53 protein-coding genes and 4 tRNA genes (2 of these 57 running past the window's edge) are annotated in these 57,671 nt (G+C 33.7%); 26 read left to right on the top strand and 31 right to left on the bottom strand.

What is annotated here, in order from left to right:
• The 5 genes from OEA66_RS10975 to OEA66_RS10955 form a co-directional block, all read right to left on the bottom strand.
• On the bottom strand, nucleotides 1–645 hold the 5' portion of the coding sequence (locus OEA66_RS10975; RefSeq protein ID WP_267281407.1) for a vWA domain-containing protein. The gene continues 363 nt to the left of window position 1, outside the view; the window shows 645 of its 1,008 coding nt (coding positions 1–645); its start codon is at nucleotides 643–645; its stop codon lies beyond the left edge, outside the window.
• Complete coding sequence (locus OEA66_RS10970) at nucleotides 645–1,637, bottom strand: vWA domain-containing protein (RefSeq protein WP_267281406.1); 993 nt, start codon at nucleotides 1,635–1,637, stop codon at nucleotides 645–647. Before OEA66_RS10970 ends, OEA66_RS10975 begins: the two co-directional genes overlap by 1 nt.
• Nucleotides 1,630–2,526 carry a BatD family protein gene (locus tag OEA66_RS10965; RefSeq protein WP_267281405.1) on the bottom strand — a complete coding sequence of 299 codons (897 nt, stop codon included), beginning with the start codon at nucleotides 2,524–2,526 and terminating at the stop codon, nucleotides 1,630–1,632. Before OEA66_RS10965 ends, OEA66_RS10970 begins: the two co-directional genes overlap by 8 nt.
• A 75-nt stretch (nucleotides 2,527–2,601) precedes the next feature.
• Nucleotides 2,602–3,465 (bottom strand): DUF58 domain-containing protein, encoded by an 864-nt coding sequence (locus OEA66_RS10960; RefSeq protein WP_267281404.1) that lies wholly within the window; start codon nucleotides 3,463–3,465, stop codon nucleotides 2,602–2,604.
• An 85-nt stretch (nucleotides 3,466–3,550) separates the two neighbouring features.
• A complete protein-coding gene (locus tag OEA66_RS10955; RefSeq protein WP_267281403.1) occupies nucleotides 3,551–4,555 on the bottom strand; it encodes an AAA family ATPase in 1,005 nt (334 codons plus the stop codon).
• Between the two features lie 251 nt (nucleotides 4,556–4,806).
• Between OEA66_RS10955 and OEA66_RS10950 the strand changes: the two genes are divergently transcribed.
• From OEA66_RS10950 to OEA66_RS10920, 8 genes are all read left to right on the top strand, one after another.
• Nucleotides 4,807–5,280 (top strand): DinB family protein, encoded by a 474-nt coding sequence (locus OEA66_RS10950; protein WP_267266731.1) that lies wholly within the window; start codon nucleotides 4,807–4,809, stop codon nucleotides 5,278–5,280.
• A gap of 120 nt (nucleotides 5,281–5,400) precedes the next feature.
• Nucleotides 5,401–6,141, top strand: coding sequence for a 23S rRNA (guanosine(2251)-2'-O)-methyltransferase RlmB (rlmB, locus tag OEA66_RS10945; RefSeq protein WP_267281402.1), 741 nt, complete (start codon nucleotides 5,401–5,403; stop codon nucleotides 6,139–6,141).
• A 64-nt stretch (nucleotides 6,142–6,205) separates the two neighbouring features.
• Nucleotides 6,206–7,252, top strand: a complete 1,047-nt coding sequence (locus OEA66_RS10940; protein WP_267281401.1) for a DUF6263 family protein — start codon at nucleotides 6,206–6,208, stop codon at nucleotides 7,250–7,252.
• A gap of 56 nt (nucleotides 7,253–7,308) precedes the next feature.
• The gene (locus OEA66_RS10935; RefSeq protein WP_267281400.1) at nucleotides 7,309–7,536 is read left to right on the top strand and encodes a hypothetical protein; all 228 of its coding nucleotides are present in this window, start codon (nucleotides 7,309–7,311) and stop codon (nucleotides 7,534–7,536) included.
• Nucleotides 7,537–7,595: 59 nt separating this feature from the next.
• Nucleotides 7,596–10,133, top strand: a complete 2,538-nt coding sequence (locus OEA66_RS10930) for a YfhO family protein (RefSeq protein WP_267281399.1) — start codon at nucleotides 7,596–7,598, stop codon at nucleotides 10,131–10,133.
• Nucleotides 10,134–10,154: 21 nt separating this feature from the next.
• Nucleotides 10,155–10,403: a GxxExxY protein gene (locus OEA66_RS10925; protein WP_267281398.1), complete on the top strand. Its 249-nt coding sequence runs from the start codon at nucleotides 10,155–10,157 to the stop codon at nucleotides 10,401–10,403.
• Nucleotides 10,399–10,563, top strand: coding sequence for a GxxExxY protein (locus tag OEA66_RS20525; RefSeq protein WP_375379298.1), 165 nt, complete (start codon nucleotides 10,399–10,401; stop codon nucleotides 10,561–10,563). The genes OEA66_RS10925 and OEA66_RS20525 overlap by 5 nt, the downstream gene beginning before the upstream one ends.
• A 175-nt stretch (nucleotides 10,564–10,738) precedes the next feature.
• Complete coding sequence (locus OEA66_RS10920; RefSeq protein ID WP_267281397.1) at nucleotides 10,739–12,034, top strand: glycosyltransferase family protein; 1,296 nt, start codon at nucleotides 10,739–10,741, stop codon at nucleotides 12,032–12,034.
• Here OEA66_RS10920 and OEA66_RS10915 read toward each other — a convergent pair whose 3' ends face one another.
• Complete coding sequence (locus OEA66_RS10915; RefSeq protein ID WP_267281396.1) at nucleotides 12,035–12,670, bottom strand: hypothetical protein; 636 nt, start codon at nucleotides 12,668–12,670, stop codon at nucleotides 12,035–12,037. It lies immediately after the preceding gene.
• 174 nt (nucleotides 12,671–12,844) lie between these two features.
• Here OEA66_RS10915 and OEA66_RS10910 point away from each other — a divergent pair, with 174 nt between their 5' ends.
• Both OEA66_RS10910 and OEA66_RS10905 read left to right on the top strand, forming a co-directional pair.
• A complete protein-coding gene (locus OEA66_RS10910) occupies nucleotides 12,845–13,828 on the top strand; it encodes a YpdA family putative bacillithiol disulfide reductase (protein ID WP_267281395.1) in 984 nt (327 codons plus the stop codon).
• 39 nt (nucleotides 13,829–13,867) lie between these two features.
• Nucleotides 13,868–14,860 (top strand): S41 family peptidase, encoded by a 993-nt coding sequence (locus OEA66_RS10905; protein WP_267281394.1) that lies wholly within the window; start codon nucleotides 13,868–13,870, stop codon nucleotides 14,858–14,860.
• A gap of 6 nt (nucleotides 14,861–14,866) precedes the next feature.
• Here the strand turns inward: OEA66_RS10905 and OEA66_RS10900 are convergent, their stop codons facing one another.
• The 5 genes from OEA66_RS10900 to fbp all read right to left on the bottom strand — a co-directional run bounded on the left by OEA66_RS10900 (nucleotide 14,867) and on the right by fbp (nucleotide 22,387).
• Entirely contained in the window at nucleotides 14,867–16,897 is a 2,031-nt protein-coding gene (locus OEA66_RS10900) for a TonB-dependent receptor (protein ID WP_267281393.1), read from the bottom strand.
• A gap of 116 nt (nucleotides 16,898–17,013) precedes the next feature.
• A complete protein-coding gene (locus OEA66_RS10895; RefSeq protein WP_375379297.1) occupies nucleotides 17,014–18,246 on the bottom strand; it encodes an MFS transporter in 1,233 nt (410 codons plus the stop codon).
• Between the two features lie 211 nt (nucleotides 18,247–18,457).
• The gene (locus OEA66_RS10890) at nucleotides 18,458–20,131 is read right to left on the bottom strand and encodes a glutamine--tRNA ligase/YqeY domain fusion protein (protein ID WP_267281391.1); all 1,674 of its coding nucleotides are present in this window, start codon (nucleotides 20,129–20,131) and stop codon (nucleotides 18,458–18,460) included.
• 234 nt (nucleotides 20,132–20,365) lie between these two features.
• Entirely contained in the window at nucleotides 20,366–21,370 is a 1,005-nt protein-coding gene (locus OEA66_RS10885) for an o-succinylbenzoate synthase (protein ID WP_267281390.1), read from the bottom strand.
• Nucleotides 21,371–22,387, bottom strand: coding sequence for a class 1 fructose-bisphosphatase (fbp, locus tag OEA66_RS10880; RefSeq protein WP_267266744.1), 1,017 nt, complete (start codon nucleotides 22,385–22,387; stop codon nucleotides 21,371–21,373).
• A 304-nt stretch (nucleotides 22,388–22,691) separates the two neighbouring features.
• On the opposite strand from fbp, the gene OEA66_RS10875 reads away from it, so the two are divergent.
• From OEA66_RS10875 to OEA66_RS10835, 9 genes are all read left to right on the top strand, one after another.
• Nucleotides 22,692–23,930: an aspartate kinase gene (locus OEA66_RS10875; protein WP_267281389.1), complete on the top strand. Its 1,239-nt coding sequence runs from the start codon at nucleotides 22,692–22,694 to the stop codon at nucleotides 23,928–23,930.
• Nucleotides 23,931–23,952: 22 nt separating this feature from the next.
• Complete coding sequence (locus tag OEA66_RS10870) at nucleotides 23,953–25,794, top strand: bifunctional lysophospholipid acyltransferase family protein/GNAT family N-acetyltransferase (protein WP_267281388.1); 1,842 nt, start codon at nucleotides 23,953–23,955, stop codon at nucleotides 25,792–25,794.
• A 97-nt stretch (nucleotides 25,795–25,891) separates the two neighbouring features.
• A tRNA-Phe gene (locus OEA66_RS10865) sits at nucleotides 25,892–25,964 on the top strand.
• Nucleotides 25,965–26,026: 62 nt separating this feature from the next.
• Nucleotides 26,027–26,099: transfer RNA gene (locus OEA66_RS10860), tRNA-Phe, on the top strand.
• Nucleotides 26,100–26,161: 62 nt separating this feature from the next.
• Nucleotides 26,162–26,234, top strand: a tRNA-Phe gene (locus OEA66_RS10855).
• A gap of 62 nt (nucleotides 26,235–26,296) precedes the next feature.
• Nucleotides 26,297–26,369, top strand: a tRNA-Phe gene (locus tag OEA66_RS10850).
• A 112-nt stretch (nucleotides 26,370–26,481) separates the two neighbouring features.
• Nucleotides 26,482–27,660, top strand: a complete 1,179-nt coding sequence (locus tag OEA66_RS10845; protein WP_267281387.1) for a thioredoxin family protein — start codon at nucleotides 26,482–26,484, stop codon at nucleotides 27,658–27,660.
• Nucleotides 27,661–27,671: 11 nt separating this feature from the next.
• A complete protein-coding gene (locus tag OEA66_RS10840; RefSeq protein WP_267281386.1) occupies nucleotides 27,672–28,322 on the top strand; it encodes a DUF3575 domain-containing protein in 651 nt (216 codons plus the stop codon).
• 1 nt (nucleotide 28,323) lies between these two features.
• The gene (locus OEA66_RS10835; protein WP_267281385.1) at nucleotides 28,324–28,530 is read left to right on the top strand and encodes a hypothetical protein; all 207 of its coding nucleotides are present in this window, start codon (nucleotides 28,324–28,326) and stop codon (nucleotides 28,528–28,530) included.
• Nucleotides 28,531–28,581: 51 nt separating this feature from the next.
• On the opposite strand, the gene OEA66_RS10830 is transcribed toward OEA66_RS10835, so the two are convergent.
• Nucleotides 28,582–29,778, bottom strand: coding sequence for an exo-beta-N-acetylmuramidase NamZ family protein (locus tag OEA66_RS10830; RefSeq protein WP_267281384.1), 1,197 nt, complete (start codon nucleotides 29,776–29,778; stop codon nucleotides 28,582–28,584).
• Nucleotides 29,779–29,782: 4 nt separating this feature from the next.
• Between OEA66_RS10830 and OEA66_RS10825 the strand changes: the two genes are divergently transcribed.
• Together OEA66_RS10825 and OEA66_RS10820 are read left to right on the top strand one after the other, a co-directional pair.
• The gene (locus OEA66_RS10825; protein WP_267281383.1) at nucleotides 29,783–31,012 is read left to right on the top strand and encodes an ABC transporter permease; all 1,230 of its coding nucleotides are present in this window, start codon (nucleotides 29,783–29,785) and stop codon (nucleotides 31,010–31,012) included.
• A 341-nt stretch (nucleotides 31,013–31,353) separates the two neighbouring features.
• Nucleotides 31,354–32,337 carry a PLP-dependent cysteine synthase family protein gene (locus OEA66_RS10820; RefSeq protein ID WP_267281382.1) on the top strand — a complete coding sequence of 328 codons (984 nt, stop codon included), beginning with the start codon at nucleotides 31,354–31,356 and terminating at the stop codon, nucleotides 32,335–32,337.
• A 51-nt stretch (nucleotides 32,338–32,388) separates the two neighbouring features.
• On the opposite strand, the gene OEA66_RS10815 is transcribed toward OEA66_RS10820, so the two are convergent.
• From OEA66_RS10815 to OEA66_RS10805, 3 genes are read right to left on the bottom strand one after another with little or no spacing between them, the layout of a single operon-like run.
• Nucleotides 32,389–32,925, bottom strand: a complete 537-nt coding sequence (locus OEA66_RS10815) for a hypothetical protein (RefSeq protein WP_267281381.1) — start codon at nucleotides 32,923–32,925, stop codon at nucleotides 32,389–32,391.
• Between the two features lie 30 nt (nucleotides 32,926–32,955).
• Entirely contained in the window at nucleotides 32,956–33,258 is a 303-nt protein-coding gene (locus OEA66_RS10810) for a chaperone modulator CbpM (RefSeq protein WP_267281380.1), read from the bottom strand.
• Nucleotides 33,259–33,260: 2 nt separating this feature from the next.
• Entirely contained in the window at nucleotides 33,261–34,178 is a 918-nt protein-coding gene (locus OEA66_RS10805) for a DnaJ C-terminal domain-containing protein (protein WP_267281379.1), read from the bottom strand.
• Nucleotides 34,179–34,362: 184 nt separating this feature from the next.
• Here OEA66_RS10805 and OEA66_RS10800 point away from each other — a divergent pair, with 184 nt between their 5' ends.
• Nucleotides 34,363–35,562 (top strand): dicarboxylate/amino acid:cation symporter, encoded by a 1,200-nt coding sequence (locus tag OEA66_RS10800; protein ID WP_267281378.1) that lies wholly within the window; start codon nucleotides 34,363–34,365, stop codon nucleotides 35,560–35,562.
• Nucleotides 35,563–35,617: 55 nt separating this feature from the next.
• Here OEA66_RS10800 and OEA66_RS10795 read toward each other — a convergent pair whose 3' ends face one another.
• The 3 genes from OEA66_RS10795 to OEA66_RS10785 all read right to left on the bottom strand — a co-directional run bounded on the left by OEA66_RS10795 (nucleotide 35,618) and on the right by OEA66_RS10785 (nucleotide 38,633).
• Complete coding sequence (locus OEA66_RS10795) at nucleotides 35,618–36,037, bottom strand: hypothetical protein (protein ID WP_267281377.1); 420 nt, start codon at nucleotides 36,035–36,037, stop codon at nucleotides 35,618–35,620.
• Between the two features lie 148 nt (nucleotides 36,038–36,185).
• A complete protein-coding gene (locus tag OEA66_RS10790; protein WP_267281376.1) occupies nucleotides 36,186–36,572 on the bottom strand; it encodes a DUF779 domain-containing protein in 387 nt (128 codons plus the stop codon).
• Between the two features lie 531 nt (nucleotides 36,573–37,103).
• On the bottom strand, nucleotides 37,104–38,633 hold the full coding sequence (locus OEA66_RS10785) for an aldehyde dehydrogenase family protein (protein WP_267281375.1): 1,530 nt from the start codon (nucleotides 38,631–38,633) through the stop codon (nucleotides 37,104–37,106).
• A gap of 181 nt (nucleotides 38,634–38,814) precedes the next feature.
• On the opposite strand from OEA66_RS10785, the gene OEA66_RS10780 reads away from it, so the two are divergent.
• Entirely contained in the window at nucleotides 38,815–39,735 is a 921-nt protein-coding gene (locus OEA66_RS10780; protein ID WP_267281374.1) for a helix-turn-helix domain-containing protein, read from the top strand.
• Between the two features lie 39 nt (nucleotides 39,736–39,774).
• Here the strand turns inward: OEA66_RS10780 and OEA66_RS10775 are convergent, their stop codons facing one another.
• The 10 genes from OEA66_RS10775 to OEA66_RS10730 all read right to left on the bottom strand — a co-directional run bounded on the left by OEA66_RS10775 (nucleotide 39,775) and on the right by OEA66_RS10730 (nucleotide 50,377).
• Entirely contained in the window at nucleotides 39,775–41,103 is a 1,329-nt protein-coding gene (locus OEA66_RS10775) for a hydroxymethylglutaryl-CoA synthase family protein (RefSeq protein WP_267281373.1), read from the bottom strand.
• 127 nt (nucleotides 41,104–41,230) lie between these two features.
• Nucleotides 41,231–43,741: a M1 family metallopeptidase gene (locus tag OEA66_RS10770; RefSeq protein ID WP_267281372.1), complete on the bottom strand. Its 2,511-nt coding sequence runs from the start codon at nucleotides 43,739–43,741 to the stop codon at nucleotides 41,231–41,233.
• Nucleotides 43,742–43,808: 67 nt separating this feature from the next.
• On the bottom strand, nucleotides 43,809–44,027 hold the full coding sequence (locus tag OEA66_RS10765) for a hypothetical protein (RefSeq protein ID WP_267281371.1): 219 nt from the start codon (nucleotides 44,025–44,027) through the stop codon (nucleotides 43,809–43,811).
• Nucleotides 44,028–44,100: 73 nt separating this feature from the next.
• Nucleotides 44,101–44,895: a thymidylate synthase gene (locus OEA66_RS10760; RefSeq protein ID WP_267281370.1), complete on the bottom strand. Its 795-nt coding sequence runs from the start codon at nucleotides 44,893–44,895 to the stop codon at nucleotides 44,101–44,103.
• A 132-nt stretch (nucleotides 44,896–45,027) separates the two neighbouring features.
• Complete coding sequence (locus OEA66_RS10755; protein WP_267281369.1) at nucleotides 45,028–45,777, bottom strand: SDR family NAD(P)-dependent oxidoreductase; 750 nt, start codon at nucleotides 45,775–45,777, stop codon at nucleotides 45,028–45,030.
• Nucleotides 45,778–45,908: 131 nt separating this feature from the next.
• Complete coding sequence (locus OEA66_RS10750) at nucleotides 45,909–46,349, bottom strand: hypothetical protein (protein WP_267281368.1); 441 nt, start codon at nucleotides 46,347–46,349, stop codon at nucleotides 45,909–45,911.
• A 129-nt stretch (nucleotides 46,350–46,478) separates the two neighbouring features.
• Nucleotides 46,479–47,747: an alpha-amylase family glycosyl hydrolase gene (locus OEA66_RS10745; protein WP_267281367.1), complete on the bottom strand. Its 1,269-nt coding sequence runs from the start codon at nucleotides 47,745–47,747 to the stop codon at nucleotides 46,479–46,481.
• A gap of 146 nt (nucleotides 47,748–47,893) precedes the next feature.
• Complete coding sequence (locus OEA66_RS10740; protein ID WP_267281366.1) at nucleotides 47,894–48,490, bottom strand: IS1096 element passenger TnpR family protein; 597 nt, start codon at nucleotides 48,488–48,490, stop codon at nucleotides 47,894–47,896.
• 132 nt (nucleotides 48,491–48,622) lie between these two features.
• Nucleotides 48,623–49,654, bottom strand: a complete 1,032-nt coding sequence (locus OEA66_RS10735) for a sensor histidine kinase (RefSeq protein ID WP_267281365.1) — start codon at nucleotides 49,652–49,654, stop codon at nucleotides 48,623–48,625.
• A 45-nt stretch (nucleotides 49,655–49,699) separates the two neighbouring features.
• Nucleotides 49,700–50,377: a response regulator gene (locus tag OEA66_RS10730; RefSeq protein ID WP_267266776.1), complete on the bottom strand. Its 678-nt coding sequence runs from the start codon at nucleotides 50,375–50,377 to the stop codon at nucleotides 49,700–49,702.
• Nucleotides 50,378–50,564: 187 nt separating this feature from the next.
• On the opposite strand from OEA66_RS10730, the gene OEA66_RS10725 reads away from it, so the two are divergent.
• The 3 genes from OEA66_RS10725 to OEA66_RS10715 all read left to right on the top strand — a co-directional run bounded on the left by OEA66_RS10725 (nucleotide 50,565) and on the right by OEA66_RS10715 (nucleotide 55,705).
• Nucleotides 50,565–53,138: a TonB-dependent receptor domain-containing protein gene (locus OEA66_RS10725; protein ID WP_267281364.1), complete on the top strand. Its 2,574-nt coding sequence runs from the start codon at nucleotides 50,565–50,567 to the stop codon at nucleotides 53,136–53,138.
• A 30-nt stretch (nucleotides 53,139–53,168) separates the two neighbouring features.
• The gene (locus OEA66_RS10720; RefSeq protein WP_267281363.1) at nucleotides 53,169–54,329 is read left to right on the top strand and encodes a beta-helix domain-containing protein; all 1,161 of its coding nucleotides are present in this window, start codon (nucleotides 53,169–53,171) and stop codon (nucleotides 54,327–54,329) included.
• A 206-nt stretch (nucleotides 54,330–54,535) separates the two neighbouring features.
• Complete coding sequence (locus OEA66_RS10715) at nucleotides 54,536–55,705, top strand: beta-helix domain-containing protein (RefSeq protein WP_267281362.1); 1,170 nt, start codon at nucleotides 54,536–54,538, stop codon at nucleotides 55,703–55,705.
• Nucleotides 55,706–55,773: 68 nt separating this feature from the next.
• On the opposite strand, the gene OEA66_RS10710 is transcribed toward OEA66_RS10715, so the two are convergent.
• The 3 genes from OEA66_RS10710 to OEA66_RS10700 all read right to left on the bottom strand — a co-directional run.
• Nucleotides 55,774–56,619, bottom strand: a complete 846-nt coding sequence (locus OEA66_RS10710; RefSeq protein ID WP_267281361.1) for a helix-turn-helix domain-containing protein — start codon at nucleotides 56,617–56,619, stop codon at nucleotides 55,774–55,776.
• Between the two features lie 72 nt (nucleotides 56,620–56,691).
• Nucleotides 56,692–57,354 (bottom strand): ankyrin repeat domain-containing protein, encoded by a 663-nt coding sequence (locus tag OEA66_RS10705; RefSeq protein WP_267281360.1) that lies wholly within the window; start codon nucleotides 57,352–57,354, stop codon nucleotides 56,692–56,694.
• A 15-nt stretch (nucleotides 57,355–57,369) separates the two neighbouring features.
• Nucleotides 57,370–57,671, bottom strand: partial view of an amidohydrolase gene (locus OEA66_RS10700; protein ID WP_267281359.1) — the final stretch only. The gene runs 1,030 nt beyond the window's last position; only the last 302 of its 1,332 coding nucleotides appear in the window; its start codon lies off the right edge, out of view; its stop codon occupies nucleotides 57,370–57,372.

Genomic DNA, 57,671 nt, shown 5'->3' with positions numbered 1-57,671 from the left:
GCTATTCGCTAATCTGATAGCAGGATTATCATTCCCTTCATTATCTTCACCATCGCTTATCAAAACTACTTTACGCGATCCTTTATTTACATTTTTAAATTTTGTGACCGCCACTTCCATCGCATGAAGAAAATCTGTCCCTTGGATTGTAATATCATCCGTCTGCAAATCTGAAATATAAGTTTCTACTGAACCGTAATCTGTTGTTAAAGGCATGATTGAAACCGCTTCACCTGCAAAAATTACAATTCCTATTTTATCATTTTTAAGTTCGTGAATGGTATTAATAATCAAATTTTTCGCCTGAGTCAATCGATCTGGGTTAATATCTTCAGCATTCATAGAATTAGAAACGTCCATCACAAATATTACGTTATTCATTTTCTGGTCAGTTTCTATTTTTTCAGAGCCATTCAAAAGATCAATGATAGCAAATATCAGGAAAAGAGTTGCTATAAAGTAAAGTGCAGGAAATATTTTCAAAAATCCCGAATTCTTTTCAAATAAATTTTCATGGAATTTTGAGTCTGCAAAAAGTTCTCTTTTCTTCTTTCTCCAACGCAAAAAACGAATGAGAAAAAAAGATAAGAGCGGCAAAAGCAGCAATAACAATAAATACCAGTTATTTCCTAAATACCAATCCATCAGCTTAAAAATTTATAAAGTACCCAACGCAAAATGGCATCAAAAACCAACATTCCTAAAGCAATCCAAAGAAAAATTTTAAAATACTCCTCGTAATTATATAGCTTTGAAACATTAAGATCTGTTTTTTCTAATTTATTAATTTCAGAATAAATTTCTTCTAATTTATCTTCAGAATCTGCTCTGTAATACTTTCCGTCTGTTGTTGCAGCGATTTCCTGGAGCATATTGGTATCTATTGAAACTGGTTGCTCAGCATAAATCAATCCAAATCTATCGGCACGTACCGGCATCAAAGCATATCCGTTTGTTCCAATACCAATACAATATACCTTTATATTATTATCTTTTGCCAAAACTGCAGCCAATTGTGGTGGAAATAAACCATTTTCAAGACTATTCATTCCGTCTGTCATCAAAATCACGATTTTACTCTTTGCTTTGCTTTTCATTAAATGATTCACAGCAACCGCCAAACCGTCACCAACAGAAGTCCCGTCAATCATTTCACTTTGATTCAGATTTTCAATCTCATATTTTACAGCGTCATGGTCAAACGTTAAGGGAACTTTAAGAAAAGCTTCGATTTTATAATTTACCAATCCAAATCTGTCATTTGGGCGTTTATTAATAAAATCTAAGGCGATTTTTTGAAGAACAGAATATCGATCCGGTGTAAAATCTTTCGCAAACATACTGAGAGAAACATCTACAGCGAGCATAATATCAATACCTTTAGTTTCGTCTCTATCCTGAGAAACCGAAAAAGCTCTCGGTCTTGCCATTGCAATGATCAATGCGGAAAGAATAATATATTTTGAGATTTTCAATAAAAAAAGTACAGGCAAAATACCATTATTGCCATTCATATTATTCGTCGTCGGAACTTTGATACCTTTTCTTTTATTTCTGCTAAAATCTCTAATCAAAAGCGGAATAAAAACCAAGAACAAGAGAAAAAACCACGGACTGAAAAATTCAAAATCAAACATCTTTTCTCAGGTTTTCAAATTCTATATCCTTGGAAGAACGCTTCACGAAATCTCTTATTTCAGCAAAATCTTTTTCCATTAAATCTTTATCTGGGAAAGTTTTGGCAAATTTCACCAAATCTCCTCTTAAAAATACATCTTCCACAATTTTTTCGTTATCCTGAGAAATCGTGTTATTTTCTTTCATTAAAACAATTAAATCATCCGTCAGCAATACGTCCGCAGGAATTCTATATTGCTTAGTGATAAACTTTCTTGAAATATCAATTAATTCGACATAAAATAAACGGTAATTTCCGTCTTCAATATATTTTTTCTTCTTTAATGAGTCTAATTCCTTCAATGTCTGATTGGTTGCAACAACAGGTGAATCTTTGCTTTTGCGTCCGTATTTCACAATCATTATAACAGTAATAACTAAACATACAAAAGCAATTACCGCCAAAAGATACCATTTGTAAAGCTGCCAATAATCAGTCACCTCCAAATCAACTTCTTTATTCTTCATAATATCATTGATCTGATCTTCCTTCGTAGCGGTGTTGATTACTTCAATCTCGTAAGGAATTGTTTTTAAAAGTTTTTGACCTACTTTAAATTCAAGTTCCGGAATTTTAAAAGTTCCTTCTTCGTAAACAGAAAATTCTATTTTTCTTTCATAAGTATTTGCATTGATACTTACACTGTCTTTAATTTCTTCAAAATGAAAAGGCAGCAATTCATTTTTCGGAGCTGTAACTACTGCGTTACTTTTTAGATTATCAATTTTAATAACCAAATGATTGACTTCTCCCAAAGCAAGAGTTTTTTTCTCAAGATTTGAAGAAAGCAGCTGTGAAAAAGCATTTACACAGATAAAAAAAGAAAGTAAAAATAATATTTTTTTCAATTTAAATAATAAGTTTTGGCTAAAGCCTTTTATATTTTATAATGTAAAGCGGACTAATGCCCCCCAATTGATTATTTATTTTTTCTGAAAATAATTGTACAATAATCTTGAGTAATCTTCACCTGTATTAATGTTCATAAACTCTGCAGAAGAATTGGCAAAATCTTCTTCCAGGTTTCTCTGTTTTTGTTTTTGGGCTTCCGCAAAAGTGTATCTCCATCTTGCACTAGACGTATTTACCCAAATTTGTTTTCCCGTTTCAGCATCATTTAAAAATGCGTAACCAACATTAGGAATTTCGTTATCTTTTTCATCATAAATTCGCATTCCGAGCAGCTGATGTTTTTTTGAAGCCACTTTCAGAATTTTAGAATCATAATTATCTTCAAAATCTGAAAGCAAAAACACAAGAGATTTTCTTTTGAAAATTCCCATCATGTATTCTAAAGCTTTATCAATTTTTGAAATTGCAGGAACATAATCGGCTGTTAAAATCTGGCTTACCATCGATAAAATATGTTTTCTTCCTTTTTGTGGCGGAATCACTTTATACACTTTATCTGCAAATAAAATCAATCCTACTTTATCATTATTTCCTGCTGCTGAAAACCCTAAACTGGCTGCAATTTCTGCAACATATTCTCTTTTGAGCTGTGTTTTTGTGCCGTAATCCATGGATGCGGAAATGTCCACTAAAATCATCATCGTTAATTCACGTTCCTCTTCCATCACCTTTACAAAAGGTTCGCGAAAACGTGCGGTTTTATTCCAATCAATCCTACGAATTTCATCACCGAACTGATAAGGACGAACTTCAGAAAAAGTCATTCCCTGCCCTTTAAAAGCACTGTGATATTGTCCCATCAAAGTAGCCTCCGTTTTCCTTCTGGTACGGATTTCTATTTGCTTGACTTTTTTTACAATATCTTTTATTTGCATGGTTTCAAATGTAACAATGTATCAGTTTATCAATGTAATAATCTCTAAATTGGTAAACTCTTGCATTGTTAAATTGCTACATTAATTAAGGTGCTTGAATTTTCGCTAAAATCCTGTTCACGATTTCCTCAGAAGTAATTTCTTCAGCTTCCGCCTCAAACGTCAGTCCGATTCTGTGTCTTAAAACATCTTGTGCCAAAGCTTTTACATCTTCAGGAATTACAAAAGCTCTGCCTTTCAAAAATGCATAAGCTCTTGAGGCAATCGCTAAGTTGATTGATGCTCTAGGTGAAGCTCCGAAACTGATATAATTTTTCAGTTCAGCAAGACCGTATTTTTCAGGATAACGGGTTGCAAAAACCATATCCAGAATATATTTTTCAATTTTTTCATCAAGATAAATCTGATTAACAATTGCTTTAGCTTCAACAATATTTTGCAGAGAAATCACCTGTTTAATTTCTGGCTGATGTGAAGTAGAAACCATTCTCATCACTTTTCTTTCATCTTCAAATTCAGGATAATCGATTTTACATTTCAACATAAAACGATCGCTTTGCGCTTCTGGTAAAAGGTAAGTTCCTTCCTGATCGATTGGATTTTGAGTTGCTAAAACTAAAAACGGTTTTGGTAACGGCATCGTTTCATCACCAATTGTCACCTGTTTTTCCTGCATTACCTCCAAAAGAGCAGACTGCACTTTTGCCGGAGCTCGGTTGATCTCATCTGCCAAAACAAAATTTGCAAAAACAGGCCCTTTTTTTATAGAAAAATCGTTTTCTTTAATATTATAAATCATCGTTCCCACCACATCTGCAGGAAGCAAATCGGGGGTAAACTGAATTCTTGAAAAATCACCATGAACAGCTTCTGCCAAAGTCTTTATCGCTAAAGTTTTTGCCAAACCAGGAACACCCTCCAAAAGAACGTGACCATTCCCTAAAAGACCTATCAAAAGGCGGTCAATCATGTAATGCTGACCAATAATCGCTTTATTGATTTCCTGCCTCAGAAGATTAAAAAAATAATTCTGTTCTTTGACCTTTTCGGTAAGTTGACGGATGTCTTCTGCTTGATATGAATCTGACATTAGTTTGTATTAAAATAATGGGTAAATTTCTGATAAATACTTGCACTAATCAACACAATTAATGCCATATTTGAGTTAAAGTTTGTTAAATATTATCTCTTAAATATAAGTTTATTAATCGGTCTTTTAACAAATCTCGTTCAATGAAACCATTAATTTCATAAAAATCTATAAATTTTCGTTCATTGATTGAATCAATAATTGTCATTTTCAGTTTATTAAACTATTTTTGAAGATTAAAATATTGCAAAATGAATTATCATTTTCAAGCACACAGACAGGTTAGAAAAAATCTTTTAGATATTCTGCAAAATACTTCACATGAAGACCTTTTGTTGATTCCGGATGGTTTTAATAACAATATCTATTGGAATATTGCACATACCGTTGCTACACAGCAATTATTGCATTATTATCTAAGTGGAAATACGTTCAGAATTGATAAATACTGGATTGAAACCTACAAAAAAGGGACACTTCCAAATCTGAATGTTCAAAAATCTGAAGTGGAAGATCTGGAGTTTTTATTGACTGAAACATCGAAAACTTTGATGAAAGATTTTGACAGTGATTTCTTTTCAGATTATACACCTTACACTACGAGTTTCGGGATGGATTTGAAAAGCATTCAGGATGCAATTATTTTTAACAATATGCACGAAAGTCTGCACTACGGCTATGCGATGGCGCAGAAAAGAGCAATTTTAGGAGAAAAAGGAAGATAGTTAGTTGGAAAATTTTGCTTCGCAAGTAACGATCAATTATGAATTTTTAAAATAATTTAAAATTGATTTCGAAGAAAAATTAACGATTGACCATTCACCATATAATTTTATGACAAATCAATGAAAGACGATTTTATTTTTGGGCTTCGTCCCGTATTAGAAGCTATTGAAGCTGGAAAGACTATTGACAAAATTTTTGTACAAAATGCATTGCAGGGAGAAATCTATGCTGAACTGAAAGCTATTTTAGCAAAAAATAAAATACGTCCCAACTACGTTCCTGTAGAAAAACTTAACCGTTTCACCAGAAAAAACCACCAAGGCGTAGTTGCTTTTATTTCTGATGTTCCGTTTCACAGAATTGAAAATATTGTTCCCGAATTATTTGAAGAAGGAAAAACGCCGTTCATTTTAATTTTGGATAGATTAACAGATGTAAGAAATTTCGGAGCAATCTGTAGAACTGCAGAATGTGTGGGAATTCACGCTGTTGTAATTCCTGAAAAAGGGGGTGCACCTGTAAATTCAGATGCCATCAAAACTTCAGCTGGAGCAATGTACAATATCAAAATCTGTAAAGAACCCAATTTGGCTCACGTTGTAGATTTCTTACAACAAAGCGGAGTTTCTGTTTTCTCAGCAACTGAAAAGGCGCAGAAATTGATATATGACGTAAATTTCACAGAACCTTGCGCCATTGTAATGGGTAATGAAGAAACCGGAATTTCTAAAGAAGTTCTGCATCATTCAGACGAGAAAATAAAACTTCCAATAGAAGGAAAAACACAGTCTCTGAATGTTTCTGTAGCTTGTGGAGCGATTTTGTATGAAGCAATGAGACAGAAAATTACAAAAATTTAATTATTTACATTTAAAATTAATGGTTTCAGCTTAGTGCTATTCCAAAAAATCAGAAAATTTATTTATGAAAAACATAGCAGCTTTAGCGCTTATCTCAATAGCACTTGTTTCATGCAAAAAAGAAACAGCAACCGTAACAAAAATAGATCCTAAAACAGGAAAAACAATCACTGTAGAAGTTCCCGCAGATTCTGTAAAAGAAGTAAAAGCAGACGCGGCAATCAAAGATTCTTTGGGGGTTTTCAAACAAACTTTTAAACTTGAAAAAGGAAAAACTTATCCTTTGACAACGTATCAAAGAGATACAAAAACAATGACCGATCCGCAAGGTAAAACGATGAACGGAACCAGCGAATCGACGGATGAAATGAGTTTCACGGTCAATGATATTAAGGGGAATATTTACGATATGACCATTAATTTGATCGGAAAAAGAAATTCTCAGTCATCACAAGGAAAAACAGTAATTGTAGATACAAAACTCCCAATTCCTAAAGAAGATGATCTGAAAATGATCTGGAATGTTAATAAAGCTCTTACCGGAAATAAGCTGAACATGAAGATGGATATGAAAGGAAATGTAGTTTCTATCACCGGATTTGATGCTATTTACACGAAAATATCAAATGCTTTGAAAGACATTGTAAAAGATGCAAACCAAAGAGCAAGTGTTGTAGCAAGTCTTAAGCAAACTTTCAACGAAAAAGTTTTGAAAGATCAGTTTGAAAAAAATCTTTCTGTACTTCCTAAAAAAGGTGCAAAAATTGGTGAAAAATGGAGCACTTCTGAAAATGCTGACGAAGCCGGAAAAATTAAAGTAACTTCAAACTATACTTTGAAAAGTGCAGAAAACGGAATTGTAGAAATTTCAATTGCCGGAGGAATTCCTAAAAAAGAAGAGAAAAAATCTCAAGGCGAAATGACTCACAGCATGAGCAGCGAATTGGCTCAAAACGGAACCATCAAGTTTGACCAAAACACTGGTTGGATTAACAATCAGAATATCAGCGTGAAAACAACACAAGTAGAAACTATTTCAGATGGAAAACAGTCGCAGTCTATGAAGAGCGTTTCTAATTCTTCAGTAATGGTAAACCCATCTGCTAAATAAGTTTTAGATTTAGAATTCTTAAACTCAGAACTTTGAATTAATAAATTAAAAGGAATATGTCTTTTATCAAAGGAATTTTTGAGATTGTTCTCGCCACTATTGTTATATTTTTTGTATGGAATATTTTGAAAAGAATCTTTTTCAAAAAGTTTTATAATTTCATGGGATTCAAACCCAATAGCAATCAACAGCAGGAAACAAAAAGTTCAAAAACGAATATTGAGAAAAAAGTGAAGTGGGATGCAGAAACTGTGGACTATGAAGAGGTAAAAGAAAAAAGGTAATCTTATGCATTATCCTAAATCTTAAATACTCAAATTAAAAAATATACTTAATAACCGAGATGGCAAAAAACAAAAACTTAATATACATTGCAGTTTCCTTAATTGCATTTTTAGTTTTAGCATTTTTATATTCTACTCCTGTTTTTACGGGAAAGCAGCTTTTTCAGCACGATATCGTTCAATATAGAGGCGGTGCAAAAGAGCTTATTGATTACAGAGAAAATTTTGATAAAGAAACATATTGGAGCGACTCTATGTTTGGCGGAATGCCGACTTATCAAATGGGAAGTCGTTTTGAAGGCGATATCATTAAAAAAGTCGACAGCTATTTGAACATTTTGCCAAGACCGGTTAATTATTTGTTTTTACTATTTTCAGGATTTTTTCTTTTGGGAATGGTTGCCGTCCGAAACTGGAAATACGCGCTTTTAGGAGCCACATTTTTCGGACTTTCCACTTATTTTTACATCATTATTGCAGCCGGACACAACGGAAAAGTAAACACCATAGAATATTTCGCCCCACTTTTAGCCGGAATTTTATTGGTTTACATTCGAAAAAAATATGTCATTGGTTTTATTGTAACTACTCTATTCTTCGGATTACAGGTTGCTGCAAACCACCCACAAATGACGTATTATCTGTTTTTAGGACTCGGATTTTTATTTATATCTGAATTAATAAGAGCGATCAAAAAGATGATTCCTATGAAACATTTTTTGATTTCATCAGGAATTATTGCAAGTGCTTTAATCATCGGTGTTGGGATGAATTCGCAGCGAATCATGGCAAATTCTGAGTACATCAAAGAAACGGTAAGAGGAAAACAAATCTTAACAAACGACAGTCACAAAGCCGGAAATTCCGGTATGGATAAAGAAAGTATCCTGATGTGGAGCTATGGAAAACTTGAAACTTTAAACCTTTTCATTCCAAGATTAATGGGAGGCGGAAGTCAGGAACCAGAAGGTGCTGCAATGATGGAAAAAATGCAACAGCTCGTTCAGGACAATGTAACTTCTCAAGCTGAATATGACAGGATTTCAAAAGGATTCGGAAGCTTAACGTATTGGGGAGACCAGCCTGGAACTTCAGGACCTGCTTATCAAGGAGCAATCGTGTGTTTCTTAGCTCTTTTAGGATTCTTTTTTGCTCCAAAGAAATACCGTTACTGGATTTTAGGAGCGACAATTCTGACTATTTTATTGGCATGGGGAAGCAACTTTATGTTCTTATCAGATTTGTTTATCGATTTTGTTCCTTTCTACAGTAAATTCAGAGCGCCGTCTTCAATTTTGGTTGTGGTAGAATTATTATTCCCATTAATTGCAATTATCGGATTATACAGATTCTTTAAAAGTGAAAATCTTGATGAAGAATACAAAAAGAAAATACTTACTTATGTTGGTGGCGGAACTTTAGGATTAACTTTAATTCTAATTCTTTTCGGAAAATCAATTTTAGGCTTTGCTACAGAAAACGAAGAATTATATCTCCCCCCTTTCCTGCTGGATTATTTAGTAGATGAACGTTTCAGTATGTTCAGAACAGACGCCATCAAAGCATTACTATATGTTGGAATCACTGTAGCTGTTTTATTCTTTGCTTTAAAACAAAAATTAAATCAGAATATAGCTTTAATTGTTATCGGATTGGTAAGTTTATTTGATCTTTGGACGGTAAATAAACGTTATTTAAACGATGATAATTACGTTGATAAAATCTTTGCTGAAAATCCTTTTCAAACTGAAGGTTCAGATTATTTAGCTGAGAAAGTAGGTGATAATGCTAATTTGCAGTCCATTTTAGCAAGTATACCGGTAAACAAAACATTGGAAACTATTGCTGAAAGAGATAAAAAACATTACAGAGTTTACAATCAGGTTTTAGGTACAACCAGCGAAACCAATACTTCTTATTTCAAATCATCAATCGGAGGTTATCACGCTGTGAAACTTAGAAGATATGACGATTTACTGAACGAATATATCGTTCAACCTGACAGTGTAAAGACACCAAAAATTTTAAATTTGTTGAATACAAAATACATGATTTTTGGAAATCCACAAGAACCACAAGTTGTTCCGAATCCAAAAGCTAACGGAAATGCTTGGTTTGTAAGTGATTTAAAATTTGTCAATACCCCGAATGAAGAAATCAAATCGATCGGAGAAATCGACAGCAAAAAAACTGCGGTCATTAATGATTCTGACAAATCTTATTTCAACAATAAACCTGTTCAGGCAGATTCAACAGCGACAATCAACCTTGCCAAATATGAGGCAAATGAATTAGAATTCAAATCTCAGTCGAAAACACCGCAATTAGCAGTTTTCTCTGAAATTTATTATCCTCATGGCTGGAAAGTTTTTGTTGACGAAAAAGAAGTTCCTTATATCAAAGCAGATTATTTGCTTCGAGCAGTTCACGTTCCTGCGGGAAATCACAGCATTAAAATGATTTTTGAGCCACAAGTTATAGAAACCGGGAAATGGATTTCTCTTCTTTGCTTCGGATTATTCGTTGTATTAAGCGCTTTTGGAATTTTCTTTATTTACCGCAAAAAAGATACTATTAAAACCGAAATCATCAAGTAATTCCAAAGTTTAAAAAAGCTTATGATTACTCAAAAATACATAACAGATCTTACCTATAGAATTAATGGAGCTTGTATTGAAGTTCATAAAATTTTAGGTGCGGGTTTAGCTGAAGTAGTTTATCATAAAGCATTAGAAAAGGAATTCAAATTAAGAGGTATCAATTTTAAATCTGAATTCCAAATTTCTGTTATTTATAAAGATGAGTATTTAGATTGTGATTTTAAATGTGATTTTTTTATTGAAAATTTAATTATTTTTAGAAATTAAATCTGTTGCTTCAATTTTAGATATTCATAAATCACAAGTTATAAATTATATGAACTTACTAAAAGCTCCTAAAGGAATTTTGGTCAATTTTAATGTAAAAAATCTATATCATTTTGGTCAGGAAACATTTATTAATAAATATTTTGACCAATATGATTAAAATAATAATCTTCTAATTTTTAAACCGCAAAAGAAACAAAAGACAAGAATCGTCTTAAGATACCCAAAAGCCTACAAAATGTAATTTCTAATAATTTAAACTTTCATTTTGCTTTCTTTTGAAAAACTAAAAAATACAATTAATCTTTTGCTTCTTTTGCGGCTAAAATAAAATAATGTCTACAGATAAAAGAATCCTTATCATTACTTATTATTGGCCACCTGCGGGAGGACCGGGAGTTCAACGATGGCTTAAATTTGCAAAATACCTTCCAGAATTTGGCTGGAAACCTGTCATCTATACTCCGGAAAACCCAAGTTATCCTTTGTTGGACGAAAGTTTAATGAAAGACGTTCCGCAAGATTTAGAAATTATAAGAACAAAAATATGGGAACCTTATCAACTTGCTGAAAAACTGAATAAAAGTAATAAAAAATTCAAAGCAGGGCAGTTTGATGTTGGAAAAAACCAAAATTGGAAATCCAAGCTTTCGATTTGGGTAAGAGGAAATTTTTTCATTCCTGATGCTCGAGTTTTTTGGGTAAAACCTTCCACAGAATTTCTCGAAAAGTATTTGAAAGAAAACAAAATTGAAACGATTGTTACTTCGGGACCACCGCATTCAATGCATTTGATTGGTTTAAATTTAAAAAAGATCATGCCCAATTTGAAGTGGATTGCAGATTTCCGTGATCCATGGACTGAAATTTCATATTATAAACATTTAAAACTCACCAACAGATCGGATAAAAAACACCGTTTTTTGGAAAGTGAAGTTTTTAAAAATGCGGATATTACTTTGGCAACAAGCTACACCGATGCAGAAAATTTCCGTAAAAACGGAGCGAATGCGTTCTGTATTACCAATGGTTTTGATGAGGCAGATTCAAATTCTAAAATCCTCACACCCTCAAATTCTCAAATCCATTTCATTTTAAGCTACATCGGAGTTTTAGAACAATTAAGAAATCCTGAAAACCTTTGGAAAGCGCTAAATAATTTAGTTAAAACGAACTCAGATTTTGCTGAAAACTTCAGTTTAAAATTTGTTGGAAGAATCGATGACAAAATTTTAGAAACGCTTGAAAATTCAAATTTAAAAAATCACATTTTAAATCTTGGTTACGTTTCTCACGACAAAGCTGTTGACGAGATGGCAAATTCTTCTGTATTATTAATTACAAATTTCCCAAATGATTCTTCAAAAGGAATTATTCCCGGAAAAATATTTGAATATTTGGCAACTGGGAAACAAATTATTTCTTTTGGGCCTAATCAAGCCGATGTTTTAAAAATTTTAGACGAGACAAAAGCCGGGAAGCATTTTGGGTATAATGATTCCAAAGAAATTGAAGATTTTCTTTTAGAGAAATTTGACCTTTGGAAAAATGGAAATCTTTCAGAAAACACAGAAAATATTGAACAATTTTCAAGAAAAAATTTAACGAAACAGCTTTCTGAAATATTGTAATTAAATCGTCCACTCATCATTGATAACGGCAACTATATAATATTTACCTTCAAATTCTTCAAAAACAAAGCGAAGTGCATTCCAATCCATTCCGCTATTTTTTTCTGAACCGGCAATATAGTTTTCTGTAAAATTGGTATTGGGATACGTTTCTTTTAGATTATTAAGAGAATTTCCGCCACCTAAGAATTTATTGAATGAATATTCTGATTTGGTAAAATCTTTTTTAAATACCCATTTTTTCATATATTGATCAACTGTTGCTTTATAAATTTCACCAGACCCATCACGAGATCCCCAAGTAAAAATAGTTTTTGTAAGAAAATATTTCTCAAAATCGGCTTTAGAAAAATACTTATCTTCACTTTTGTTCACAAACGCATACATTGAAAATCTGACGCCTTTTTGAGGATGAATGTAATTGGCAAAAACATCGTAATAACCTACTTTCAAGGCTTGCAACAACTCATCATTCGTCTTTTTTAGCGCAACTTCTGTTGAAAATGAATCCTGTTCGGTTTCATTTCTCTCATTGGTTCTTTTAAGATTATCTGTGGAGACGGTTGGGCTTTTATCTTGTTTCTTGTCACAAGACAAAACTGCTAAAATTAAAACCATTGCAAAAGCCTTTTTCATAGTAAAATTTTATAGAAAAGTTCAAAAGGAATGCCAGTTTTGAGGTTTTTGATTTGAAAGTCTGAGAGTTTGGTTGATTAAGTGGTTTATATAGAAAGATTAAATATGATGACATTTGTTTTTTCGATAGCTATTTTGCTATTTATCATAAAGGCTTTTTAGTATTTTTGATATATGGAAATTTTAGACATTCTCATTATCGGAGCGGGACCAATTGGTCTGAACTGTGCTCTCGAAGCTAAAAAAAATAATCTCAATTATTTGATTACAGAAAAAGGAACAATTGTCAATTCTTTGTACAATTATCCTTTATACATGAAGTTTTTTTCTACGGCTGACAAACTGGAAATTGACGAGATTCCGTTTATTACAACTGCTCCAAAACCCGGAAGACAGGATGCTTTAGAATATTATCAGGGAATTGCAAGACAGAAAAACGTCAATATTAATCTTTATGAAAAAGTTTTAAAGGTTTCCAAAAACGGAGAAACTTTCGAAGTTGAAACTTCAAAATCAAAATATTTAGCAAAAAACGTCATTATCTCAACAGGATTTTATGATATTCCGAATCTGATGAATATTCCAGGTGAAAATCTTGAGAAAGTTAAACACTATTATACCGAGCCTTATCCTTTCGCTAAACAAAAAATTATCGTAGTGGGTTCAAGTAATTCATCAGTTGATGCAGCTTTGGAAACCTATCGAAAAGGTGCAGAAGTCACGATGATTATCCGTAATTCTGAGATTGCTCCTAATGTAAAATACTGGGTGAAACCTGATATTGAAAACAGAATTGCAGAAGGAAATATTATTGCACATTTTAATTCTGAACTGATTGAAATTAAAGCAAATTCTGTGATTTTTAAAGATGAAAACGGGAAAATTAATGAGATTGAAAATGATTTTGTTTTGGCAATGACGGGTTATCTTCCCGATTTTGATTTTCTTAAAAACTCAGGAATTAACTTACAAGGAGATTGCCTAAAACCATTTTATAATGAAGAAACAATGGAAACCAATGTTCCGAATTTATATTTAGCGGGCGTAGTTTGTGGCGGGAAAGACACGCACCTTTGGTTTATAGAGAATTCCAGAATTCATGCGGAAATTATTATCAAAAATATTATTTCCAAAAATCATCATTCAAGAAAAATTTAATAATAAAATAGTTTTATTTTTAGATACTTAAATTCTACTATGAAAAAGCTGATTATTTTTACTTTCATTACGACTTTTTTTTCAATTCAAACTTTTGCGCAATCAGATAGCATTAAAGTTTATGTTACTCAGGCATTAAAGATCATGAAAAATAAATCTGTCAATAAAGGTAAACTGAATTGGGAAGATATATTTGCTAAAACTTTAACCGAGTCATCAAAGGCAAAAACGATTAAAGAAACTTATCCCGCTATAAAAAATGCATTAAGTTCTTTAAATGATTCACATTCTAATTTTTATCCCGAAAATGTGGTAAAAGCTTATACTTTAGGCTATAAAGCTACCGGACAGGAATTCCCCGTAATTAAAAGTGAACTTCTTGAAAACCAATATGCATACATCAGTTTACCCGATATTGGATCTTTTAACAAAGGTGATTGGAATTTATACATCAATACTTTTTATGCGAAAGTTAATGACCTCCAAAAGCATAATCCAAAAGGTTGGATTATTGACTTGAGAGGAAACTTCGGAGGAATGCTTTATCCGATGTATGCTGCGATTGCGCCATTTCTAGATAACAAAAATGTAGTGGGTACAAAAGATGCTGAAGGCAAAATCGAATATTACAATTATAAAAAAGGTAGATTTTATGAAGGTTCTACAGCAACACAATTATTCCAGTTGACACAAAAAGAACCCAAACCTATAAAAAAACCAGTCGCAATATTGGTAAATAAAGTAACAGGAAGTTCAGCCGAATTTATTACCGCTGCATTCGTAGGGCAAAAAAATACTAAAATAATCGGGACAAATACCCAAGGTTTAACATCCGGAAATCAGGAATATAAATTATCCGACGGATCTTTTCTTGTACTTACTATCGGAAATATTGTTGACAGAACAGGTAAAGAATACACGAAAATCGGGGAAGGAATTTCTCCGGATATCTCCATCGAAAAATCAACAGATGAGGTAAAAACTAATGAAACTTACCTGAAAAAAACATTTGAGTTTATCGATAATAAATAGTAGCAATTAAAAATCAACCTTCATTCCCAAAACGAAAATTCTTTTTGCAGCTGGATTGTAATATCGGTTTCCAAAAGCGTTAACATCAAAACCTAAAACATAATCTTCATTATACAAATTCTGAATTTGAAGATATAGATTAACCTTCGTTTTTTCAAAGTCTAACGGAAATCTGAACTGAATATTTCCAATTAAATTTGATTCTGACCAAACAGAATTGGCGTCATTCAAAGGCATTTTTGAAGTGTAAAAATGAGAATAATCAACATTTAACTTTTTGAAAAAAGTAAAATTTAGTAAACTATTTATTGTTGTTTTTGGAACTCCCGTTAAATCATTTCCGGAAAAATCGTTTTGGTTTTGCTGATAATTTTTAAATTTAAAATCATAAAAGCTTCCTGAAAATCTGAATTTAAAATGACTAAAAAAATCATTTTTGAGATTAAAATTTTTCGATTCTAAAAGAAACTCTACCCCTTTTTGAACTGTCTCTCCTGAATTGACGAAAAATTCTTGTCCGGCTTCATTTTGCCTTCTTACAATTGCATCTTTCATGCGAAAATCAAAATAACTACCTTCTATAAAAATAAAATTTCCAAACTGTTTTCGGATTCCGACTTCTTTATTCAAGCCATATTCCGGACTTAAATTTTGATTAAATTGCTGCGTTGAAGAACGGATTTCTTCACTCGTAGGTGCCGAATTTCCTTTTCCAATTTTGCCTCTCGCCGAAAAACCTTTTCCTAATAAATAATTTACTCCAAAATTGGGAAGCCATTGATTTTTGAAATGAATATTGCCGTTTTCGTTCCCTGGATAACGCCTTTCCCAATCGTAAGAATTTGAATTTAAGCTAATAGAAACATCTGTAAAAAGCTTTCCATTAAAATTCAATTTTTGGGAAAGAAAATAGAATCCTGAAATATTTTTCAATTGATCAAAATTCTGCGGATTACCTTCAATTCCTCTATTGTTATCGTAATTTTTAATTAAAATATCATTAATTCCGCCTTCAAAACCAAATCGGTAAGCTAAAGAAATTTTGTCCCAGCTTTTTTCATAATTAAAATGCGTTCTCAAAGCAAAATTCTTTTCAAACCGATTTTCAAAATTGGTGATAAATGGATTTTCAAAATCGACATAAGAACCCTGAACTAAAAGAAAATGCGAGAAATTTTGATTAAACTGATATTCATTTGAAAGTCCTGCTAAAACCATTTTATTTCTGATTCCTGCATCCTGTTCCTGAGCTCCCGGAACTGTCGCTGTTTTGGGTCTCGCCAGTTTTCTGTTGAAATTCATTTGCTCTAAAGTCAGTCCGCCCGGAGTTTGATAATCGAGATCAGAATACATCAATATTCCTTTCAATAATCCTTTTTCAGAATACTGAAAATTATCTTTTAAGAAAATTTGTTTCCTCTGAACTTTTGACTGTTCACGATAAGAATCCGTTTGATAATAATTTTGGAAAACTTCCAGAAAGTGTTTTCCCACTTGCTTTGAAAAATCAAAACTTTGATTAAATGTTCCATAACTTCCCACCGATAAATTCGCATGAAGATTATCTGTACTCTTCGTTTTTAAAAGGATCGTTCCGCCTGTAACTGCACCGTAATCTCCACTTTCAGGACCTTTGTAAATTTCCATTCTGTCAATAAGTTCGGGAGAAACAACATTGAAATAAGTATTTCCGGAAGCATCAGATAAAATAAAGTCATCAAGATAAACTTTTACATTCCGAACACCGAAAGGTGACCTTAAAGTACTTCCACGAAGAGAAATTCTATAACTTCCCGGTGAACGCTCTTCCATTCTTGCCCCTGCAATCTGATTGATAGATTCAAGCATTCTTTCGGAGGTATTTTGATTTAATAAATTTTTAGAAATTACCGAAACCGATTTGGTAGATGAAATAAATGTTGTCGGTTTTTTATAGGCATCTATTTTTACTTCAGAAATCAAAGTTGCAGTATCTCTTTTTTGAGAAAATAAAAATGATGCGGAAAATAAGGAAATGAGGAAGTATAATTTTGCCATTGGTGTTGCTATGCAAAAATTGTACTTTCTTTATTCACTACAAATTAAATTTTGTGAATATTAAGTTTTAATTAAAAAAGCCGCAGATTTGCAGCTTTTTCAATATATTTCAAGGGTTATTCTAGTATTTCTTTTCTGTCTTTAATCATCCAGGGAACAATAAAATAAAAAGCTATAGCAATTCCGGTTGCCACAATTCCTGTTCCGATCCAAAGAATTGTGAATCCTAATTTATCGGCAATTAAAGTTCCCAAATAAGGGGTTACAATAAAGGCGATTGAAAAAGAAATCCCGTTCAAACCCATGTAAGCTCCTTTGTTGTTTTTACCTGAGCGTAAAGCCGTAATTGTCGACATAAATGGCAGCGCCCAAATTTCTCCCACTGATAATAAAGTCATCGAAAATACCAATGTTAAAATGCTGTAATCGAAACCAAGCATGGCGTAAGATAGACCGCAAATGAAAGTTCCAAAAAACATTGTTCGGGCTAAATTTAAATACTTTTCGGCAACCTGAACCAATCCCATTTCAAGTAAAACCACGATGAAGCCACTATATCCCAAAAGATAACCTATATTTTGCTGGCTTAACTGTGCTGTGTCTTTATAAAAAATAGTCAACGTACTGAATAGCTGAAAGAAACATATCGCAAACAACATACATAAAAAACAATAAACAAGAAATTTACCATCTCGATACGGAGAGTTTTCTTTTTTTATTTCAACCACTTCTGTTATTTTTCTAGCTTTTAATTTGGCTAACTTGTTTCGTTTTCTAAAGAAAATGATATATAAAATCCCCGCTGCTAAAGCTGCCAAAGCATTGGAGTAAAACAAAAAATCGTACGAAATTGCAGATAAAATCCCACCCAAAGCCGGACCGATGGAAAATCCTAAATTGACTGCCATCCTATTTAATGAAAAAGCTCTTGTAATATTTTCCGGCTTTGCATATTTTGTGATTGCCACTGAATTCGCAGGACGAAACGCATCGCTTACAATACTTTGCAATAAAATAATAGCAGCAACTCCAACTTCAGTTTTGAAAATTGGAATTAAACAAAATAAAGGAACGCTCAATAATAAGCTAATATATTGAACTTTATATTCCCCAATTCTGTCGGTGATGAATCCACCAAGCCACGAACCGATTACGGAACCAATTCCGAAAAAGCTTAGAACAATTCCAGTATTTTCTATACTGAATTTTAAATGTGCAGTCATATAAACTCCCAAAAAAGGAAGTACCATCGAACCTGCACGGTTGATGAGCATTACCAACGCGAGCATCCAACTTTCTTTCGAAAGTCCTTTGAATGAGTTGGTATATAGATGTATAAGTTTCACAATTTCTGATATTTGATAATTAAATTAACATCGTCACTTAGAATAGATTTAAAAAAACGTATTGAGAAGTTGTTGAGTTTTATCCCAATTAGTTTATATTATTGTTTCTCGATACATTTTTCTTCATTTCGTTTCGAAAAATACTCGAATTGACGAAAAAAAACAGGACTTAAAAAATTAAGCCCTGTTTCATTTATATGGTATAAATAAATTTTTACTCCGGCTTATAAGAGTCTTTTAACGTTACAGTTCTATTGAATACAAAATTTGTATCTGTTGAATCCTGATCTTTCGTGAAATAGCCAATTCTCTGGAATTGAAGAGGTTCTCCAACTGCCACATCCTTTAAGCTAGGCTCACCAAATCCTTGAATTATATTGACAGAATCAGGATTAATGAAATTTAAGAAATCTACATCTTTCTCTGCATCAGGTTGTTCCACAGTGAATAATTTCTCGTAATTTCTTACTTCTACAGGAATTGCGTGTTTTGCAGAAACCCAATGAATCGTACCTTTTACTTTTCTTAAACTTTCCTCAGTTCCGCTTCCAGATTTAGACTTTTCGTCATACGATGCGTAAATTGTCGTGATTTCTCCATTTTCGTCCTTTTCTACTCTTTCACCTTTGATGATGTAAGCAGATTTTAAACGAACTTCGCCTCCTAATCTTAGTCTAAAGAATTTGTTACCAGCTTCTTCCTTGAAATCTTCACGCTCAATATATAATTCTCTTGAGAACGGAATTTCTCTCGTTCCTGCATCTTCCTGCTCGTTATTATTTTCGGTAGTTAACCATTCTTCCTGACCTTCCGGATAGTTTTCAATGACCAATTTAATAGGGTCTATAACCGCCATTACACGCTTTGCAATCTTATTTAAATCTTCACGAACGCAGAAATCTAACAATTGAATCTCAATTAAATTTTCTCTTTTTGCAACGCCAACTTTATCAATGAAATTTCTGATAGCTGTAGCTGTAAAACCTTTTCTACGCATACCTGAAATCGTAGGCATTCTCGGATCGTCCCAACCATTGACTACATTTTCAGCAATCAGCCTTTGTAGTTTTCTTTTGGAAGTAATCATATAAGAAACGTTCATCCTGGCAAATTCTCTTTGCTTGTTTTTAACCCTTCCTTTTTCATAAACCTGATCTAAATACCAATTGTACAAAGGTCTGTGGTTTTCAAACTCTAAAGAGCAAAGCGAGTGTGAAATTTGTTCGATATAATCAGATTCACCATGAGCCCAGTCGTACATCGGGTAGATTTTCCATGCTGTACCGGTTCTGTGGTGAGGTTTATTCAAAATTCTGTACATCACAGGGTCACGCATATTCATATTTGGTGAAACCATGTCGATTTTTGCACGAAGAGACATTGAACCACTTTCGAATTCCCCGTTTTTCATCTTTTCAAATAAATCTAAAGACTCTTCAACAGGACGGTTTCTGAATGGAGATTCAATTCCCGGTTCTGCAGGATTTTTTCTTTGTTCGGTAATAATTTCAGACGGTTGCTCATCAACATAAGCTTTTCCTTCTTTAATTAACTGAACTGCCCAATCATAAAGCTGCTGGAAGTAATCGGATGCATACAAGACTTTATCCCATTTGAAACCCAACCATTCAACGTCTTTCATGATAGAATCTACGAATTCCTGCTCTTCTTTTTCAGGGTTCGTATCGTCGAAACGAAGGTTTACGGGAGCATTGTATTTTTCACCCAAACCGAAGTTGATGCAGATCGCTTTTGTATGACCTACATGCAGATAACCGTTGGGTTCAGGCGGAAAACGGAAACGGATCTGATCGTTTTTCAGACCGTTTGCCAAATCATCTTCTATAATTTGCTCAATAAAATTGAGAGATTTTTTTTCTTCTTCCATTAAAATTCGCTTTAAAATGTCGTATTATACAACAATTTGCAAATTTAGGAAAATTTAAGATGGTATGAAAATGAATATTTAAGACTAAATTCACACAGAATTGAAAATAATTAACGATCTTTACTGTAGAAAAATTAGACATCAAATCACCATGAAACAGATTAAAAAACAGCTGTCTTATATTATTGAATATATTAAGAAAGCAATTTTCATTGACGGTATAATTTAATCCGACTAGCTTTTGTAAAAAAGTTTCTCACCTTTAAGTTCTAAAAAGCTCTTGAAATTATTGGTAAACAAACTCCCAGTTCCTAAACCTTGAGGCATTTGATTACATTTTGTAAATGTGTATTGCGCGATAGCATTCAACCCAATATTACTTTCCAAAGCTGAAGTAATCCACCAACCGATATTTTGTTGTTCAGCTTGAGATATCCATTCATCACAACCTGAAAAACCTCCAACCAAAGCCGGTTTTAAAATAATATATTGTGGTTTTATTGTTTCTAAAAGCTTTTTCTTTTCACTAAAATCAATTATCCCTATTAATTCTTCATCTAATGCAATTGGAGTTGGAGTTTCTGCACATAGATCTGCCATATCATTCCAGTTTCCAGCTTTTATGGGTTGCTCAATTGAATGGATATCTAAATCTGCCAATTGCTGTAAAACAACCTTAGCTTCATCTTTAGTGAAACCTCCATTCGCATCAACCCGAAGCTCGAGCTGATTTTTTGAAAATTTATGTCTTAATTTTTGAAGAATTTGATGTTCTGATTTCCAATCGACACCGATTTTAAGTTTAATACAATGAAAACCTTGATCCAGTTTTTCCTGAATCTGTTCTTCCATAAAATCAATATCTCCCATCCAAATCAATCCATTAATAATGATCGGAGTTTTTCCTTCAGTAAATTCACTTGAAAAATAAAGATTTTTGCCATTTTTAAAATTTAAAACAGCCTGCTCATAACCAAACCAAATTGATGGAAATTCTTTTAATTCATCCTTTAAATATTCAGAATCTCGATTAATATTTTCACAAAGCCATTGCAGTTTTTCTTCATAATCAGGTTTATCATCAAAACTTAATCCTCTGAAAATTGCACATTCTCCTACTCCTTTTTTATCATCCTGAAAAATTTCAAGAATAAAAGTCTCTTTTTCAAGCAAAACGCCGCGAGATGTTCCACTCGGGCGTTTGAATTTTAATAAATATTTGTAATATTCTGCTATCATTTATTTTACGCTGTCAATTCGCATAAATTCTTCTGCCTTTTCTACCATATCAATACTCCCAGCAAAAAACGGAATCCTTTGATGCAATTCGGTAGGTTCTACCTCCATAATTCTCCTGAATCCGTCTGTAGCTTTTCCACCCGCTTGCTCAGCCAAAAATGCCATCGGATTACATTCATACAACAATCTCAATTTTCCGTTAGGAGACTGACCGTAAGATGGATAAATATAAATACCTCCTTTCAACATATTTCTGTGGAAATCGGCAACTAACGAACCAATATATCTTGATGTATAAGGACGATCTCCTTCTTCCATCTGACAATATTTAAGATAATTTTTTACACCTTGAGGAAATTTGATATAATTCCCTTCGTTGATTGAATAAATTTTCCCTGTTTTCGGGAAAGTCATATTCGGATGAGAAAGATAATATGTTCCTAAAGACGGATCAAGTGTAAATCCGTTTACTCCGTTTCCAGTAGTGTAAACAATCATTGTAGAAGACCCATAAATAACATAACCTGCTGCAATCTGATTAATCCCTTTTTGTAAAAAATCTTCAAGCTGAACCGGAGTTCCAGGCTCTGTAACCCTTCTGTAAATTGAAAAAATTGTTCCTACAGAAACGTTTACATCAATATTTGAAGAGCCATCAAGCGGATCTATTAAAACCACATATTTACTCAAATGACCGTTTTCACCACATTTAATATCAATAAAATCGTCATTCTCTTCAGAAGCAATTCCGCAGACAACCTCTCTCTGAGATAGTGCTGTGATAAAAATATCATTGGCAATAACATCTAGCTTCTGCTGTTCTTCACCTTGAATATTCTGGTTTCCTGCAGCACCTGTAATATCTACAATTCCTGCTTTGTTTACTTCTCTGTTTACAACTTTTGAAGCTAATCTTATTGCACTCAGAAGACGTGAAAATTCTCCCGTAGAATACTGGAAATCTTCCTGTTTATCAATAAGAAATTCTCCTAAAGTTTGTAATGACTGATCTGACATAATTTTCTTTTTACACTTTTCCCAAATTTCGTAAAATTTATCTTATTTAAGAAATAAATATTAAAATAGACTTTAACATCTGTATATCAAAACTATACAAGCAAAAACAAATCAGACAACATGAAAATTTAAATTTTAAAACTCCCCAAATCATTACAGTAACCACACTATTTGGAGACAAATTTTGATTTTAATAAAATCTTAATTATATCGCGCTCGCTGCCTATTTCATATCTCGGTGTAAATTTATAATTTTGACATCTTAAAATTTCGATAATCTAACAATTTTATTTTTAATACTTTAATGAAAATTTTCAAGTTTGGTGGAGCATCTGTAAAAGATGCTCAAAGTGTAAAAAATGTTTCTATGGTTCTTCAAAGTCAAGGCTTTGAGAAATGTCTGCTTGTAATTTCGGCGATGGGTAAAACCACAAATGCGCTGGAAAAAGTGGTTGAAATGTACTTTAAGAAAGATAACTATCAAACAGAAATTGAAGAAATAAAACAGAAACACATCGAAATAGCTCAAGGGCTTTTTGCAGAAGATCATGCGGTATTTGCAGAAATTAATCTATTTTTTGATGATATTGATTCATTTTTAAGAAGAAATAAATCTCCCAACTACAATTTTGTTTATGATCAGGTTGTAAGTTGTGGCGAAATGATTTCCACTAAAATTGTAAGTGAATATTTAAATGACATTCAGTTTAGCAATCAATGGTTAGACGCAAGAGATTATGTGAAAACTGACGATTCTTATAGAGACGGAGTTGTAAATTGGCAAAAAACTGAAGAATTTATTTCAAATTTAAATCCTGCAATTTGTTATGTAACTCAAGGTTTTATCGGTTCGGATGATAATAATTTTACGGTTACTTTAGGAAGAGAAGGTTCAGATTATTCAGCGGCAATTTTTGCCTATTGTTTAAATGCAGAAGCAATGACGATCTGGAAAGACGTCCCTGGAGTAATGACCGGAGATCCAAGAAAATTCGATGATGTAACTCTTCTTTCAAACATTTCTTATGAAGAAGCAATTGAAATGGCTTATTACGGAGCAAGTGTAATTCATCCAAAAACCTTACAGCCTCTTCAACAAAAAAACATTCCTTTTTATGTAAAATCTTTCGTAGATCCTACAAAAGCAGGAACAAAAGTAGGTGCTTCCGATAAAAACCAAAGTGAAGAATCTTATATCTTAAAAGAACATCAGACTTTATTGAAAATTTCAACAAGAGACTTCTCGTTTATTGCAGAAGACCACATGAGTTTAATTTTCAACAATTTAGCAAAATATAAAATTAAAGTTTCTTTAATGCAGAATTCTGCGATTTCTCTGGAACTCTGTCTTGAAGATAAATTTAATAAAGTGGAGGAGCTAAATGACGAACTTCAAAAAGTTTTTAAAACAGATGTCATAAAAAATGTATCTTTATTTACAGTAAGAAATGCAAAAATGGAAAACATCGACAAATTTTACCAAGGAAAAAGTGTATTATTGGAACAAATTGCAAAAAATACACTGCAAATGGTAACACAATAAAACTAATTTCGACTAAAAACACATGAGCTTAATCTCGAAAAACGATTTAATTAAAGCTTCCGGCTTAAATAAGATAGGTTTCCTGAAAAACCCTGTCGCTTCTGCTGTGATGAGCGTCGCAAAAATCAATCAGGTCAACAGACTTTATGATAAATTAAAAGACAAGGAAGGTAAAGACTTTTTCGATTCATTTGTAAGAGAACGAAACTTAAGTTACATCGCTTTTGAAGAAGATTTGGCAAAAATTCCGAAAACAGGACCGTTTATTTTGGTTTCTAATCACCCTCTTGGTGCAATTGACGGAATTTTAATGTGTAAAATTTTATCTGAAGTTCGCCCGGATTTTAAGGTAATGGGAAATTTTCTTTTAGAAAAAATAAAACCCATGGAGCCTTATGTGATTCCGGTAAATCCTTTTGAAGGAAGAAGAGAGGTTAGAAACAGCTCAACCGGAATGCGCGAAACTTTAAAGCATCTGGAAAACGGCGGTTGTGTAGGAATTTTCCCAGCAGGTGAAGTTTCAAATAAAAATAATCCTTACAGTGAAATTTTAGATAAAGAATGGGAAAAACCAGCTTTAAAGCTCATAAAAATGGCTAAAGTTCCAGTGGTTCCGATGTATTTTCATGCTAAAAACAGCACTTTATTTTATCAGGTTGCAAAGATTCATCCTAATTTGCAGACATTGATGCTTCCTGCAGAAATGATGAACGACAGAGAAAAACCAATCCGTATAAGAATTGGAAAACCTATCACCGTAAAAGTGATGGATGACATGGAAAACATCGAAGAATTGGGAGAATTTCTGAAACGTAAGGTTTACATGATGAAATCTTATTATGAAAAAAGAAAATCTCTTGCACAGGCAATCAATCTGAAAAATCTCTCGATAAAATTTCCATTATTAAAAGAAGAAAATATTGTTCAGAATATTATTGATGAAACTCCAAAAGAAGATCTTTTGAAAGATATCAGTAAAATAAAAGGAACAGACAGAATGCTGTTCAGCAACGGTAATTACGAGATTTATTTTACTCCTTACGAAGAAATACCTTCTATTATGAGGGAAATCGGAAGACAAAGAGAACTTACTTTCCGTGCAGTTGGTGAAGGAAGTAATCTTCCGTTTGATCTTGATGAATACGATAAACATTATCATCATCTTTTTTTATGGGATAATGCTGCTGAAAAATTAGCCGGAGCTTACAGAATGGCTCTGGGTAAAGATGTAATGAAAAAATTCGGTATTAAAGGCTTTTACACAAGTTCTTTATTTGAATTTGAACAAGATATTCATCCGTTTTTCAAGAAGGTTATCGAAATGGGAAGAGCTTACATCTGCGAAGAATATCAGCAGAAACCACTTCCTTTATTCCTTTTATGGCGTGGAATTGTGCATGTTTGCCTGAGAAATCCAGACCATAAATTTTTAATGGGCGGAGTAAGTATTTCTAACAAGTTTTCGGAATTTTCGAAATCTTTGATGATTGAGTTTATGCGCTCCAATTATTACGATTCTGCTGTTGCTCAATACATTACACCACGAAATGACTATAAAGTTAAATTAAGAGAGCGTGACAAAAACTTATTCTTGAACGAAATGGAATCTGATTTAAATAAATTAGATAAAATCATCGATGATCTTGAACCGGAATTGAGAATGCCTGTTTTAATCAAAAAATATATAAAGCAAAACGCAAAAGTAATTGCATTTAATGTTGATCCTAACTTCAATGATGCTATTGATGGCTTGATGTATATTAGAATTAGTGATCTTCCAGAGAGCACAATTAAGCCTGTTTTAGAGGAAATGAGCGAACAAATAAGAAAAGAGCAGGAAAATAATCCATCTGAAAATCAGTAGGTTTTTGCTTAAATTGAAAAAACTTTGATTAATATTTGCTTCATATATCAAAACTTCCTACTTTTGCATCACTTTAAAACAACGAAGTAAAAAGAACGGTTTCTTAGCTCAGTTGGTAGAGCAATGGATTGAAAATCCATGTGTCCCTGGTTCGATTCCTGGAGAAACCACAAAACCGCCTTTCATTAGGCGGTTTTCTTTTCAAAAGTTGAAAATCTAAAGTAAACCAAATGGTTTCTTAGCTCAGTTGGTAGAGCAATGGATTGAAAATCCATGTGTCCCTGGTTCGATTCCTGGAGAAACCACAAAACCGCCTTTCATTAGGCGGTTTTCTTTTCAAAAGTTGAAAATCTAAAGTAAACCAAATGGTTTCTTAGCTCAGTTGGTAGAGCAATGGATTGAAAATCCATGTGTCCCTGGTTCGATTCCTGGAGAAACCACAAAACCGCCTTTCATTAGGCGGTTTTCTTTTCAAAAGTTGAAAATCTAAAGTAAACCAAATGGTTTCTTAGCTCAGTTGGTAGAGCAATGGATTGAAAATCCATGTGTCCCTGGTTCGATTCCTGGAGAAACCACTTAAACCACTCTTTTTCAAGAGTGGTTTTTTTGTTTTATATCTTTTAAAACTGATTCAGTATTCATATACAATCAAAAATAAGTATCTTCGCTTTTCAAAATTTATTTAGAATGAAAAAGATTATCTCCGGATTATTTATTTTTATCAACCTATTTATTTTCGCTCAGGAAGAAGGAATTAAATTTGACCAAAGTAATTTTAAAGATCTTCTTGCAAGAGCAAAAAAAGAAAAAAAGCTTGTTTTTATCGATGCTTATGCAGTTTGGTGTGGCCCATGCAAAATGATGGATAAAAATGTTTTCACCCAAAAATCAGTAGGAGATTATTTCAATAAAAACTTTGTAAGCTCCAGAATCGACATGGAAAAAGGCGAAGGAAGAGAGATTGCTCAAAAATTCTCTGTACGCTCCTATCCTACTTTTCTTTTTTTAAATGGTGACGGCGAATTGATTTCTCAAAATTACGGTTACATGGAGCCAAGTTTATTTCTTTCTATGGTACAAGATGTAAATGCTGTAAATTCAAAGGAGGGTTCATCTAAAGAGAGATTTGCAAAAGGTGAAAAAAGCCCTGAATTTTTAATAAATATCATGAAACTTAATTCGAATTCAGACTATGAATTTGCTAAGAAAGCCTCTGAAAGATATTTTGAAAACAAAAAGAAAGACGAAGAATTAACGAAAGATGATGTTGGACTTTTATTGTATTTTTTGAAGTCATCTGAAGATTCTAATTACAAAACTTTTGTTGCTCGAAAAGCTGAAATAATCAAATTTTTACCTGAAGAAAACTATAATGAGTTTAATAATCAAATGGTCTTAGGTAAAGTGGTTCAGGAATCTATTGACGAAAAGAACAAGAAAATAAACGATGCATATTTTTTGAAAATAGCAGAACCGTTGGTTGGAAAACAAGCAGCTATTACAAAGCTTAATCAAACCAAATTAGCCTATTACGAACAAAACGCTAATTTTCTCGAGTATGAAAAAGCAGCATTGGAATATTATAAAAACTCAGATTCTTTTGAACCCAATGAACTTTTAAAAGCAGCCTGGATTTTTTCAGACAATATTAAAACGAAAACTTCTTTGAAAAGAGCAGCAGAATGGGCTGAGAAATCTGTAATGCGTGGCGAAACATCAGAAAACACTTATATTTTAGCTAAAATATATTTTAATTTAGGAAGTAAAGATTTAGCGAAGAATTTTGCTGAACAATCAAAAAACATTGCCACTCAATCGGGTAAAGATGCAAGTTTAGCAGAAAAATTATTAAGTCAAATTAAATAAAAACTCATATTTTGAAATATAAAATTTTTATTGCGGCATTAAGTTTATTTTCAATAGTAAATATGAATGCTCAGGAAGTTCAGACTGAAGAAACGAAGCCCGAACCTGAGAAAAAGGTATATATAAAAGGGAATGCTTTGTTGATTCCGATTGGTGTTGTTAATCTAGGTTTAGAACATCAAATAACAAAAAATATAACAACTCAGGGAGATATTTTGATATCGCCTTGGAAATCTTTTTCCGGTCATGAATTACAATATTATTCCTTATCATTGGAAGGACGTTATTATTTTGATGAAGCTTTTAACGGATGGTTTTTAGGAGCCAATATAGGAGTTTCTTCTTTTGTTTTGCAAAAATGGAACTATTGGAACGATGACCCTTACCCAAGCAAAAATGAAGAAAATGTAATTTTCACAAAATCAAATCTTTACCAAAAAGGATATTCTTTTTTAGCCGGTATTACCGCAGGTTATCAATTTAAATTATCTGATAACTGGAGAATGGAATTGTATGGAACGATAGGAACTTCCCAGGATTTTTACAAAGGATATGACAGAGTATCAGGAAAAAGATATGATGAAAAACCTGAAGGTTACAACAGAAGTGGTGAAATAATCCCTTACAGAGGCGGGGTAATGATCTCTTACAGACTAAAATAATATGAAATTACTAGGAAGAAACCACATTATTATATCAATTATTACATTTGCTATACTTTTTCTGATGAATTATTTAGGAAATGAAGAAGCAGATAAATTGGAACGTGCATTAATGACTGCTTTTGCAGGAGTTATCGGTTTATCTATCGGACTTTTTATTTTGAATAAAGGGAAGAACGATAAAACACCACCGCAAAATTTTGATTAAATAAAAACATTAATAAAAAAGGTCAACTGTAAAATTACAATTGACCTTTTTTTAATCTTTATAAACAATATATTTTTTTCTGATTTTCTCAAATTTATCCAAATCTGTTTTCCAGGAAAATTTAATTTCTTTTTCCGATTTTCCTGCAATAATTTGTTTTCTCAACTCGTCACTGCCCGCTAATTTATCAAAGAAAAGATTTTTCAGAAAGAAATCCTGCTCAGGATTTTTATAGTTTTTATAAGCTTTAATCAGCCATTCTAAATTTAATTCTCTTAAATCTTTAGAATAGCTCGAAAGATCTTCTCCATAGCATAATTTACCATTCAGGAAAGGATCTTTAGCTCCAGAAGTGGGTTTTGGTGTAAATTGATAAGGCAAATCTTTCGTCCAAGGTGAGCCATAAACCTGAAACGGAATATCCGTTCCTCTTCCTGCAGAAACCTGAGTTCCTTCAAAAAAACATAAGCTCGGATATAAGTTGATCGACTTATCATTCGGCAAATTCGGTGAAGGCTTATCTAAAATGGAATACCGCTTTTTCTTGTGATAATTTTGCATTTCAATCAAAGTATATTTTGCCTGAACTCCATTTTTCAGCCATTTTTCTCCATTTACCATTTTACCATATTCACCGATCGTTAAACCATAAACTACAGGAACTTGGTGCATTCCGACAAAACTTTCCCATTTTTTCTTTAAAACTGGCCCGTCAATATATCCGTCGTGTGGATTTGGTCGGTCTAAAACCATGATTTCGACATTATTTTCAGCTCCGGCTTCCATTAGATAAGTTAGAGTTGATATATACGTGTAAAATCTTACCCCAACATCCTGAATATCAAAAACAACAATATCAAGTCCTTTTAATTGTTCCGGTTTTGGTTTTTTATTTGGTCCGTAAAGAGAGACAATAGGAATTCCGGTTTTTACATCTACTCCGTTTTTCACCTTTTCACCTGCATCGGCATCACCTCTGAAACCGTGCTCAGGAGCGAAAATCGTTTTAATTTTAATATTATTTTTTACTAAAAAATCAACAAGATGTGTCTTATCATTCAGTAATCCGGTTTGGTTAGTCACGATACCAATAGTTTTGTTTTTAAGAAGCGGAAGATATAATTCCGCTCGATCTGCTCCTGTTTTAAAACCGTCTTTATCTGAGGTTTGAGAATAATATTGATTGAATACTCCTAAAAAAATTAGGCAAATAAGAACTAAAGTTCTAATTTTGAAATTTAAATTCATAAGCTTGAAATTTCCATTATATTTCTCCCGAAAAATAGCGTTTTCCAAAGATAACAAAAATAACCTTTCTCGGGTGATCGTCATCATCGGAAGACTTTCTGTGGCTTTGGGAATCATTGTTTCACTCATTACCGTTTCTACAGGATTGGGTTCAAAAAAGGCGATTAAAGAAAGATTAGGAGATTTTAGCGGACATATTACAGTAAGATCAACCAAGTCAAATTCTTCTAATAACACTTCAGTTCTTAATAAAGACGGGTTGGATGTTAAAAGTATAAAAACGCTTCCTGATGTCGCAGCAGTTCAGCAATATGCAATGGTGACAGGAATTATGCGTAATAAACATAGTTTTGCGGGAGTTATCTTCAAGGGGATTGATAAAGATTTTGACAGTTTACGATTTAAAAAATTTCTAATTGCCGGAAAAACTCCTTTTTTCAATGGAGAAGGTTATAATAACGGTGTTGCTATTTCTGAAAAAATTGCCAATGATCTTCATTTGAAAGTAAATGACAGCATTGTAACAGTGTTTTCAAAAGCCGATCAGAAACCTATTTACAGGAATTTTGAAGTAGTCGGAATTTACAAAACCGACATCAAAATGATTGACGATCAGTTTGTGATTGGAGACATCAATCATGTAAGAAGAATTATGGATATGAGTCCTGATCAAATCGGTGGATTAGATATATTTTTTAAAAACATCAATGATGTTGATGAAGATTTCCCTGAAGTTGAAAAGTTTATCGGATATAAAAATTATGCTGAAAAAGCAACCGACAAATATCCGCAAATCAACGATTGGATTGGGCTTTTCGATACTAATATCGGAATTATTATTTCAATTATGCTTTTGGTAGTGATCATTAATATCATCATGGTTTTGTTGATTTTGATTATCGAAAGAACCAACTCAATAGGTTTGCTTAAAACTTTAGGTGCAACCAACGGACAGATTCGTGCAACGTTTATCAATTACACCTTAATTATCATGGTTCCCGGACTTTTATATGGAAATTTGATTGGACTCGGACTTTTATTCATTCAAAAATATACAGGAATTATTAAATTGAATCCTGCTAATTATTATGTGAGCGTTGTTCCGGTTGATTTGAACCCATTATTAATTATTTCAATTTCTATAGGAATTTTGATTATTTCAGGAATGGCTTTGGTGATTCCAAGTTATCTGATCAGTAAGATTTCTCCCGTTAAAGCGATTAAATATAATTAGTAAATGGTGAATCGTCAATTTGTTTCGCTTGTGAATTTTCCGGTTGTTCCAAATTTTTGACTTATTACTAAATTTCTTAGCCCCGATTGAAACGACATCCTTTTTCTGAAATGGCTTTGGAAAAAAGCGTTGGCGAAAAAGATATAGTGGAAAGCGGGAAAAGCTCCTAAAAATCATATTTCTAATAAACTGAATAAACATTTGCCGATTGTTTACTGACGTTTTTGGCGTATTACAAAATTCGCACATAAAGTAAATTACATCTAATCATTTACATAGATTCTGAATTATTCTGAAAAATGTATATTTGGGGTGCAGAAAAAAAATAATAAAAGCGACATATGAAATACGCAGAAAACATACTCGAAACCATAGGAAATACGCCACTTGTAAAGATTAATAACGTTTTAGGTGAAGATTTCCCGGCTTTGGTTTTGGCAAAAGTGGAAACGTTCAACCCAGGAAATTCAGTGAAAGACAGAATGGCTCTGAAAATGATTGAAGATGCTGAAAAAGATGGAAGACTTAAGCCAGGAGGAACCATCATTGAAGGAACTTCGGGAAATACAGGAATGGGATTAGCTTTGGCAGCAATCATCAAAGGATACAAGTGTATTTTTGTAACCAACGCTAAGCAATCTAAAGAAAAATGCGACATTCTTCGTGCTGTTGGAGCTGAAGTTATCGTTTGTCCGACAGACGTAAAACCTACAGATCCACGTTCTTATTATTCAGTTTCAAAGAGATTGGCTAAAGAAACGCAAAACGGATGGTACGTAAATCAATATGATAATTTATCAAACAGAGCGGCTCATTACGAGTCTACTGCACCTGAAATCTGGGAACAAACTGACGGAAAACTGACTCACTTTTTAGTTGGAGCCGGAACGGGAGGTACCATTACAGGTTGCGGAATGTTTTTTAAAGAAAAAAATAAAGACATCAAAGTAATTGGAGTTGATACGTACGGATCAATTTTAAAAGAAATTCACGAAACGGGAGAAATTAACTTGGGAAATGCTTACACCTACATCACAGAAGGTATTGGTGAAGATATTCTTCCTGAAAACTACGATATGTCGGTAATCGATCATTTCGAAAAAGTAACCGATAAAGATGGAGCAATCTATGCAAGAAAACTGGCAAAAGAAGAAGGAATTTTCTGTGGATATTCTGCAGGAAGTGCGATGGCAGCTTTGGTTCAGATGAAAGATCAGTTTACAATAGACGATGTGGTTGTGGTTCTGCTTCACGATCACGGCTCAAGATATGTGGGAAAAATCTACAACGACGAGTGGATGAAAGAAATGGGTTGGTTAGATTAATGCAGAACCTTTATAAAAAAACAGAAATCAGAGCGTTGGCTCTGATTTTTTTTATTTTAAAACATTTTTCTGTACTGCATCTTTCAACATATTAAAATCTGCTTCTGACATTGATTTTCTTGGAAACATATAATTGAATTTACCTTCCAGACCAATAAATTTTTCGCTGATTTCACCAGCTGTGAATTCTGTCCAGAGACTTGTTTCTTTATTATCATTCAGGTTGACTTTAAAAACTTTAGTATTGAACTGAATCTGATAAATTTCAGTATTCTCAAGAGTCTTGAGGTATTTTACGACTTCTTTTTTCCATTTCGAAACTTTGTTGATGGCCAAAGATAAGTAGACCGCACAAAGCAGAAAAAGAAAACTCACAAAATATAAAATCCCGAATTTCTCTTTGCTTAAATCATCTTTAAAATAAAATAAAATCAAAAGTATGGTAGCCACGATGATTGTGGTAATCAGTTTTCCTTTTACGGTCGGTGACAAAAAAAGACTTCCCTGATCTCCATTAAGATAAATCTCTTCAAAATCTCCTTTATTGATTTTTAAATTGATGATTTTGTCGTCGTTTATTCTAGCCATGTATGTAGTGTTTGATTTTACAAAACTAAATTAAATATCCTCATATTTCTCACGAATTACTGAAAGTTTATTCATCAGGTCGCGATTTTTTTGATGAAGATCATCCATTTTACGCAGCATATGATGAATCACTTCCAAACCCGGCAGATTGACCTCTAAATCGTAATGCCAGTTGGCAAACTTTTCAAAAACCTGCAGATCTTCATAAATCAGGTAACGAACATTATCCTCAGTTTCTACGTTCAGGAGACCGTTATCTACCAGTTCATCAAAAAAAGTAATTTCAATATTGTATATTTTTACGAGTTCTTCCCGTGATATTCTTTCGCTCATGATTAAGAATTTTTAAGTTGTTCAAAAAGTTCTTTCTGTTGATCACTAAGGTTTGTGGGCAGCTTTACATCATACGTCACAAACAGATCACCAAATTCACCGTCTTTTTTATAGACAGGAAAACCTTTTCCTTTCAGTCGCACCGTTGTTCCGCTTTGAGTTTCGGGTTTTACTTTAAGATTTACGTTCCCTTCTAAAGTTTCCACTTTTACGTCTCCACCCAGAACAGCGGTGTACAAATCGATCGTCACTTTAGATTTTAAATCATCTCCTACCCTTTCGAAATTCGGATCTGGAGCTATATTAAAAGTAATGTATAAATCTCCTGTTGGACCGCCATTAAAACCAGGATTTCCGTGGCCTTTCAATTTAATTTGCTGGCCATCGTAAACTCCCGCAGGAATTGTTATTCTCACCTTCTTGCCATTAATATCAAAAGTCTGTTGCTGTGTCTTTGCAGCGTCCTTTAGATTTAAATTCAATTCTGCATGCACATCCTGACCTTTAAATTTTCCTGATGCGCTTCCGCGAGAGCTTCTGCCGAATCCGCCACCGTCACCGCCAAACATACTCTGGAAAAAGTCTGAAAAATCTTCGCCACCACCAAAATCAGCACCCGAAAAACCACCACCGTAGTTTCCACCCTGACTTTGGGATTGCCTTTGCTGTTGCTGAGCCTGTTCGTACTGTTCACCATGCTTCCAGTTTTCACCGTATTTGTCGTATTTCGCCCGATTTTCCGGATTGCTCAACACTTCATTGGCTTCGTTCAGCTCTTTGAATTTCAGTTCTGCTTCTTTATCGTTGGGGTTAAGGTCTGGGTGCAGTTTTCTTGCCTGCTTGCGGTACGCTTTTTTGATATCGTCCTGAGTTGCGCTTTTGTCTACGCCTAAAATTTTGTAATAATCTATATAAGCCATAGAAACGATTGTTTACTCAAATTTACCAAAATTAAGCCGAAGATTTATCCAAGAAATTGTTAAAAAATAAATCTATCTTTACTAAAAATCACCGCATGGAATCACCGGTACTGTCTTGAAAATCACAAAACCAATAAAGACAGATCATGACAGATAACCATTTAAAAATTAAAAATACCTTCATATGAAAGAGGTTTTAAAAAACTATTCAGGAATTCTTTTTCTCCTTCTCGGAATTACCGTCGGAAGCATTATTGGCGTTGTTGCTCCACAAATTGTGGAATACATTAAACCGATGGGAGATATTTTTCTGAATTTGCTTTTTGTGAGCGTTGTACCATTGGTTTTTTTTGCGGTTTCTAATTCGATATCTTCTCTTGAACAGCAGTCGAAGTTTGGTAAAATCATTTTTACAATGGCATTTACCTTTCTTTTGTTCATCTTAATTGCTGCTATTTTTACCATAGGAATGGTGTATTTATTTCCCGTATCCTCGATTTCGGGAAGTTCTGAAATTATAGCTGAAGCGGCAAAAGAAGAAAACTGGGGAGACAGGATTGTAAGCTTCTTTACCGTTGGAGAATTCACCGAACTTTTTTCACGGAAAAACATGCTGGCATTACTGATTTTCGCCTTCCTTACCGGCTTTGCTGCAAGAAAATCCGGAGAAAACGGTAAGCCTTTCAGACTCTTCATCGCATCGGGTTATGAAGTGATGAAAGAACTGCTTTTGATGATTATGAAAATTGCACCAATTGGTTTGGGCGCTTACTTTGCGTATCAGGTAGCAACGCTTGGACCTCAGCTTTTTGGTTTTTATGCTAAGCCTCTCGGACTTTACTATATTTCAGGAATTATTTACTTCTTCGTCTTTTTTTCACTTTACGCCTTTCTCGCAGACAGAAAAAAAGGAATAAAAAATTTCTGGACTAACGCCATTCTATCTACACTCACCGCATTAAGTACCTGCAGCAGTTTCGCAACCATGCCTACAAACTTAGTAGCAGCATCCAAAATCGGTATTCCGAGTTCGATTGCTAATCTGGTAATCCCGATTGGAACGACACTTCATAAAAACGGCTCCTCGATGTCTTCTATAATTAAAATCTACGTTGCATTTCAGATTATCGGAAGAGATTTTTTTGAACCGTCTAATCTTCTTTTAGCTTTAGGAATTACTGTTTTTGTCAGTATTGTTGCAGGCGGAATTCCCAATGGCGGATATATTGGGGAAATGCTGATGATTTCTGTCTATCAGTTACCACAGGAAGCGATTCCTGCGGTGATTATTATCGGAACTTTGGTAGATCCTTTGGCGACAGTTTTAAATGCTGTTGGAGATATTGTGGCAGCAATGTTTGTGAATCGGTTTGTGAAAGTGTGAAATATAATCTAACCAAAATTGAAAAACCTGATTGACAAACTATTTCTTAATAATTTTAAATTAAAGATAAAATTGTTCCGCAATCTTGGAGATTACATACATTATTATTATCATCATTTCTTGGCAAAGCAATTGTTTTGACAACAATATTAAAAGGATAGTTTGCAATAGCATTTAAATGATTATTGTAATTTGTATTAGAAGCTAAAATTAAAATATCAACTTTCATTTTTGCATATTTTTCTATTGCATATGGAATATCTCTCATATAATCGCCCATAGTATAAAATGCAATCTTTCTATTGTCAAACAATGTCACTATACACTCAAAATCATTATTAATCGGGTTTCCTAAAACCTCTCTTAGTTCTTGATTTACACAGTATAAAGTGTTACTTATTATTTCTTGATACACACGGTTAAGTGTAGTACTTTTACCACAATCACTATTTCCTCTTAATGCTATTATTCTCATTCTATGTAATCCAAATATGTTTATTTATATTTATTTGTTCAAATCTAAATATTTTTTAACTCATAATACTCTTCATTTTGCTACGGGTAAATAATAATCGACCGATTACATATTTTTGTGGATTTGCTGATTGAATAGATTTTACTATTTATTCGCTTCGTTTTACCTCTTCCAAATTTTTTAATTCTTCCACTGTAAATAGTTTGTAATGTACTTTAAATGTTTTGCCCAAAGGGGTTTCCAGCGAAAATCCACCCGGGCCAAAACCTTCAAGAACATCTAAGGTGAAATGAGAATACTGCCAATATTCAAACAAATCACGGTCGATCCAAAATTCGTGACCGTTGATGGTTCCGATCATGGCATCATTCATTCTCGGAAAATAGCCTCCCTTCTCGAAACATTGTGGCTGTGTACCTTCACAACATCCTCCGGCTTGGTAAAACATAAGCTCGCCGTGCTTTTTTTCAAGTTCCCAAATGAGCTCGAGTGCTTTTTCTGTAACTGAAAGTCTTGATATTTTTTTTGTTTCCATAATGATCTTCTTCAAAAAGGTTTATTGGTTTCAGTTAAATTTCTCTGTTCTTTTGGCTTAATCCAAAAGAACCAAAAAATCAAGACTGGAAACTCCTGCTAAAAATAATCTGTACTCACTAAAAATTCTAAACTTGCGCGAGAGCTTATTATTTTCTTCGGTTGAATATTTGTGTCGCGCTTCGAACAGAAGATTTTTTTTTACGTTCATACAGTTTATTTTCTTAACGCCTCCATTTCCTAGGTCGGTTTTATGTCTTTCAAACAAAATTTGGTTTGTTAAACTTTTATTGAGCTTAGTCTTTGTATATTATTTTATAAAGTTAAAAAAAGTCTGACAAAACAAGCATTGTCAGACTTTACATAAACCAAATATAGTGATGTGTTTTGCACACAACTTTTGCGTGAGGGATAGGAAGGGCGGCGAGGAACTCGCCGGTGCGAAGCACCGAAACGAAGTGCAGCCCTGGATAGCCCGACCGTTTTCCCCGTGACAAATGGGGAAAACGGGCACGCCCTAAATATTTATTAATTAAAAGAAACCTAATTTGTTTTTGCTGTACGAGATCAACATGTTCTTTGTCTGACGGTAATGATCCAACATCATTTTGTGGTTTTCTCTACCAATACCCGACTGCTTGTACCCACCAAATGGTGCTCCTGCAGGGTAAGAATGATATTGATTGACCCAAACTCTACCCGCCTGAATCTGACGTGGCACATTGTACAGCTGATGCGCATCTCTCGTCCAAACTCCTGCACCCAAACCATAAATCGTATCGTTGGCAATTTTAATTGCATCTTCTTCATCTTTGAAAGTCGTAAACGCTAAAACAGGTCCGAAAATTTCCTCCTGGAAGATTCTCATTCTGTTGTTCCCTTTAAAAATGGTTGGTTGAATATAATATCCTTCTTCAAGATTTTCACCTACATGATTCACGTCACCACCCACTAACACTTCAGCACCTTCTTCTTTTCCTAATTTGATGTAAGACAAAATTTTATCTTTCTGAATTTTCGAAGCCTGCGCTCCCATCATCACAGTTTTATCCAGAGGATTTCCAACTTTGATCGCCTTTACTCTTTCAATTACTTTCGCAATAAATGCATCGGCAATATCTTCCTGAACCAATAATCTTGAAGGAGCTGTGCAAATTTCACCCTGATTAAGAGCAAAAAGAACTGCACCTTCGATAGCTTTATCTAAAAATTCATCATCTGCATCCATTACCGAACTGAAGAAAACGTTGGGAGACTTCCCACCCAATTCCAAAGTCACCGGGATGATATTTTCTGTGGCATACTGCATTACCAAACGACCTGTTGCGGTAGAACCGGTAAACGCAGCCTTGTTTATTTTCGGATTCGTCACCAAAGCTCTTCCAAGCTCCGCTCCGAAACCGTTAACAATATTCACCACTCCCGCCGGAAGTAAATCTTTAATTAAATCGATTAAAACCAAGATTGAAATCGGTGTACTTTCTGCCGGTTTTAAGACTACACAGTTTCCTGTCGCCAATGCCGGAGCCAGTTTCCAAACTGCCATCAAAATCGGGAAATTCCATGGAATAATTTGTGCGATCACGCCAAGCGGCTCGTGCACGATTAATGAAACCGTATCTTTATCCAGTTCGTTATGCGAACCTTCATCTGCTCTGATTACTGAAGCAAAATACCTGAAATGATCGACTGCCAAAGGTAAATCTGCGGCTAATGTTTCTCTTACTGCTTTTCCGTTATCAATGGTTTCTACCGTTGCCAAATACTCCAGGTTCTCTTCTATTCTGTCCGCAATTTTATTTAAAATAACGCTTCTTTCAGTAGACGATGTATCTTTCCATGTCTGGAACGCTTTTTCGGCTGCATTAACTGCCAGTTCTAAATCTTCTTTCGACGAATGCGCTGCCTGGGTGAAAACTTTGCCATTAACGGGAGAAATTACATCAAAATAATTTCCATTAACCGGTGCGGTAAACTCACCATTAATAAAGTTGTCATATTGCTTTTTGAATTCCGGCCACTGTAAGACCGTGTCTGATTTTTGTTCTGTTGCTGTGCTCATATTAGTATTGTTTTGATTTTTATCTTCAACCAAATTACACCGACTACAATAAAAGAAATAGCAAAATCCTACAAAAAAACTTCAAAATAGTGTAGAAGCCAGACTTTAGTATTTCCTTAACATGTTTTTAATCATATAATTTCTATATTTGATAGAAGTCGTAACTTAAATAAATTTAGCAATGAATGATCATAAGTTTTTATTGAATACTCCTGCATTAAAGAAGGAAAGTCAGCTTTTAAACTTAGTTGAAAATCAAACTAAATTTAATCTCAACAACTGCGAATTCAGCATCTATGAGACTCACAAGTCTGCGTTTGATATAAAACTGCATTTTGACACGATCGCTTTCACAGCAATGCTTCAGGGCAGAAAATACATGAAGCTGGAAAACAAAACCAACTATTTCGATTACTTCCCCGGAGAAAGTGTTTTGGTTGCGCCCGGTGAAACGATGGTTATTGATTTTCCGGAGTCTGATGAGACACCAACTCAATGTATTTCTTTAAGTTTAAATCCTGAGTTTATCGAAAACTCTTTGAATAATCTGAACTATAATTTCGCGAAAGTAGATGAAACCTCATCCTGGAATCTTCAGCTTGACGAATATTTTCTATTTAACAATAAATCTTTGGCTTCAGCCACCAACAACATTATGAGAATCGCCATGGATGACAATTCTCAAAAGGATATTATGGCTGATTTCGCTTTAAAAGAACTTTTAATAAGACTTATGCAGACACAGGCAAGAAGTATGGTAGAGAAAAATTTGGCTAAAAATAAATCCAGAATCGGTTTTGTAGTGGACTATATTAAAAACAACATCCATCAGAAACTTTCTATCGACAGCATTGCGAAACTGGCTTATGTGAGCAAATCTAATTTCTTCAAAATGTTTAAAGACGAGTTGGGAACCTCGCCAAACGATTTTATTCTTCAGGAAAGAATCAGCAAGGCGAAAGAACTTTTAGCTTTAAACAACAGCATTAAGGAGACTGCTTTCCAGACGGGTTTTTCTGATACAAATTACTTTACAAGAGTTTTTAAACAGTTGGTTGGGGTGACGCCAAAGAACTACCAGAATGGGGTAATTAGTTTCTAACTAAAAAAAGCACCTCAATGAGATGCTTCCTGTAATTCTTTATTCTTTAAAACCGTAATATCTTGCTCCTAATAAGACAGGATTTTCATGTTCGACAGACTCTAATCCAAAACCAGTGTACTCAGGATTTACAGAATGTTCAAGCTGTTTTCTGTGGAGTTTTTCATACGTATCAAAATCAATAGCTAAACGTTCATTCAAATTTTCAAATAAGTTCCATTTTTCAACGACGGTTTTCCAGTTTTCAGATACTTTTCCGGCAAAAACTTTAGATTTTGAACCGCTTCCATACCCTAAAAATCCTATTTCCTGTCCCGCCAATTCTTCTTTTTCACTAAAAGAAGTCTGTAAGCCTGAAAGTAAGGCCATAAAAATCGAAGCGGTGTACATGTTTCCTATCTCAGACGATGCACGCTGTGTTTTTTCGATCTTTTCACTGATAAATTTTAAATAATCTTCAGATTTTGCTACCGCTTTCTGTTCTTCAGGATTCGAGTAGGAAAGTCCGTTTTCTAAGCTGTAAATTTCAGTAAAAACTCTCTTTCCATGGAATGCGTAAGGAAGATGGAAGATTAAATATTTCCAGTTTTGATAAGGTTTTTCTTTACCTGAAACTTCTTTATAATGTTCGTACGCTTCTCTGATTCTGTCCTGATAACACTGATTGGAATACTGTCCGTCAAAAACCGGCTCATCTGTGAAAATTTCGATTTTATCTGGAAAGTTTCCAGGAGCATTTGTCAAATCATCCTTTTTAAAATGCCTTCTTGGTTTAAAGAAATCAAAAACACTTTCTGTAGCGACTCCCCAATGATTTTCAATTTCAATTAAATCAGGTTTTGCAGAGATCAACAAAGAAACAGCACCGCCACCCTGAGTATATTCACCTGAAGAAGCCAACTCGTATTTTGCATAATCACTTGCGATGACAATCGCTTTTTTATCAGGATTTACTCTCACAAAATCCAGAGAGTTGTGAAGTGCATCTACTGCACCAATACAGGCAAAAGTCAGATCCACGACATCACAGTTTTTGAAACATCTTTCACCAAACTCAGATTCTAAGACCTTTTCTACCATCTGCATTGCGTAGGAAGCAGTAGGTTTTGCGGCATCGATTGCGCTCTCTGTACCTAAATAAATTCTTGAAATATCTTTTGGGTTGATTTCGTAGTCTCTGATTAATTTGAGTAAAGCTTCAGCCGCAAAAGTTGCTGCATCTTCATGAACATCCGGGAAACCCATTTTATGTAAACCTAAACCTTTCTCTAATTTTGCCGGTTCAATTCCTCTTTTTTCTGCTAAATCTTTAATTTCCAAATACAAAGAAGGCACATAATAACTCGCTGCCTCAATTCCAAAACCCATAATCGTTAAATTTTAAACTAATTTATGAAAGATGTTATAAAAAAGACAGTAAAATCGTCTAAATTTTTGATGATTAAACAAAAAAAGCATCTCGATGGAGATGCTTTAGTATTAATATAAGATTTAACTATTTAAAATTTTCAATTGCCTTATTAATAGCATCAATCTGCGGATTGATACTTGAAGCTTTTTGTGGATTTTGTTTAAGAAGTTCCATTTTTTTATTTAAACCGTCTTTCAGCATTTGAGAAATCATCATTTTTACTTGCGGATTATCTCCCATTTGTCCTTTAGCCTGATCTAAAATTTTAGTGATATTTTCAGTGGCTTTTAAATTATCAGAAGACATAATCCAATTATAACCTTCTTCTGCAACTTTCCCCAATTCAGGGTTTTGAAATTTGATAAAAGGATAGAAAGCAGCAACAGGAGTAATATTTGCCATTTGTGAAGTCACTTTATTTTTAACCACAATGGGTAACAATTGATTCAACATTTCTTCAGAAGCACCCTCTAAATCAATTTTATCAGCTAATGCATTAACTTTTGAAGGATCTACGGTAACAATTGCAGCCACTGAATTTACCTTTACCGAATTGGAAATCGCATTAATTCCTTTTTCAAAAATCGGAACATATTTTTTATCTTTTGTTTTCGACAAAGCAGCAATTGCAGCACCTTGAACTAAAGTTTTAGGATCATTTGAAGCTAATTTTTCAACATCACTTCCAAGAGCTTTCATCTGCTCAGGAATACTTAAATCCATTAATTCCAAAGCTTTAATTCTGATTCTGAAAAAAGGATCTTTTAAAGCTGCAGCCAATAATTTTGTAGCCGCAGGATTTTTTCCAACCTGATCTTTAATACCATCTAGAGCAATATATTTACTTTTAAATTCTTTCGAACCTGAAAATTGTAGTAAATTCTGCTCCGGAGTTTTAGAATCTGTAATATCAGCAAGCAAAACCCCATCTGAATTAATATTGATTAAATCTGGATTTTTAGACGAATCAAAAGTGAATGAGTTTTTTGCCGTTGCGTTTGCCCAAACATTATATCTTTTAGGTTTTCCGTTGTCATAAACATCAATTGCTAAGGGAAATTCAAATGGTAAATCCTGAGACTGATTCAAACTAACCGTAACCTGTTTTTTTACGGGTTCATAAGAAGTTGTATAGCTCAATTTCGGATTTCCGCTTCCGAAATACCACTGATTAAAGAACCAGTTTAAATCTTTGCCCGAAACTTTTTCAAATGATAATCTTAATTGATGTGCTTCAGCATTTTTAAATTCGTTGGTTTTTAGATAATCTGTGATTCCTGCAAAAAAGGCCTCATCGCCAAGATAATTTCTCAACATGTGAAGAATTCCGCCACCTTTTTGATAGGTAACTAAGTCAAAAACGTCTTCACGAGAGCCATAATCAAATCTTACCAAGTTTTTTTTGAAATCTGAAGGATTGTGAATGTAATGATTCACATCTTCCATCTGATGATAATCTGCCTGATCTTTTCCGTATTTAAACTCGTTCCAAAGATATTCTGAATAGTTAGCAAAAGATTCATTGACAGTCAAATTACTCCAGCTTTCGGCTGTAACCAAATCTCCGAACCAATGGTGGAATAATTCGTGAGCGATGGTATCTTCCCATTTATTTTCGTCGATTAATTGTCCTGGTTTTTGTAAAATATCACTTCCGTGAAGCGTAGCAGTTGTATTTTCCATTGCGCCACTTACATAATCTCTACCTGAAATTTGCGAATATTTCGCCCAAGGATAATCGTAACCCAATTTTTTAGAGAAAAAATCAATCATTTCCGGAGTATTTCCGTAAATCTGTTTTGCGTACGGTTCGTATTCTTTTTCGATATAATAATCTACGGGAATGTTTTTCCATTTATCTTTTACAACCGCATATTCACCAACTCCCATAAAGAAAAGATAGGTTGAATGCCTTTTATCCATCACCCAATGGTCTGTTCTTTCACCGTTGGATTCTTTTTTTGAATCTTTTAAAATTCCGTTTGAAAGAGTGACATATTTGTCTGGAACCGTCATAAAGATTTCCTGAGTAGTCTTTTGATTCGGTCTGTCAATTGTCGGGAACCAAGCTGAAGAAGATTCTGTTTCACCTTGAGTCCAGATTTGTGTGGGTTTATCAGCATCTTTTCCTTGAGCATTAATAAAATACAATCCTTTTGCGTCATTAATTGCGGCACTTCCTTTCTGTTTTACCTCATTCGGGCGAGAAGTGTACTTGATATAAACTGTATAATCCTGATTTTTCGTATACGTTTTATCTAAATTTATCTTTAGAACATCATCTTTATAGTCAAATTTTAAAGGTGATTTTTTACCGTTATTGTCTAAAGCCACTTCGTGAATCAACATTCCTTTTGCATCAAGAATCAACTCGTTCGAAGCATAAAAATACGGAGAAGCTGTTAACCATTCTTCACCATTCATCTGTTCCTTCTGATAATCAAAGTTTACTTTTAATTTGGTGTGTTTAAGCTCAGTAACTTTTGTATGTGTTGCTCTGTAGATTTTTTCTCTTCCTGAAGTTTCTGTTTGTGCAGATACATTTGCAGAGAATAAAACTCCCAGTATTGCAATCGATAAAATGGCCTTTTTCATTATTATTTATTTAAACTCAGCGTTCAAAATACCTCAATATTCTGGAGCTTACTTTATTATTTTAGAATTATTTTTTTATTAAAATGTCAAAAATATCGCTGACTAATGTTTCGTAATCACCTTTTTTCAACTGTTCTTTTGTTTTTGCGAAAGCTTTCTTCAGTTCACTTTCCGGGTTTTCATCGTCGATAATTTCGATATGATTAATTCCTTTTACCTGCAGCAAAAGCTCTTTTAATTTTTCAACATCGGTATTTTCTTCAATATTGATTTTAAGTGATTTCATAGTGGATAAGTTGAAATTTAAGGCTGAAAGTTACAAAAAAAGTGAAGCTTTGTACTTCACTTTTTAATTTTTATTATATCGCCACAGGCGCTTTAATCCCCGGATGCGGGTCATAATTTTCCAAAGTAAAATCTTCAAAGTCAAAATCAAAAATATCTTTGATTTCAGGATTCAGTTTCATTGTAGGCAAAGGTCTCGTTTCTCTGGAAAGCTGTCTATTAACTTGCTCGAAATGATTATTGTAAATATGAACATCTCCAAAAGTGTGAACATAATCGCCAACTTCAAGTCCTGTAACCTGCGCCACCATCATCAATAAGAGGGCATAACTTGCAATATTGAAAGGAACTCCCAAGAAAACATCTGCACTTCTCTGATACAATTGAAGCGACAATTTTCCATCCGCTACATAAAACTGAAACAAAGCGTGACAAGGTGCTAAAGCCATATTCGGGATTTCTGCAGCATTCCAGGCAGAAACAATCAATCTTCTGGAATCAGGATTTTTTTTGATTTGCTCAATCACTTCCGAAAACTGGTCAACCACTTTTCCATCGGCTCCGTTCCAGCTTCTCCATTGTGCGCCATAAACAGGACCTAAATCTCCATTTTCATCTGCCCATTCGTTCCAAATAGAAACTCCATTATCCGTAAGATATTTAGTATTTGTATCACCTTTAATGAACCAAAGCAATTCATAAATAATAGATTTTAAGTGAACCTTTTTAGTCGTTACCAAAGGAAATCCTTTCGACAAATCATAACGCAATTGGTAACCAAAAACGCTTCGGGTTCCAGTTCCGGTCCTGTCGGTTTTATCGGTTCCGTTATCTAAAATATGCTGAAGTAAATCGAGATAGTTTTGCATTTTGAAGCTAATAATTAGGATTACAAAATAAAGAATTTTAAATTTAAAAATCAGTCAAAAAGACAAATATTAGTGATAGAAAAAAAGCATCCACCAAAAGTGAATGCTTCCTGAAATTTGTATTTCTAAATTTTAAACCGCTGTATAACCGCCATCAACAAGATAATAACCTCCTGTCATAAAAGACGACTTATCTGAGCTTAAGAAAAGAACCAATTCTGCAACTTCCTCAGATGTACCCAGTCTTCCCATTGGGTGTTTGGCAATTAAAGCTTGCTTCATATCACCACTTGCACTTTCCAAAAGAGGCGTTTCTATATAACCTGGTCCAACAGCGTTGCAACGGATATTTTTTTGTCCGTACTCAGCGCCGATATTTTTTGAAAGACCGACAACCGCGTGTTTTGCAGCAGTGTAAGCTGATGAAAGAGGCGCTGCAACCGTTCCATGAATCGAAGCAATGTTTACGATGACACCGCCACCATTTTTTTCCATTTGAGTCAGTTCATATTTGCAGCCGTAGAAAACACCGTCTAGATTTACGTTCAAAACTTTTTTCCAGCTGTCGATGCTGTAATCTCCTGTTGTTGATTGTTCGCCACCAATTCCCGCATTGTTGCAGGCAATATCTAATCTTCCGTACGTTTCAACTGTAGCGTTGACAAGTGCTTCTACTTGTTCAGGATTTGAAGTGTCTGCTTTAATAAAAGTCGCTTCTCCGGCTTCAGATTTTATTTCTTCAACGGCTGATTTCCCATGCTCTTCATTAATGTCAGAAACGATAACTTTTGCACCTTCTTTAGCATATAATTTTGCGATGGCAAGACCAATTCCTGAACCTGCTCCTGTAACCAAAGCCACTTTATTGTTTAGAATTTTCATAATAAATGAAATTTTATTTGTTTGTTGATGGATTATTTAAAGCAATAATAATGCAAAGCAAACGTCTCTAACAGTTAATTATTTCATAAATGTTTCTTTTTGAAACAATGTTTTTTTTATTTCAAAATTAGTTATTTAATTTCCTCAATTTTTTGACTGATATTGTTTAAAGAAAAAACTTCACCTTTCTGTTTTCCATTCATCGCTTTTGCCAAAGGAGATTCCGGCGAAATACAAATAATTTTCTCATTATCAATTTTAATTTCTCCTAAGGAAACAGAAATAAAAAACAAACCTTTCTCTGTTTTCACGATAGCGCCTTTTTCAGCTTTGTCATTTGGTTTTGGCAAAACAGTTTTGAGGAAATCTTTTTGTTTCAAAATCTCATTCAGCTGAACTTGCAGATTGTTGATTTCCTGCTGAAGCATTTCTCTTCCCGTTTCATATTTGTCGCCCATCGAACTTTTCGTGTCGTTGCTTGATGCACGGGTTTCGGCAATCAATTTCTCGAAATTTTGGATTTTTTCGGAGAGTTTTAGTTTAATACTATCAATAAGTGAAGATTTGTTCATATTTAAATTTGGCTAAAGCCTTTGTTAAATTAATTAAAAAGCGGACTAAAGTCCGCTCCTATTGATCATTTTAAAGTTATATTTTTTGATTTAATCTTAAAAGATTTTCTTTACATAACTTTTTTAAATTTATTTTTCAAAAACAGCATAATCGGAAACTTTGAAACTGAAATTCTTATTATTACTGAAATCTCTTTTCTTCTTATCATAAACGTTTTTAAAAACTCCTGATACATTTTCATCTTCAATGGTAAACTCAACATTTTCTTTTGAAAAATTGAGTACTACTAAAACTTCATCCCATTTATTCTTTCTAATGTAAGCGAAAATTTTATCGTTCGAAGAGGTATTTAACAGATAAGTAACAATATTTGAATCGCCGCCTCTTAAAGCTGGATTTGAAGATTTTAAATCTAATAAAGTTTTATAAAAATCAGCCATCTCACAATTATTTGTCCATTCTATTGGGTCTTTTTCAAAAAATTCTAATCTTTTTACATTGGGAAGTTCCTGTCCTGAATACAATAATGGAATTCCGTTCCAGGTTGCAGAAAATATTGCCATAGGTTTTGTAATATCACCGTACTTTTCATATTCTGTTCCATTCCAAGAATTTTCGTCATGATTGGTTGTAAACCAGGCTCTCATTGAAGAATCTCCAATTTGAGAATATTTTTTGAGTAAATCTACAAGTTCGCTAATCGGTTCATTATTTTTATAAAAATCAGCTGATTTGTGCATCCATTTCCAAGAATAGCTTGCATCGAAAACTTTCCCATATTCCGGACTTTCCAATTCATCAAATTCACCAATCCAAAAAAGAGGTTTTATTTTTTCAACCTCCGGTCTTGCTTCCTGCCAAAAATCAACTTCAACCCAAGAAGCCAAATCACATCTGAAACCGTCGATATCTGTTTTTTCAATCCAAAATTTCATTGCATCAATCATTTTTTGACGCATTTCTTTATTTTGGTAATCCAGTTCGATGATGTCATCCATTCCGGAAGCCATTTTGAAAGTGTCGTTTTCTTGTAAATAAAACTCAGGATTGGTTTTCGTCCAAACATGATCCCAACCTGTGTGATTGGCAACCCAATCAATAATTACTTTTAAGCCTAATCGATGCGCTTTATTGACCAGATGTATAAAATCATCCATCGTTCCGAATTCAGGATTGATTGATGTGAAATCCGAAGATGCATAAGGACTTCCCAGACTTCCTTTTTTATTTTGCTGTGCAATCGGAGTAATTGGCATAAACCACAAGGTTTTTACGCCCATGTTTTTCAGTCGTGGCATTTCTTTTTCAAATGCTCTGAAAGTGCCTTCTTTGGTATATTGTCTTACGTTGACTTCGTATATATTGGTGGTATGTTTCCAATCTTGAGGTAAATCCATATTCATTTTCATTTTAAAATTTAATAAACATTTCTGTTTAGTAAATCAGTTTAACTAAGAACTTAATTACAAAAATAAGGAATTGAGTTTTAAATTTAATTGAAACAAAAAACCCTGAATTTTTAGTTCAGGGTTATATTTAATTTTTATCTTTCGTTGTCATCGTCTTCATCATCGAAAACGTCGTCGTTGTAGTCATCTTCCTCCTCATCATCAAAATCATCATCTTCATCTACAAAACTACTGCTTCCTCCAAAATCATCCTCAAAAGTAAAATCGTCATCCATTAGAGGCATTGCTGATTTTTTGTTTTTTGATCCTGCAGCGCTTCCGCTTTTGCTTGGAGCTTTTAGTGGTGCGTTTCCAAATCTGTATGCAGTAAGCGGATAATTCACCCCTTTTGTTTCTTCTACCACTTCTACAAGCTCGCAGAAAAATTCCCAAAGATCAAGCAATCCATATTGGAATTGAGCTTTGTCACCTGCAGATTCGAAGGCTTCATCGATGTAAACATCTGACATAATTTCGCCATCACCATCATCACTCATATCTTCAAGAGGTACGCTTTTTACGACAGTACCGTCTTCTTCGAGAAGATTAAAAGTAGACAACTCATCTCCACTAAGATTGAATGCACTTTTTATTCCCAAATGTAAGTTCCAGAGTGTTTGTTTTCCTTTGATTTCTACATCGCGGAAAATATCTTCTTTCGTATCTAATATTACACGGATCTTATAAACCATATCAGTTTTTCAATTACTTTTTGCCTTTATTTATTATGATAAATTCTTGATGCAAATATATAATAAATGAGATTTCACAAAAAAATATTTAATGATTTTTTAGAAACTTTTTTTTTCTTACATTCCGCAAAATCATTTACTTTTTTCGAGCATAAAACTGAATTTTGTCCCTTCAAGGTAGACACTTTCTACAGTAATATTTTCATTATGTGCCTCCAGAATGTGCTTTACAATGGCAAGTCCCAAACCGGAACCACCCTGTCTTCGGCTTCTGCTGGTTTCTACACGGTAAAATCTTTCAAAAATTCTTGGTAAAAGTTCGGCTTTTATTCCCATTCCGTTATCGATAACTTCGATAAGAACTTTATTTCTGAGAACACTTGTCTTCACCACCACTTTTGCCTCCTGTCTGTTGGCGTAATGAATGGCATTTGAAATTAAATTAATAAAAACCTGAGAAACTTTCTGTTTATCTGCTTCCACAAAAATCTGACTGTGTAAAGTCTGAAGCTGAAGAACTGTATTGTTTTTTTCGGCTTCCAAATCTAGAAGATCAAATATTTCTTTAATTAAAATATTAACATCAAATTTTGAAACCGTAAGATTAATTTCTCCTGCTTCCAAACGGTTGATCATATCGAGATCATTTACGATGGCAATCAATCTTTCAACGGAAATTCCTATTCGCTCTAAATATTTATCACGAATCGTCATATTATCTACTCCACCATCAACCAAAGTTTCAACGTATCCCTGAATAGAAAAAAGCGGAGTTTTGAGTTCGTGTGAAACGTTTCCGATATATTCTTTACGGTAACTTTCCATTTCTTTCATCATATCCATCTCTGTCACTTGCTGCTGATTGAAATCTGAAAATCTTTCACCCAATTCTTTCAGCGTAATGTTATTCTGATCGCTGTAAACAATTTCTTCGGGAAGAATTTTTGAGATTTTGATAACTTGTTTTTTAGCATAATAATTAAACAGCAGTTCTAAAACTACATAATTAATGATAAACATAAAAACAATACATAGAAAAAGACCTATCTTAAATTGAGAGGAGTTGTAATATATATCTTTTAGCGAGTCAAAAATAATCACTAAAACGAGCATCACCAAAGTAAGCAAACATGATGATACTAAAGTAAGTCTGTAAAATTTCAATTTTACAAAATTTTGGGGTTGAATGTAAAGTTAGGAATTCTAAAATTAAACAATCAGTTTATATCCGATTCCTTTTAAAGTCTGAATAGTGTTGATTCCAAGTTTTTCTCTCAGTCTACGGATGTGTACGTCAATTGTTCTTTCACCAACAATTACGTCATTTCCCCAAACTTTTTCAAGAATCTCTTCTCTTTTGAAAACTTTTTCAGTGTTTGAAGCTAAAAGATACAATAAATCGAACTCTTTTTTAGGCAACAAAAACTGCTGACCGCTTTTTGAAACTCGGAAGTTATCTTTATCAATCACCAAATCTCCGATTTCAATTAATTTAGCATTATCAGAAACCTGAGAAGTCAACTGAAGCAATGCGTTTACTTTAGAAATAAGAATTTTCGGTTTGATAAGCTTCACAATGTAATCGTTTGCTCCTGCCTGAAAACCAGCCAGCTGAGAAAACTCTTCACTTCTCGCAGAAAGAAAAACAATAAGAGATTTTTGCAATTCTTTTATTTTTCTAAGTTCCTGACAAGTTTCGATACCGTCTTTTTCGGGCATCATTACATCTAATAAGATCAAATCGGGAATAATTTCTTTGGCTTTATCTATACCTTCGTTACCATTTGTAGCGGTATAAATGTCGTAACCTTCTTTTTCCAGATTGTAAGACAGAATCTCTAAAATATCGAGTTCGTCGTCTATTAGAAGAATTTTCTTTTGGTTCATTTTCAATTTTTACGGTTCAAAGTTAACAATTTTTGAATGACGGATTAACACAAAGGTTATCGTTCACATAAAGTTAACAATAATATCGGTTTCGTAATATTTAGTTAAGAAAAATTTAAATTTCCCTAAACCATTTACCCGACTAAACTTTTCTTCCTTTGCACCGAAAGTAATTAGTAAAAAAGAAATGAATTTTAGAAAACTGAGTATCGCTGCATTATTCCTTACGACATCTGGAACTTTAATGTACGCTCAAGAAAAAAATGACACCTTAAAAAGCGAAAAGAAAATTGAGGGAGTTGTAATTCAAGGAACTACAAAAAAAGGTAGTGAATCTAATATCATCAGTGTACAGAGAAAGTCTGTTGAGGTAATCGAAAGAGTTGGATCTGTACAGTTAGAAAAACAAGGAGTTGGTGACGTATCTGTTGCCGTAACCAAAGCAACAGGATCACAAAAGCAAGAAGGAAGCGGACAAATCTTCATCCGTGGTCTAGGTGATCGTAACAACTCTACAACAATTAACGGACTTCAGGTTCCATCAAACGATCCTTTATACAAAAACATTGATTTAAGTATCATTAAAACTGATATGATCGATTTCATCGGTTTGGAGAAAGTATACAACCCAAAACTTTGGGGAGATATGTCTGGAGCAAACGTTGACATTGTAACTAAAGTTTACACAGGAAAGCCTTATTTTAAAATTAATTTAGGATCTTCTGTTAATTTTAACGCAGTTCAGAAGAATAATTATTTCTTGCAGGACGGACCAAGTTATTTTGGTTTTGCTAAATTAGAACAGCCTTCTAAAAATGCCGTTGCAAATAAAGGATATGTTTTTAATACATCTTGGAAAGATCAGGAAGTAAACAATCCTTTCAACTCAAACTTAAGTTTTGACTTTGGAACCAATTTCAAAGTTGGAAGCCAAGGAAAACTAAGTATTTTCGGGTACGGAGGTTTTGATAATAGCTACGAATATTTCAATGGAATCACGGGAGGTACATATAGTGCACAAGATGATGCTCTTAGAATATATACTCAAGCAGAAGAATTTAAATATACTACTAATACAACTGGCTTAGTAAATATTAATTACAAGATTAATCCTAATCATCAAATTAATCTATCATCAAATTACATCCATACTTCCGAACAGAAATTAGGAAATTTCTCAGGATATAACAGGGATTATTATGACAATGATGTTAATCAGGTAAGATACACAACTCAGCTAAGAAGAGCTACAACCCGTATCAACGATTTATTGGTGAACCAATTAAGAGGTGAGCATACTTTGTCTGAGCCATTGAAATTATCTTGGAATGTAGGTTATAATAGATTAGACAGCAGAAGACCAGACAGACAACAGAATGTAACTGTTTTTGACAAACAGCAAAACTATAGTTTCTTCGCAAGTAGTAATCCGGGAGCAAACAACAGATATTATGATCAGCTTTTGGAGAATGATTTTGTAGGTGATATTCATGCAGATTACAAATTAGGAGAAAACTCAAAAATTACATTAGGATATAGTGGAAGATATAAAGACAGTGATTTCAAAGCAACACAGTATAACTTTAGAATTTTACCAGTACAGGGAAGTTACTTTGTTGATCCTAAAAATTATGACACATTCTTTAATCTTGCTAATTATCAGTCCGGAGTTTTCTTTGATGTCGTAACTTTTAGAGGTGATGTGAAATACTCTCCGGAGCAAGCATTAATTCCACAAACATTTACTTCCGAAATGACTAATAATGCAGGTTATGTAAATGTAGATTACAAGTTCAGCGATAAGTTTACAGCACAGGTTGGAGTACGATATGAAAATCTAATGCAGAAACTTAAATACAATACTGCAATTCAGGAAGGAAAACAAGACAGAGATTATAATAAAATTTTACCGGCTTTCAACTTGAAATATAGCTTGAATGATAAACATAATTTAAGATTAGCGGGATCTAAAACTTATACTTCCCCATTATTACTTGAAATTGCGCCTTTCGAATATGAAGATATTGAAGAAAGCACATTGGGTAACCAATCAAACTATCTTGCAGATAACTACAATGTAGATTTAAAATGGGAATGGTTTCCAAGTAAAAATGAGTTAGTATCATTATCAGCATTTGGAAAATACATCCAAAATCCTCTTGCAAGAGTAACCATCAATTCATCATCAAACTCAACTTCTGTAATGAATGTAGGAGACACAGGAAGAGTATATGGAGTGGAAGCAGAAATCAGAAAAGACATTTACAGTGCAGGAAACACAAGATTATACGCATTCTTGAACGGTACTTATTTGAATACTGAACAAGAACTTGACAACGACAAAGTTGCTAAAGAAAATTCAGGACCTGGACAATCTAACTACTCTACTAACTTCAATGTTACAAAAGATAAGATGCAGGGTGCTTCAGATTTCTTAGCCAATGCAAATATTGGTTTAGAGCAGAAATGGGGTAACAAAAACTCAATGGACTTAGTTGTTTCATACTCTTATATCTCAGATAATATTTACTCTTTAGGTACACAAAACAGAGGGAATATGGTAGATAAGGCATTCAGTACATTAGATGCTACTTTGAAATTTAAATTATCAAACGGAATGGGCTTCTCTTTCACAGGAAGAAACCTAATCAATCCTTATTTCACAAGAGTTCAAGATAATCTATTAACAGGAAACGAACTTGCAGCAAAAAAATATAAAAGAGGAACAGCTGTAGGAGCAAGTATTTCTTACGAATTCTAAATTAAAAAATAAATATAAAAATATTTTAAAATGAAAAAGAACACTTTAAAATTATTAGCTGCAGCATTTATTATGTCGACAACAGCTGTAGTATTCCATTCTTGTAGCGATAATGATGATGAAGAAATCATCGCTACAGGTATCGCTTCTGATCCTAACAACTTTAAGGGAGAAGTAAAATCTGGTGAAACAGTAACTTTAGATCCAACAAAAGTTTATAAACTTACAGGTGCTGTTGCTGTAAAAGCTGGTGGTACATTAGTAATCCCTGCAGGAACAAGAATTGAAGCTTCAGGTGGTACTTCTGCTTATATTACAGTAGAACAAGATGGTAAAATCTATGCAAACGGCACAGCTTCTTCTCCAATTGTAATGACTTCACCAAACCCTACACCAGGAAGCTGGGGAGGTTTAGTAATCTGTGGTAAAGCTCCTATCAATAAAGGAACTACTGCAACTGCTGAAGTTGGTAACGCAACATACGGAGGAACTAATGTTTCTGATAATTCAGGAATCTTAAAATTCGTAAGAATTGAATATGCAGGTGCAATCTTTACAGGTGATAAAGAATTCAACGGTCTTTCTCTTTTCGGAGTTGGTAACGGAACTACAATTGATAACGTTTCTTTAATCAACGGATCTGATGACGGTATCGAATTTTTCGGCGGAACAGTAAACGTATCAAACATCGTTTCTGTTGCTAACGAAGATGATGCTTTCGACTGGACTGAAGGTTGGAACGGAACTGCAACAAACATTTACACAAAAAGAAGAGCAAACGGTGTTGGTAACAGAGGTATCGAAGCTGACAACAACTCTTTAGACAACAATGCAAATCCAAGATCTAACCCTACCATTAAAAATGCAACTTTCATCGGAGGTACAACAGGTGAAGCTGATGCGTTAAAATTAAGAGTTGGTACTTATGGTACTTTTGATAACTTAGTGTTATCTAACTGGACTACTGGTATCAATGTAGAACATGATGCTTCTGTAGCTTATTTCAATGGTGGTAACAAAATCACTAACGTTAAATTTGATACAAACGTTGCTACTAAAGCTTCTGCTAAAAATACAGCAGGTGCAACCATAACAATCTTAGCAAACACTTATTCAGAAAATGCTTCTGCAACTGGTGCAGGAAATGGAATAAACACTCCAACTTGGGCTACAGGTTGGGCTGGATTGTAAGAATTTAAGTAATTAGTTTCTTCATATCAAATTGAAAACCACGCTCGGAAATTATTTCCGCGCGTGGTTCTTTTTATAGACATTTAACGTTAAATATTAATTCATCTGATTCTGAATTGGGAAACTTAGCAGAAAAATAGTAATTTGGTCTTCTCATTCAAAATAGATTCATAAAAATACCGTTGAAAGAGAATAATCCGACAATTATGAAGAAAAATCACTTTAAAATAATCATTGCAACTTTCATGATAGGATCATCATTTACTATTTATTCTTGCAGTAAAGACGATGACACATTTCCAACAATAGAAATCGTAGGAATAGCCCAAGATCCCAATAATTTTAAAGGTGATATTTCAAACGGACAAGTTGTAACGCTTGATCCTATGAAAATGTATAAACTCAATGGTATTGTTAAAGTAAAAAGTGGCGGAACTCTGGTTATTCCTGCAGGAACAAAAATTACAGCAACAACAGGTGCTGCATCTTATGTTTTAGTAGAACAAGGTGGAAAAATTTACGCCAACGGAACGGCTGGTTCTCCGGTGCTATTTACATCAGAAACAACTGTAGCTGGGAATTGGGGCGGAATCGTAATTTGTGGAAAAGCACCTATCAACACAGGAAGTTCCAGTTCATCAGAAATAGGAAATTCACCTTATGGAGGTTCAGAAACAACGGATAATTCGGGAGCATTAAATTATGTAAGGATTGAATATGCTGGAGCCGAATTTGTTGCCGGTAAAAAATTCAACGGATTATCTCTTTTCGGAGTTGGAAATGAAACAAGAGTTGAAAGCGTTGCTCTTTTAAATAATGCCGATGACGGAATTGAAATTTATGGTGGAACAGTCAACGTTTCAAATGTTGTTTCGACCGGAAATACCAACAATGCGTTCAGTTTTAAAGACGGATGGATTGGAACGGCAACAGGAATTTACACCAAAAGAAAAGCAGATGGCACAGGAAATAACGGAATTAAAGGCATTAATAATACTACAAATCCCGGTGCTTCTCCTCAATCAAACGTTGCCTTCAAAAACGTCACTGTAATTGGAGGAAATGATACAGGAGAAACTAATGGTATCTGGTTATCTTCAGGAGTTCATGCAACAATTGAAAATGCTGTAATTTCGAGCTTTAAAACCGGTATTAATTTACAAAGTGATGCAACTGTTACTTATTTTAACGGTCAAAGCAAAATTAAAGATATACTCTTTAACTCAAATATAACTACTAAAATTTCGGCTACTTCATCAGCGGGAACAGCTGTAACAATTTTAGCCAATACTTTTACTGAAAATATAGCCTCAACGGGCGCCGTAAATGGAGAATTGACTCCAACTTGGGCAATTGGTTGGTCTGGATTACAATAATTTAGATGAGTTTAATCTTAATAATAAAGTTCCTGAGAAATATTTCTTAGGAATTTTGGTTTAAATCCTTATTCCTTGAATTGAGAAGGTGTCATTCCCGTATGAGATTTGAAAAATTTTGAGAAGCTTGCCTGATCGTAAAATCCTAAATCAAAAACAATATCTTTTACCGACATTTTAGAAACTTTTAAAAGGCGTTTGGCTTCCAATAAAATTCTGTCCTGAATCAATGATGAAGCTGATGAATTGATACTTTTTTTACAGATAATATTTAAATAATTTGGAGAAATATTGAGTTTTTCAGCATAAAAAGAAACCGAACGCTCTTCTTTAAAATATTCATCAACTAGATTTAAAAACTTTGTAAAAACAGGATTTGAATGATACTGTTGATCATTATTAAATATAAATTCAACCGCTTTACTAATTAATAATCCAATAATTTCGCTTCTCTTTAAAATAATTTCCCAAAAGATATTTTCTTCTTTTAAGCTTTTCTGAATTGCTTTAAACTCATATAAAACAGAATTGAAAATGCTTCCAGAAAGGTCAATAACCGGATGATTCTGATAAAATGACTGTGAAAATCTAAAAGTAGGAACTAAAACTTCAAACCAATTTCTGCTAATCATCAATTGATAGCCCAAAGTTCCTTTCTGGATATACCATTGATGAACCTGATCGGGAAAAACCAGATGAATCTGATGATTTTTCACTTCATAATCTACAAAATCGATGGTGTGACTTCCTTTTCCTTGCTCAAAAATATTAATTATAAAAAAATCGTGCTTATGAGGATGATCAATCGAGCGCTCACCAAAAAGTTCGTTGAACAATAAATTACTGCTCAATGATTGGTCTTTACGAAAATCCTGAATTCCCAAAACCGGAAAGTGATCAGACTGCTGATTCATCCCTAATGATTTTCGTCTAAATTAATAAAATTTAATCTAGAAAATCATTTTTCAGAAACAACTTTTATGTCTTTAAGATTCTAAAACTTTAACAATTTCATCAAAACCCAATAGTTTTGCGTGTTGCAAAGTTGTAACTCCATCTTTATCGGCGATATCTTTAGCACCTCTGCTTTTTAAAATCTGAACAATTTGCTGATATTTAAAACTTCCGTCACCGAGAATTACAGCTTCCATTAAAGCTGTCCAACCCAACCGATTTACATGATTAATCGGAAAACCTAATATATTTGTTAAAACTTTCACGGTTTCCACATGACCTCTTTCACAAGCAGGAATTAAAGCCGTTCCATTGTATCGATTAAAAATATCAAATCGTGCTCCGTTTTTCAGAAATAACTTTACCAATTCTGCCTGTCCGTTTGCGCCTGCGTACAAAAACGGACTGTCCAATTGTTGATCCTGCAAATTCACATCAGCTTTATATTCTACCAAAAGTTTGGCAATTTTTACCTTTTTTCCAACCGCAGCAAGAAGCAGCAAAGACCGTCCTCTAGAATCTTTTGTATTTACATCGGCTCCGTTTTCCAAAGCCATTCTTACACCTTCTACATCATTGCTTTTTACAAGCTCAATTACATTCCTCTCTAAAACCATATTTTCTTTTGAAGGCTGAGATAAGTTTTTTCCACATGCATTTAAACTAATAAACAATAGAAAAATTAAAACTTTCATCACCTAATATTTTAATTAAAACACTACATTCCCTTTATAAATAAGGGATTCGACATTTGAAATTCTCGAAACGGCTTCTGCTGAGCAACTTGCATTCAACAAAACCAAATCTGCATCATCACCAATTTTAGGCCATTGTTGAATTCCTTTATCGTCCAAAGGAAGTAAATTTGCTGTCGCCATTCTTAAACTTCTTGAAAGCAAAAATTCTGTTGACTGACCGTACAATTGTGCATAAAGATTTGCTTTTTCTAAAACACTTCCGGTTCCGAAAGTATTCCAATGGTCAACAATACTGTCATTTCCTGTATAAACAG

The sequence above is a fragment of the Chryseobacterium luquanense genome (assembly GCF_026460945.1).
Lineage (GTDB): Bacteria > Bacteroidota > Bacteroidia > Flavobacteriales > Weeksellaceae > Chryseobacterium > Chryseobacterium luquanense.
The sequence above is the reverse complement of the archived record's forward strand: the minus strand, read 5'-3'. Positions and strand labels throughout refer to the sequence as shown.

Bases quoted from the DNA above. Each gene is read 5' to 3' on its own strand.
- rlmB (WP_267281402.1), top strand. From the start codon at position 5,401: ATGAAAGACGATTTTATTTTTGGGCTTCGTCCCGTATTAGAAGCTATT.
- OEA66_RS10920 (WP_267281397.1), top strand. From the start codon at position 10,739: ATGTCTACAGATAAAAGAATCCTTATCATTACTTATTATTGGCCACCT.
- OEA66_RS10745 (WP_267281367.1), bottom strand. From the start codon at position 47,747: ATGGATTTACCTCAAGATTGGAAACATACCACCAATATATACGAAGTC.
- OEA66_RS10765 (WP_267281371.1), bottom strand. From the start codon at position 44,027: ATGAAATCACTTAAAATCAATATTGAAGAAAATACCGATGTTGAAAAA.
- OEA66_RS10970 (WP_267281406.1), bottom strand. From the start codon at position 1,637: ATGTTTGATTTTGAATTTTTCAGTCCGTGGTTTTTTCTCTTGTTCTTG.
- OEA66_RS10750 (WP_267281368.1), bottom strand. From the start codon at position 46,349: ATGAACAAATCTTCACTTATTGATAGTATTAAACTAAAACTCTCCGAA.
- OEA66_RS10775 (WP_267281373.1), bottom strand. From the start codon at position 41,103: ATGGGTTTTGGAATTGAGGCAGCGAGTTATTATGTGCCTTCTTTGTAT.
- OEA66_RS10835 (WP_267281385.1), top strand. From the start codon at position 28,324: ATGAAATTACTAGGAAGAAACCACATTATTATATCAATTATTACATTT.
- OEA66_RS10935 (WP_267281400.1), top strand. From the start codon at position 7,309: ATGTCTTTTATCAAAGGAATTTTTGAGATTGTTCTCGCCACTATTGTT.
- OEA66_RS10795 (WP_267281377.1), bottom strand. From the start codon at position 36,037: ATGAGAATAATAGCATTAAGAGGAAATAGTGATTGTGGTAAAAGTACT.
- OEA66_RS10730 (WP_267266776.1), bottom strand. From the start codon at position 50,377: ATGAACCAAAAGAAAATTCTTCTAATAGACGACGAACTCGATATTTTA.
- OEA66_RS10905 (WP_267281394.1), top strand. From the start codon at position 13,868: ATGAAAAAGCTGATTATTTTTACTTTCATTACGACTTTTTTTTCAATT.
- OEA66_RS10955 (WP_267281403.1), bottom strand. From the start codon at position 4,555: ATGTCAGATTCATATCAAGCAGAAGACATCCGTCAACTTACCGAAAAG.
- OEA66_RS10870 (WP_267281388.1), top strand. From the start codon at position 23,953: ATGAGCTTAATCTCGAAAAACGATTTAATTAAAGCTTCCGGCTTAAAT.
- fbp (WP_267266744.1), bottom strand. From the start codon at position 22,387: ATGTCAGATCAGTCATTACAAACTTTAGGAGAATTTCTTATTGATAAA.
- OEA66_RS10915 (WP_267281396.1), bottom strand. From the start codon at position 12,670: ATGAAAAAGGCTTTTGCAATGGTTTTAATTTTAGCAGTTTTGTCTTGT.
- OEA66_RS10950 (WP_267266731.1), top strand. From the start codon at position 4,807: ATGAATTATCATTTTCAAGCACACAGACAGGTTAGAAAAAATCTTTTA.
- OEA66_RS10900 (WP_267281393.1), bottom strand. From the start codon at position 16,897: ATGGCAAAATTATACTTCCTCATTTCCTTATTTTCCGCATCATTTTTA.
- OEA66_RS10720 (WP_267281363.1), top strand. From the start codon at position 53,169: ATGAAAAAGAACACTTTAAAATTATTAGCTGCAGCATTTATTATGTCG.
- OEA66_RS10725 (WP_267281364.1), top strand. From the start codon at position 50,565: ATGAATTTTAGAAAACTGAGTATCGCTGCATTATTCCTTACGACATCT.
- OEA66_RS10760 (WP_267281370.1), bottom strand. From the start codon at position 44,895: ATGCAAAACTATCTCGATTTACTTCAGCATATTTTAGATAACGGAACC.
- OEA66_RS10815 (WP_267281381.1), bottom strand. From the start codon at position 32,925: ATGGCTAGAATAAACGACGACAAAATCATCAATTTAAAAATCAATAAA.
- OEA66_RS10805 (WP_267281379.1), bottom strand. From the start codon at position 34,178: ATGGCTTATATAGATTATTACAAAATTTTAGGCGTAGACAAAAGCGCA.
- OEA66_RS10940 (WP_267281401.1), top strand. From the start codon at position 6,206: ATGAAAAACATAGCAGCTTTAGCGCTTATCTCAATAGCACTTGTTTCA.
- OEA66_RS10755 (WP_267281369.1), bottom strand. From the start codon at position 45,777: ATGAAAATTCTAAACAATAAAGTGGCTTTGGTTACAGGAGCAGGTTCA.
- OEA66_RS10705 (WP_267281360.1), bottom strand. From the start codon at position 57,354: ATGAAAGTTTTAATTTTTCTATTGTTTATTAGTTTAAATGCATGTGGA.
- OEA66_RS10910 (WP_267281395.1), top strand. From the start codon at position 12,845: ATGGAAATTTTAGACATTCTCATTATCGGAGCGGGACCAATTGGTCTG.
- OEA66_RS10830 (WP_267281384.1), bottom strand. From the start codon at position 29,778: ATGAATTTAAATTTCAAAATTAGAACTTTAGTTCTTATTTGCCTAATT.
- OEA66_RS10890 (WP_267281391.1), bottom strand. From the start codon at position 20,131: ATGGAAGAAGAAAAAAAATCTCTCAATTTTATTGAGCAAATTATAGAA.
- OEA66_RS10925 (WP_267281398.1), top strand. From the start codon at position 10,155: ATGATTACTCAAAAATACATAACAGATCTTACCTATAGAATTAATGGA.
- OEA66_RS10715 (WP_267281362.1), top strand. From the start codon at position 54,536: ATGAAGAAAAATCACTTTAAAATAATCATTGCAACTTTCATGATAGGA.
- OEA66_RS10845 (WP_267281387.1), top strand. From the start codon at position 26,482: ATGAAAAAGATTATCTCCGGATTATTTATTTTTATCAACCTATTTATT.
- OEA66_RS10710 (WP_267281361.1), bottom strand. From the start codon at position 56,619: ATGAATCAGCAGTCTGATCACTTTCCGGTTTTGGGAATTCAGGATTTT.
- OEA66_RS10960 (WP_267281404.1), bottom strand. From the start codon at position 3,465: ATGCAAATAAAAGATATTGTAAAAAAAGTCAAGCAAATAGAAATCCGT.
- OEA66_RS10790 (WP_267281376.1), bottom strand. From the start codon at position 36,572: ATGGAAACAAAAAAAATATCAAGACTTTCAGTTACAGAAAAAGCACTC.
- OEA66_RS10740 (WP_267281366.1), bottom strand. From the start codon at position 48,490: ATGGTTTATAAGATCCGTGTAATATTAGATACGAAAGAAGATATTTTC.
- OEA66_RS10770 (WP_267281372.1), bottom strand. From the start codon at position 43,741: ATGAAAAAGGCCATTTTATCGATTGCAATACTGGGAGTTTTATTCTCT.
- OEA66_RS10785 (WP_267281375.1), bottom strand. From the start codon at position 38,633: ATGAGCACAGCAACAGAACAAAAATCAGACACGGTCTTACAGTGGCCG.
- OEA66_RS10885 (WP_267281390.1), bottom strand. From the start codon at position 21,370: ATGATAGCAGAATATTACAAATATTTATTAAAATTCAAACGCCCGAGT.
- OEA66_RS10875 (WP_267281389.1), top strand. From the start codon at position 22,692: ATGAAAATTTTCAAGTTTGGTGGAGCATCTGTAAAAGATGCTCAAAGT.
- OEA66_RS10930 (WP_267281399.1), top strand. From the start codon at position 7,596: ATGGCAAAAAACAAAAACTTAATATACATTGCAGTTTCCTTAATTGCA.
- OEA66_RS10810 (WP_267281380.1), bottom strand. From the start codon at position 33,258: ATGAGCGAAAGAATATCACGGGAAGAACTCGTAAAAATATACAATATT.
- OEA66_RS10780 (WP_267281374.1), top strand. From the start codon at position 38,815: ATGAATGATCATAAGTTTTTATTGAATACTCCTGCATTAAAGAAGGAA.
- OEA66_RS10800 (WP_267281378.1), top strand. From the start codon at position 34,363: ATGAAAGAGGTTTTAAAAAACTATTCAGGAATTCTTTTTCTCCTTCTC.
- OEA66_RS10820 (WP_267281382.1), top strand. From the start codon at position 31,354: ATGAAATACGCAGAAAACATACTCGAAACCATAGGAAATACGCCACTT.